Annotated in this window: 53 protein-coding genes, 1 tRNA gene and 4 pseudogenes; 28 read left to right on the forward strand and 30 right to left on the reverse strand. The window is 52.8% G+C overall.

The genetic code is table 11. The annotated features are described in order from the left end of the window. Positions 1-103 precede the first annotated feature (103 nt). A pseudogene (locus tag ACLJXE_RS23215) lies at positions 104-1,180 on the reverse strand (tyrosine-type recombinase/integrase); the annotation flags it as partial. Positions 1,181-1,378: 198 nt separating this feature from the next. Then, positions 1,379-1,463 (reverse strand) — tRNA-Leu (locus tag ACLJXE_RS23220). A gap of 230 nt (positions 1,464-1,693) precedes the next feature. Here ACLJXE_RS23220 and ACLJXE_RS23225 point away from each other — a divergent pair. After that, a complete protein-coding gene (locus tag ACLJXE_RS23225) occupies positions 1,694-2,713 on the forward strand; it encodes an NAD(P)-dependent alcohol dehydrogenase (protein ID WP_410752166.1) in 1,020 nt (339 codons plus the stop codon). A 30-nt stretch (positions 2,714-2,743) separates the two neighbouring features. On the opposite strand, the gene idnK is transcribed toward ACLJXE_RS23225, so the two are convergent. Then, positions 2,744-3,265: a gluconokinase gene (gene idnK / locus ACLJXE_RS23230; RefSeq protein WP_286630606.1), complete on the reverse strand. Its 522-nt coding sequence runs from the start codon at positions 3,263-3,265 to the stop codon at positions 2,744-2,746. Positions 3,266-3,482: 217 nt separating this feature from the next. Between idnK and idnD the strand changes: the two genes are divergently transcribed. From idnD to ACLJXE_RS23255, 5 genes are all read left to right on the forward strand, one after another. Further along, positions 3,483-4,526 carry an L-idonate 5-dehydrogenase gene (gene idnD / locus ACLJXE_RS23235; protein ID WP_410752167.1) on the forward strand — a complete coding sequence of 348 codons (1,044 nt, stop codon included), beginning with the start codon at positions 3,483-3,485 and terminating at the stop codon, positions 4,524-4,526. 11 nt (positions 4,527-4,537) lie between these two features. Continuing rightward, positions 4,538-5,302, forward strand: coding sequence for a gluconate 5-dehydrogenase (idnO, locus tag ACLJXE_RS23240; protein ID WP_410752187.1), 765 nt, complete (start codon positions 4,538-4,540; stop codon positions 5,300-5,302). Between the two features lie 190 nt (positions 5,303-5,492). Beyond that, the gene (idnT, locus tag ACLJXE_RS23245) at positions 5,493-6,812 is read left to right on the forward strand and encodes a gnt-II system L-idonate transporter (protein WP_016155581.1); all 1,320 of its coding nucleotides are present in this window, start codon (positions 5,493-5,495) and stop codon (positions 6,810-6,812) included. Positions 6,813-6,863: 51 nt separating this feature from the next. Then, positions 6,864-7,862, forward strand: a complete 999-nt coding sequence (locus ACLJXE_RS23250; RefSeq protein WP_286630604.1) for a LacI family DNA-binding transcriptional regulator — start codon at positions 6,864-6,866, stop codon at positions 7,860-7,862. Positions 7,863-7,941: 79 nt separating this feature from the next. Beyond that, complete coding sequence (locus ACLJXE_RS23255; RefSeq protein WP_410752168.1) at positions 7,942-9,444, forward strand: helicase HerA-like C-terminal domain-containing protein; 1,503 nt, start codon at positions 7,942-7,944, stop codon at positions 9,442-9,444. A gap of 37 nt (positions 9,445-9,481) precedes the next feature. Here ACLJXE_RS23255 and lptG read toward each other — a convergent pair whose 3' ends face one another. The 3 genes from lptG to ACLJXE_RS23270 all read right to left on the reverse strand — a co-directional run bounded on the left by lptG (position 9,482) and on the right by ACLJXE_RS23270 (position 11,777). Further along, positions 9,482-10,564: an LPS export ABC transporter permease LptG gene (gene lptG / locus ACLJXE_RS23260; RefSeq protein WP_271449186.1), complete on the reverse strand. Its 1,083-nt coding sequence runs from the start codon at positions 10,562-10,564 to the stop codon at positions 9,482-9,484. Beyond that, positions 10,564-11,664: an LPS export ABC transporter permease LptF gene (gene lptF / locus ACLJXE_RS23265; protein WP_271440330.1), complete on the reverse strand. Its 1,101-nt coding sequence runs from the start codon at positions 11,662-11,664 to the stop codon at positions 10,564-10,566. Before lptF ends, lptG begins: the two co-directional genes overlap by 1 nt. 62 nt (positions 11,665-11,726) lie before the next feature. Beyond that, complete coding sequence (locus ACLJXE_RS23270; RefSeq protein ID WP_212723231.1) at positions 11,727-11,777, reverse strand: hypothetical protein; 51 nt, start codon at positions 11,775-11,777, stop codon at positions 11,727-11,729. A 153-nt stretch (positions 11,778-11,930) separates the two neighbouring features. On the opposite strand from ACLJXE_RS23270, the gene pepA reads away from it, so the two are divergent. The 4 genes from pepA to ACLJXE_RS23290 all read left to right on the forward strand — a co-directional run bounded on the left by pepA (position 11,931) and on the right by ACLJXE_RS23290 (position 17,520). Continuing rightward, a complete protein-coding gene (gene pepA / locus ACLJXE_RS23275; protein ID WP_003025870.1) occupies positions 11,931-13,442 on the forward strand; it encodes a leucyl aminopeptidase in 1,512 nt (503 codons plus the stop codon). Between the two features lie 115 nt (positions 13,443-13,557). Then, positions 13,558-14,001, forward strand: coding sequence for a DNA polymerase III subunit chi (gene holC / locus ACLJXE_RS23280; protein ID WP_271440343.1), 444 nt, complete (start codon positions 13,558-13,560; stop codon positions 13,999-14,001). Next, positions 14,001-16,856: a valine--tRNA ligase gene (locus ACLJXE_RS23285; RefSeq protein ID WP_410752169.1), complete on the forward strand. Its 2,856-nt coding sequence runs from the start codon at positions 14,001-14,003 to the stop codon at positions 16,854-16,856. The genes holC and ACLJXE_RS23285 overlap by 1 nt, the downstream gene beginning before the upstream one ends. Positions 16,857-17,016: 160 nt before the next feature. Continuing rightward, positions 17,017-17,520, forward strand: coding sequence for a GNAT family N-acetyltransferase (locus ACLJXE_RS23290; protein ID WP_410752170.1), 504 nt, complete (start codon positions 17,017-17,019; stop codon positions 17,518-17,520). Between the two features lie 33 nt (positions 17,521-17,553). On the opposite strand, the gene ACLJXE_RS23295 is transcribed toward ACLJXE_RS23290, so the two are convergent. The 3 genes from ACLJXE_RS23295 to rraB form a co-directional block, all read right to left on the reverse strand. Continuing rightward, positions 17,554-18,384, reverse strand: coding sequence for a topoisomerase II (locus ACLJXE_RS23295; RefSeq protein WP_286630600.1), 831 nt, complete (start codon positions 18,382-18,384; stop codon positions 17,554-17,556). 168 nt (positions 18,385-18,552) lie between these two features. Next, entirely contained in the window at positions 18,553-19,311 is a 759-nt protein-coding gene (gene miaE, locus ACLJXE_RS23300) for a tRNA isopentenyl-2-thiomethyl-A-37 hydroxylase MiaE (RefSeq protein WP_286630599.1), read from the reverse strand. A 51-nt stretch (positions 19,312-19,362) separates the two neighbouring features. Next, positions 19,363-19,788, reverse strand: a complete 426-nt coding sequence (gene rraB / locus ACLJXE_RS23305; RefSeq protein WP_410752171.1) for a ribonuclease E inhibitor RraB — start codon at positions 19,786-19,788, stop codon at positions 19,363-19,365. Positions 19,789-19,886: 98 nt separating this feature from the next. Between rraB and argL the strand changes: the two genes are divergently transcribed. Next, the gene (gene argL, locus ACLJXE_RS23310; RefSeq protein WP_410752172.1) at positions 19,887-19,982 is read left to right on the forward strand and encodes a putative translational regulatory protein ArgL; all 96 of its coding nucleotides are present in this window, start codon (positions 19,887-19,889) and stop codon (positions 19,980-19,982) included. Next, positions 19,952-20,956: an ornithine carbamoyltransferase gene (argF, locus tag ACLJXE_RS23315; RefSeq protein WP_410752173.1), complete on the forward strand. Its 1,005-nt coding sequence runs from the start codon at positions 19,952-19,954 to the stop codon at positions 20,954-20,956. Before argL ends, argF (ACLJXE_RS23315) begins: the two co-directional genes overlap by 31 nt. 108 nt (positions 20,957-21,064) lie before the next feature. On the opposite strand, the gene ACLJXE_RS23320 is transcribed toward argF (ACLJXE_RS23315), so the two are convergent. Then, complete coding sequence (locus ACLJXE_RS23320; RefSeq protein ID WP_410752174.1) at positions 21,065-21,517, reverse strand: YhcH/YjgK/YiaL family protein; 453 nt, start codon at positions 21,515-21,517, stop codon at positions 21,065-21,067. Positions 21,518-22,189: 672 nt separating this feature from the next. On the opposite strand from ACLJXE_RS23320, the gene arcA reads away from it, so the two are divergent. The 5 genes from arcA to ACLJXE_RS23345 all read left to right on the forward strand — a co-directional run bounded on the left by arcA (position 22,190) and on the right by ACLJXE_RS23345 (position 27,494). Beyond that, the gene (gene arcA, locus ACLJXE_RS23325) at positions 22,190-23,410 is read left to right on the forward strand and encodes an arginine deiminase (RefSeq protein WP_410752188.1); all 1,221 of its coding nucleotides are present in this window, start codon (positions 22,190-22,192) and stop codon (positions 23,408-23,410) included. Between the two features lie 9 nt (positions 23,411-23,419). Then, positions 23,420-24,352, forward strand: a complete 933-nt coding sequence (gene arcC, locus ACLJXE_RS23330) for a carbamate kinase (protein ID WP_410752175.1) — start codon at positions 23,420-23,422, stop codon at positions 24,350-24,352. 55 nt (positions 24,353-24,407) lie between these two features. Next, positions 24,408-25,412, forward strand: coding sequence for an ornithine carbamoyltransferase (gene argF / locus ACLJXE_RS23335; RefSeq protein WP_410752176.1), 1,005 nt, complete (start codon positions 24,408-24,410; stop codon positions 25,410-25,412). A gap of 55 nt (positions 25,413-25,467) precedes the next feature. Continuing rightward, a complete protein-coding gene (locus ACLJXE_RS23340; protein ID WP_410752177.1) occupies positions 25,468-26,871 on the forward strand; it encodes a YfcC family protein in 1,404 nt (467 codons plus the stop codon). Positions 26,872-27,014: 143 nt separating this feature from the next. Continuing rightward, complete coding sequence (locus ACLJXE_RS23345; protein WP_410752178.1) at positions 27,015-27,494, forward strand: arginine repressor; 480 nt, start codon at positions 27,015-27,017, stop codon at positions 27,492-27,494. Here ACLJXE_RS23345 and ACLJXE_RS23350 read toward each other — a convergent pair. Then, complete coding sequence (locus tag ACLJXE_RS23350; protein WP_085951582.1) at positions 27,491-27,613, reverse strand: hypothetical protein; 123 nt, start codon at positions 27,611-27,613, stop codon at positions 27,491-27,493. The genes ACLJXE_RS23345 and ACLJXE_RS23350 overlap by 4 nt on opposite strands. Here ACLJXE_RS23350 and pyrL point away from each other — a divergent pair. The 4 genes and pseudogenes from pyrL (at position 27,593) to ridA (ending at position 29,601) form a co-directional block, all read left to right on the forward strand. Next, a pseudogene (gene pyrL, locus ACLJXE_RS23355) lies at positions 27,593-27,728 on the forward strand (pyr operon leader peptide). The gene ACLJXE_RS23350 and the pseudogene pyrL sit on opposite strands and share 21 nt — an antisense overlap. A gap of 2 nt (positions 27,729-27,730) precedes the next feature. Further along, positions 27,731-28,666, forward strand: a complete 936-nt coding sequence (gene pyrB, locus ACLJXE_RS23360; RefSeq protein ID WP_016151493.1) for an aspartate carbamoyltransferase — start codon at positions 27,731-27,733, stop codon at positions 28,664-28,666. A gap of 13 nt (positions 28,667-28,679) precedes the next feature. Continuing rightward, a complete protein-coding gene (pyrI, locus tag ACLJXE_RS23365) occupies positions 28,680-29,141 on the forward strand; it encodes an aspartate carbamoyltransferase regulatory subunit (RefSeq protein WP_016151492.1) in 462 nt (153 codons plus the stop codon). A 73-nt stretch (positions 29,142-29,214) separates the two neighbouring features. Then, positions 29,215-29,601 carry a 2-iminobutanoate/2-iminopropanoate deaminase gene (gene ridA / locus ACLJXE_RS23370; RefSeq protein WP_286630591.1) on the forward strand — a complete coding sequence of 129 codons (387 nt, stop codon included), beginning with the start codon at positions 29,215-29,217 and terminating at the stop codon, positions 29,599-29,601. A 51-nt stretch (positions 29,602-29,652) separates the two neighbouring features. Here ridA and ACLJXE_RS23375 read toward each other — a convergent pair whose 3' ends face one another. The 4 genes from ACLJXE_RS23375 to mgtA form a co-directional block, all read right to left on the reverse strand. Further along, positions 29,653-30,939 carry a TRAP transporter large permease gene (locus ACLJXE_RS23375; RefSeq protein WP_202039765.1) on the reverse strand — a complete coding sequence of 429 codons (1,287 nt, stop codon included), beginning with the start codon at positions 30,937-30,939 and terminating at the stop codon, positions 29,653-29,655. Between the two features lie 30 nt (positions 30,940-30,969). After that, entirely contained in the window at positions 30,970-31,479 is a 510-nt protein-coding gene (locus ACLJXE_RS23380; protein ID WP_286630590.1) for a TRAP transporter small permease, read from the reverse strand. Between the two features lie 55 nt (positions 31,480-31,534). Beyond that, a complete protein-coding gene (locus tag ACLJXE_RS23385) occupies positions 31,535-32,512 on the reverse strand; it encodes a TRAP transporter substrate-binding protein (RefSeq protein ID WP_286630589.1) in 978 nt (325 codons plus the stop codon). A 375-nt stretch (positions 32,513-32,887) separates the two neighbouring features. Beyond that, a complete protein-coding gene (mgtA, locus tag ACLJXE_RS23390) occupies positions 32,888-35,596 on the reverse strand; it encodes a magnesium-translocating P-type ATPase (RefSeq protein ID WP_410752179.1) in 2,709 nt (902 codons plus the stop codon). Positions 35,597-36,013: 417 nt separating this feature from the next. Between mgtA and treR the strand changes: the two genes are divergently transcribed. The 5 genes from treR to nrdG all read left to right on the forward strand — a co-directional run bounded on the left by treR (position 36,014) and on the right by nrdG (position 43,307). Beyond that, entirely contained in the window at positions 36,014-36,961 is a 948-nt protein-coding gene (gene treR, locus ACLJXE_RS23395) for a trehalose operon repressor TreR (RefSeq protein WP_137383943.1), read from the forward strand. A gap of 157 nt (positions 36,962-37,118) precedes the next feature. After that, positions 37,119-38,537: a PTS trehalose transporter subunit IIBC gene (gene treB / locus ACLJXE_RS23400; RefSeq protein ID WP_286630586.1), complete on the forward strand. Its 1,419-nt coding sequence runs from the start codon at positions 37,119-37,121 to the stop codon at positions 38,535-38,537. A gap of 49 nt (positions 38,538-38,586) precedes the next feature. Next, entirely contained in the window at positions 38,587-40,239 is a 1,653-nt protein-coding gene (treC, locus tag ACLJXE_RS23405) for an alpha,alpha-phosphotrehalase (protein WP_410752180.1), read from the forward strand. 408 nt (positions 40,240-40,647) lie between these two features. Next, on the forward strand, positions 40,648-42,786 hold the full coding sequence (gene nrdD, locus ACLJXE_RS23410) for an anaerobic ribonucleoside-triphosphate reductase (RefSeq protein ID WP_286630584.1): 2,139 nt from the start codon (positions 40,648-40,650) through the stop codon (positions 42,784-42,786). A 56-nt stretch (positions 42,787-42,842) separates the two neighbouring features. Beyond that, positions 42,843-43,307: an anaerobic ribonucleoside-triphosphate reductase-activating protein gene (gene nrdG, locus ACLJXE_RS23415; protein WP_286630583.1), complete on the forward strand. Its 465-nt coding sequence runs from the start codon at positions 42,843-42,845 to the stop codon at positions 43,305-43,307. Positions 43,308-43,310: 3 nt separating this feature from the next. Here nrdG and ACLJXE_RS23420 read toward each other — a convergent pair whose 3' ends face one another. From ACLJXE_RS23420 to pmbA, 13 genes are all read right to left on the reverse strand, one after another. Beyond that, positions 43,311-43,595 carry a type II toxin-antitoxin system RelE family toxin gene (locus tag ACLJXE_RS23420; protein ID WP_410752181.1) on the reverse strand — a complete coding sequence of 95 codons (285 nt, stop codon included), beginning with the start codon at positions 43,593-43,595 and terminating at the stop codon, positions 43,311-43,313. Then, on the reverse strand, positions 43,585-43,827 hold the full coding sequence (locus ACLJXE_RS23425; protein ID WP_286630581.1) for a type II toxin-antitoxin system RelB/DinJ family antitoxin: 243 nt from the start codon (positions 43,825-43,827) through the stop codon (positions 43,585-43,587). Before ACLJXE_RS23425 ends, ACLJXE_RS23420 begins: the two co-directional genes overlap by 11 nt. Before the next feature lie 77 nt (positions 43,828-43,904). Further along, entirely contained in the window at positions 43,905-45,818 is a 1,914-nt protein-coding gene (locus ACLJXE_RS23430) for a BglG family transcription antiterminator (RefSeq protein ID WP_410752182.1), read from the reverse strand. Positions 45,819-45,839: 21 nt separating this feature from the next. Beyond that, positions 45,840-46,580, reverse strand: a complete 741-nt coding sequence (gene dagF, locus ACLJXE_RS23435; RefSeq protein ID WP_286630579.1) for a 2-dehydro-3-deoxy-phosphogluconate aldolase — start codon at positions 46,578-46,580, stop codon at positions 45,840-45,842. Beyond that, positions 46,577-47,695 carry a DgaE family pyridoxal phosphate-dependent ammonia lyase gene (locus tag ACLJXE_RS23440; RefSeq protein ID WP_286630578.1) on the reverse strand — a complete coding sequence of 373 codons (1,119 nt, stop codon included), beginning with the start codon at positions 47,693-47,695 and terminating at the stop codon, positions 46,577-46,579. Before ACLJXE_RS23440 ends, dagF begins: the two co-directional genes overlap by 4 nt. Next, positions 47,679-48,812, reverse strand: coding sequence for an amidohydrolase/deacetylase family metallohydrolase (locus ACLJXE_RS23445; RefSeq protein ID WP_410752183.1), 1,134 nt, complete (start codon positions 48,810-48,812; stop codon positions 47,679-47,681). The genes ACLJXE_RS23440 and ACLJXE_RS23445 overlap by 17 nt, the downstream gene beginning before the upstream one ends. A gap of 58 nt (positions 48,813-48,870) precedes the next feature. After that, entirely contained in the window at positions 48,871-49,515 is a 645-nt protein-coding gene (locus ACLJXE_RS23450; RefSeq protein WP_003830379.1) for a DUF4310 family protein, read from the reverse strand. Positions 49,516-49,526: 11 nt separating this feature from the next. After that, the gene (locus ACLJXE_RS23455) at positions 49,527-50,303 is read right to left on the reverse strand and encodes a DUF4311 domain-containing protein (RefSeq protein WP_003025764.1); all 777 of its coding nucleotides are present in this window, start codon (positions 50,301-50,303) and stop codon (positions 49,527-49,529) included. Between the two features lie 22 nt (positions 50,304-50,325). Next, positions 50,326-50,625, reverse strand: a complete 300-nt coding sequence (locus ACLJXE_RS23460; RefSeq protein WP_410752184.1) for a DUF4312 family protein — start codon at positions 50,623-50,625, stop codon at positions 50,326-50,328. 2 nt (positions 50,626-50,627) lie between these two features. Continuing rightward, positions 50,628-50,990, reverse strand: a complete 363-nt coding sequence (locus ACLJXE_RS23465; RefSeq protein ID WP_002437459.1) for an SFCGS family glycine-rich protein — start codon at positions 50,988-50,990, stop codon at positions 50,628-50,630. A 10-nt stretch (positions 50,991-51,000) separates the two neighbouring features. Then, positions 51,001-51,309: a PRD domain-containing protein gene (locus ACLJXE_RS23470; protein WP_016151467.1), complete on the reverse strand. Its 309-nt coding sequence runs from the start codon at positions 51,307-51,309 to the stop codon at positions 51,001-51,003. 347 nt (positions 51,310-51,656) lie between these two features. Further along, entirely contained in the window at positions 51,657-52,043 is a 387-nt protein-coding gene (cybC, locus tag ACLJXE_RS23475; RefSeq protein ID WP_005134218.1) for a cytochrome b562, read from the reverse strand. Between the two features lie 80 nt (positions 52,044-52,123). Further along, entirely contained in the window at positions 52,124-53,476 is a 1,353-nt protein-coding gene (gene pmbA / locus ACLJXE_RS23480; protein ID WP_410752185.1) for a metalloprotease PmbA, read from the reverse strand. A gap of 95 nt (positions 53,477-53,571) precedes the next feature. On the opposite strand from pmbA, the gene yjgA reads away from it, so the two are divergent. Then, entirely contained in the window at positions 53,572-54,123 is a 552-nt protein-coding gene (yjgA, locus tag ACLJXE_RS23485; RefSeq protein WP_137378430.1) for a ribosome biogenesis factor YjgA, read from the forward strand. Positions 54,124-54,166: 43 nt separating this feature from the next. Here yjgA and ACLJXE_RS23490 read toward each other — a convergent pair. Continuing rightward, positions 54,167-54,250 (reverse strand): annotated as a pseudogene (locus ACLJXE_RS23490) (IS3 family transposase); the annotation flags it as partial. After that, the gene (locus ACLJXE_RS23495; protein WP_410752186.1) at positions 54,219-54,347 is read right to left on the reverse strand and encodes a hypothetical protein; all 129 of its coding nucleotides are present in this window, start codon (positions 54,345-54,347) and stop codon (positions 54,219-54,221) included. The pseudogene ACLJXE_RS23490 and the gene ACLJXE_RS23495, both read right to left, overlap by 32 nt. Before the next feature lie 723 nt (positions 54,348-55,070). On the opposite strand from ACLJXE_RS23495, the pseudogene ACLJXE_RS23500 reads away from it, so the two are divergent. After that, positions 55,071-56,646 (forward strand): annotated as a pseudogene (locus ACLJXE_RS23500) (hypothetical protein); the annotation flags it as partial.

Here is a 56,646-nt window from a genome sequence, read left to right on the forward strand (position 1 = left end):
TAAATGACATGACTCCGGCTGAATTCATCCGAAGTCTCCGGAAAGGCGAAGATCTCTGATTTAGCACTGCACTGATTTTGGGCCAGGGTCAGGGGTACTTACACCTCGACCACAATCCCGATTCAATCAAAGAACTACACGCCATTGTTCTGAAACCATGTCCACAAACCTCTACCTTGGTGTCATAACCCATAACGCGCAGGGCCTTGTTCACCGTGTTCTCACTCATCGGTTTGCGATGGTCGTGATCGCCAATGAAAACAAAATCGCGATCGCCACTAAGTTTGTGTACCTGTTTAAGGATTGCTAACGCCTGACGAGATAACGGCACCAAATGAGGCGTACGCATTTTTGAACCACGCTGGGAGTGCTTCACCCCTTCAATAGCTTCTCGCTCTGCTGGGATCGTCCACATCGATGTTTCAAAATCGATCTCAGACCAACGAGCAAAACGCAGTTCACTTGAACGAATAAATACAAGGAGGGTTAGCTCAACGGCAAGGCGGGTCAAAGGTCTACCCGTATAGCTGTCAATGCGCTGAAGCAGTTCGGGGGTACGTTTCAACTCCAATGCAGGTCTATGCTGCCTGTTACTTGAAGCAACAGCACCAACCATTTCCTGTGCGGGATTGTAATCAAGTAAACCACTCTGAACGGCATATCTCATAATTGCAGTAGTGCGCTGCTGTAGACGGGATGCCACCTCAAGTCGCCCCGACAACTCTACCGCTTTGATTGGGACTAGCAGGTCTCTAGTTTTAAGATCAGCAATATTTCGCTTACCTATGGCAGGGAAGAGATTATCCTCCAGACTTTTCAGTACTCGTCGGCTATGTTCTTCCGACCACTTTTTATTTGTGGCATGCCACTCAATAGCAAGTTGTTCGAAAGTACGTGCTTCTTCCTGCTCAACCTTATCATTTTTCTTTTTATCTCCCGGATCAATGCTGTTTGCCAAAAGCTTACGAGCCTCATCACGACGAGCCCTTGCATCAGCGAGTGACACATCAGGATAAACACCCAGAGCCAGCATCTTTTGCTTGCCGTCAAAACGGTACTGCAAACGCCAGTATTTCGAACCATTAGGATGGACAAGCAAGTGCATACCACTGCCATCAGTCAGCTTATATTGCTTATCCGTTGGCTTGGCTGTTCTGACTTTGATATCTGTTAGAGCCATGCTTATCCCCTCCCTGTTGGTACAAGCATTATCGAACCGGAAATACCATCATCTGTACCAACATCTGTACCAACATCTGTTGGTAGATGTACGTTGAAGTCGGTTGACTTTGAAAGAGTTAATATAGCGGGAATAATGGGTAAATACTGGATTTCAGGCACAAAAAAAGACGTCCGTTGACGTCTATTGATGTTCCGATGGTGCCGAAGGCCGGACTCGAACCGGCACGTATTTCTACGGTTGATTTTGAATCAACTGCGTCTACCGATTTCGCCACTCCGGCACGGAAGGGATGCGGAAAACGTTGTGGATTATACCTGTCGTGCGCCACCATGCAAGCGCCAGCATGTGTCTGGCGCGCTAAGTGTTGAAAATTTCAGCATTACGTTACGTGCCTGCAATCACCATCACGGTTTAGCTCACGCTACAACCGTCTTAATCCCCCCTCCTGCGAAGCGTCCCGTTTCTCCATGCTCTACACTTCCAGTTCAACACCACACTGAGGGAAACACGATGTCGATGATAAAAAGCTACGCCGCAAAAGCGGCGGGCAGCGAACTTGAACTCTATGAATACGATGCGGGCGAGCTTAAGCCGGAAGATGTCGAGGTACAGGTCGATTACTGCGGTATCTGCCATTCCGATTTGTCGATGATCGACAACGAATGGGGATTCTCTCAGTATCCGCTGGTTGCCGGGCATGAGGTGATTGGCCGTGTGGCGGCGCTCGGCAGTGCGGCACAGAATAAAGGTCTGAAGGTCGGTCAGCGCGTTGGGATTGGCTGGACGGCGCGCAGCTGTGGACACTGCGATGCCTGTATCAGCGGCAATCAGATTAACTGTCTGGAAGGATCCGTTCCCACTATTCTCAATCGCGGCGGCTTTGCCGAGAAGCTGCGGGCCGACTGGCAGTGGGTGATCCCGCTGCCGGAAAGCAACGATCTGGCGGCGGCCGGCCCATTACTGTGCGGCGGTATCACGGTGTTCAAACCGCTGCTGATGCACCATATCACCGCCACCAGCCGCGTCGGGGTGATCGGCATCGGTGGCCTGGGGCATATCGCCATTAAGTTATTACACGCGATGGGTTGTGAAGTGACCGCGTTCAGCTCCAATCCATCGAAAGAACAGGAAGTGCTGGCGATGGGGGCGGATAAGGTGGTCAACAGCCGCGATCCGGATGCACTAAAAGCGCTGGCGGGCCAGTTCGATCTCATTATCAATACGGTTAACGTCGATCTCGACTGGCAGCCCTATTTTGAAGCGCTGGCCTACGGCGGTAACTTCCATACCGTCGGCGCGGTGCTGAAGCCGCTGCCGGTACCGGCATTTACCTTAATTGCCGGCGATCGCAGCATCTCCGGTTCGGCAACCGGTACGCCGTTCGAACTGCGCAAGCTGATGAAGTTTGCCGGGCGCAGCAAGGTGTCGCCCACCACCGAGCTGTACCCAATGTCGCAAATTAATGACGCTATCCAGCACGTGCGTGACGGCAAAGCCCGCTACCGCGTGGTGCTGAAAGCCGACTTCTGATACCGGGCTCAGTCCCGCAAGGGGCTGGGCCTATTGCCCGTTACGAAACGCGAGAACCGCCTGGCGGCACTGTTCCGTCACATGCTCGATGTCATGGTTCACATCGATGCGGGCAATATCGCGTTCATCTTCCTGCGGGCACTCCAGCGCATCGAACTGGCTTTTGAGTAATCCCACCGGCATAAAATGTCCTGCCCGACGCTGCATGCGTGCCAGAATGGTCTCGTAGTCGCCATCCAGCCACAGGAAATGCACATTCGGACTGCCCTGACGCAATATATCGCGGTACTGTTTTTTTAATGACGAGCAGACAATAAACCCGGTCTCATTCTTTTTATATAAACTGTATGAGGCGTCATTTAATCTTTCCAACCAGGGAAGCCGGTCTTCATCGGTTAATGGAATGCCTTCAGACATTTTATCAATATTTTTAGCGGGATGGAGATCGTCACCATCAATGAATTTAGCCGACAATACAGCGGCAATTTTACTGCCAATTAAAGATTTACCGCTACCTGAAACGCCCATCAAAATATAACTTTCCCCGGCCATCGAAAAAACTCCAGATTCAAATTTCATGGCGCGATACTACGCCTTCCAGATTGGGAATTTCACGCTTTTTCAGCGCCGCTGATGAGAATTACAAGGCGCATCACGTTATGCGTAACATTGTAGTGTAACAATTTTCCAGCGTGATCTACATCACAAATAATAACACTCAAAACCGTTTAAATGCTGCCGAGGTTACTACCTGACCAGTGAGGCATTTATGCAAGTCAAAACCCAATCCTGCGTTGTCGCGGGTAAGAAAACTGTTGCCATTACCGACCAAAATATTGAATGGAATAATAAAGGAACACTGGTACAAATTACCCGCGGGGGAATTTGCGGTTCCGATTTACATTATTATCAGGAAGGAAAAGTTGGTAATTTTACCGTTAAAGCACCGATGATTTTAGGCCATGAAGTTATTGGTAAAGTGGTGCATAGCGATTCAAAAGAATTACATGAAGGTCAGTCGGTGGCGATTAATCCGTCGAAACCCTGCGGCCACTGTAAATACTGTTTGCAGCACGAAGAAAACCAGTGCACAGAAATGCGCTTTTTTGGCAGCGCCATGTATTTTCCCCACGTTGACGGCGGCTTTACTCAGTTTAAAACCGTTGATACCGCGCAGTGTATCCCCTACCCGCAGCAGGCCGATGAAAAAGTCATGGCCTTTGCCGAACCGCTGGCGGTAGCGATCCACGCCGCGCATGAAGCGGGCGATCTGCAGGGCAAACGCGTATTTATCTCCGGCGTGGGGCCTATTGGCTGCCTGATCGTCAGCGCGGTGAAAACGCTCGGCGCGGCAGAGATTGTCTGTGCTGATATCAGCCCGCGCTCGCTGTCGCTTGCCCAGCAGATGGGTGCCGACACGCTGATTAACCCGCAGCAGGACTCGCTCGATGAGTGGAAAAAAGAGAAAGGCTATTTCGACGTCAGCTTTGAAGTCTCTGGTCATCCGTCCTCAATCACCACCTGTCTGGAAGTGACCCGTGCAAAAGGCGTGATGGTGCAGGTTGGCATGGGCGGCGCGGTGCCGGACTTCCCGATGATGATGCTGATCGGCAAAGAAATCACCCTCAAAGGCTCATTCCGCTTTACCACCGAGTTCAACACCGCAGTGTCGTGGCTGGCGAATAACGTTATCGATCCGCTGCCGCTACTCAGCGCCGAATATCCGTTTACCGAGCTTGAACAGGCGCTGATCTTCGCCGGGGATAAAACCCAGGCGGCGAAAGTCCAGCTCGTTTTTGCAGAAACAAAATAAGGAATAACATGATGAACGATCTTTTTTCACTGGACGGCAAAAACATTCTGATCACCGGTTCGGCTCAGGGTATTGGTTATTTACTGGCGACCGGGTTGGGCAAATATGGCGCGCAGATTATCGTCAATGATATTACGCCAGAACGTGCGGAGGCTGCCGTCGCCAAACTGCAGCAGGAAGGGATCCGCGCAGTTGCCGCGCCTTTCAATGTTACGCAGAAACAGGATATCGATGCCGCCATCGACCATATCGAAAAAGACATTGGCCAAATTGATGTGCTGGTAAATAACGCCGGTATTCAGCGCCGCCATCCGTTTACCGAGTTCCCGGAACAGGACTGGAACGATGTAATTGCGGTTAACCAGACGGCGGTGTTCCTGGTCTCGCAGGCGGTAACCCGTCGCATGGTGGAACGCCAGGCCGGGAAGGTTATCAATATCTGCTCGATGCAGAGCGAACTGGGGCGCGACACCATTACGCCGTACGCCGCTTCAAAAGGCGCGGTGAAAATGCTCACCCGTGGAATGTGCGTAGAACTGGCACGCCACAATATTCAGGTGAACGGTATCGCGCCAGGCTACTTCAAAACTGAGATGACCAAAGCGCTGGTTGAAGATGAAGCCTTCACCTCCTGGTTGTGCAAACGTACACCAGCCGCGCGCTGGGGCGATCCACAGGAGCTGATTGGCGCGGCGGTCTTCCTCTCTTCCAAAGCATCCGATTTTGTTAACGGGCACCTGCTGTTTGTCGATGGCGGCATGCTGGTCGCCGTCTGATACAGCACAACGCAACATCACGCAGCGCCCAGGCGCTGCCTTACTGGCACCCTCCCCTAAATAATTCGAGTTGCAGGAAGGCGGCAAGTGAATGAACCCGATGAGCTTACTTGAGTAAGTGATTCGGGTGAGTGAGCGCAGCCAACACACCTGCAACTTGAAGTATGACGGGGATATAAGAGAAACGATTATGCCATTAATAATAATTGCGGCAGGCGTCGCGCTGCTTCTGGTCCTGATGATTGGCTTTAAAGTTAACGGCTTTATTGCCCTGGTACTGGTTGCGGCGGTCGTCGGTTTTGCCGAAGGGATGGATGCACAGGCCGTTTTACACTCTATACAAAATGGGATCGGCGGGACGCTCGGCGGGCTGGCGATGATCCTCGGGTTCGGCGCGATGCTCGGTAAGCTGATTTCCGATACCGGCGCGGCTCAGCGCATCGCCACCACGCTGATTGGCACGTTCGGTAAGAAACGTGTGCAATGGGCGCTGGTGATCACCGGTCTGGTGGTGGGTCTGGCGATGTTCTTCGAAGTCGGTTTTGTTCTGCTACTGCCGCTGGTGTTTACGGTGGTGGCCTCTTCCGGTCTGCCGCTGTTGTATGTCGGCGTGCCGATGGTCGCAGCGCTGTCCGTGACCCACTGTTTTCTGCCGCCGCATCCGGGGCCGACCGCGATTGCCACTATTTTCGAGGCCAATCTCGGTACCACCCTGCTGTACGGCTTTATTATTACTATCCCGACGGTGATTGTTGCCGGGCCGCTGTTTTCTAAGCTGCTAACCCGCTTTGAGAAAGCGCCGCCGGAAGGGTTATTCAACCCGCACCTGTTCACCGAAGAAGAGATGCCGTCGTTCTGGAACAGTATCTTTGCGGCAGTTATCCCGGTCATACTGATGGCGGTAGCGGCGGTGTGTGAGATTACGCTGCCGAAGACCAACAGCGTGCGGGTGTTCTTTGAGTTTATCGGTAACCCTGCAGTCGCGTTGTTTATCGCTATCGTGCTCGCCATTTTTACCCTTGGTCGACGTAACGGACGTACGATCGAGCAAATTATGGATATCATTGGCGACTCTATCGGCGCAATTGCGATGATTGTGTTTATCATCGCCGGGGGCGGTGCGTTTAAGCAGGTTCTGGTCGACAGTGGCGTGGGGCAATATATCTCGCACCTGATGACCGGCACGTCGCTCTCTCCGCTGCTGATGTGCTGGACGGTCGCCGCGTTGCTGCGCATCGCGCTCGGTTCTGCGACCGTCGCGGCGATCACCACCGCAGGCGTGGTGCTGCCGATTATTAACGTCACCCATGCTGACCCGGCGCTGATGGTGCTGGCAACCGGTGCGGGTAGCGTGATTGCTTCCCACGTTAACGATCCGGGATTCTGGCTGTTTAAAGGCTATTTTAATCTCAGCGTGGGCGAAACGTTGCGTACCTGGACGGTGATGGAAACGCTGATTTCCATTATGGGTCTGTTGGGGGTTCTGGCGCTGAACGCCATCCTGCATTAATACGGTATTACCGGGGAGCATCAGTCCGAGCTCCCCGGCTCAGGAGAGAAAATGAGGAACCACAGAATTTCTTTGCAAGACATCGCCACGCTGGCGGGTGTGACCAAAATGACGGTGAGTCGCTACATCCGTTCACCGAAAAAGGTCGCAAAGGAAACCGGTGAACGTATCGCGCAGATTATGGAGGAGATTAATTACATCCCTAACCGCGCGCCCGCCATGCTGTTGAACGCACAAAGCTATACGCTCGGCGTGCTGATCCCCTCTTTTCAAAACCAGCTGTTCGCCGACATTCTGGCCGGTATTGAGTCGGTGACTTCAGACCATAACTATCAGACGCTGATCGCCAACTACAACTACGACCGGGAATCTGAGGAAGAGTCGGTGATCAACCTGCTGTCGTACAATATCGACGGCATTATTCTTTCCGAGAAATACCACACCCTGCGCACGGTTAAATTTCTGCGCTCCGCCAACATTCCGGTGGTCGAGCTGATGGATATCCAGGGCGATCGCCTGGACATGGAGGTAGGCTTCGATAACCGCCAGGCGGCGTTTGATATGGTCAGCACCATGCTGGATAAACGCCAGCGTCACAAAATCCTCTATCTGGGGTCAAAAGACGATATCCGCGATGAACAACGTTATCGCGGTTATTGCGATGCGATGACCCGCCGTGGTCTTGAACCGCTGCGCGTTAATCCGCGCGCTATCTCCTCCATCCATCTCGGCACCCAGATGATGCGTGATGCGCTGACTGCGCACCCGGATGTAGACGGCGTGTTTTGCACCAACGACGACATCGCGATGGGCGCACTGCTGCTGTGTCGCGAGCGCGAGCTTGCCGTCCCGGAGCAGATCTCGATTGCCGGGTTCCACGGTCTGGAAATGGGTCGGCAGATGATCCCAAGTCTTGCCAGCGTGATTACCCCGCGTTTTGACATCGGTCGCATGGCGGCGCAGATGTTGCTGAGCAAAATCAAGAACAACGACCACAACCACAATACCGTGGATTTGGGGTATCAGATTTATCACGGCAATACGCTTTAAGCCATTTTCTCTCCCCTGCGCATATTCTCTTTTATGGACATTGCCTATACTCCAGGCAGGATAAATGGAGGAAATCTCAATGAGCGCACCCTTGCTAATTGCCCGCACGCCGGACACCGAACTGTTTTTACTGCCAGGCATGGCTAATCGTCACGGGCTGATTACCGGCGCAACCGGTACCGGTAAAACCGTGACGCTACAGAAGCTGGCCGAATCGCTGTCAGAGATTGGCGTACCGGTCTTTATGGCCGATGTGAAAGGTGACTTAACCGGCGTGGCGGAGGAGGGACAAGCGTCTGAAAAGCTGCTCGCCCGTCTGAACAACATCGGTATTACCGACTGGCAACCACATGCTAATCCGGTCACGGTGTGGGATATCTTCGGCGAAAAAGGTCATCCAGTGCGTGCCACGGTATCTGACCTCGGGCCACTGCTGCTGGCCCGTTTGCTGAATCTCAACGACGTGCAGTCCGGTGTGCTGGATATTATCTTCCGCATTGCCGATGACCAGGGACTGTTACTGCTGGATTTCAAAGATCTGCGAGCCATCACCCAGTACATCGGCGATAACGCTAAATCCTTCCAGAATCAGTACGGCAATATCAGCGGCGCTTCGGTCGGAGCCATCCAGCGCGGGCTGCTGTCGCTGGAACAACAGGGCGCGGCGCACTTCTTTGGCGAACCGATGCTGGACATTAAAGACTGGATGCGTACCGATGCCAATGGCAAAGGGATGATTAATATCCTCAGCGCCGAGAAGCTCTACCAGATGCCCAAACTGTATGCCGCCAGCCTGCTGTGGATGCTCTCCGAACTGTATGAACAATTGCCAGAAGCCGGCGATCTGGAAAAACCAAAACTGGTGTTCTTCTTCGATGAGGCTCACCTGCTGTTCAACGACGCCCCGCAGGTGCTGCTGGATAAAATCGAGCAGGTCATCCGTCTGATCCGCTCGAAAGGGGTTGGCGTGTGGTTTGTGTCGCAAAACCCGTCGGATATCCCGGACAACGTGCTCGGCCAGTTGGGCAACCGCGTGCAGCACGCCCTGCGCGCATTCACGCCGAAAGATCAGAAAGCAGTGAAAACCGCGGCGCAAACCATACGTGCCAACCCCGCATTTGATACCGAAAAAGCCATTCAGGAATTGGGTACCGGCGAGGCGCTAATCTCGTTTCTTGATGCCAAAGGCAGCCCGTCTGTGGTGGAGCGGGCGATGGTGATTGCGCCGTGCTCACGGATGGGACCGGTGACGGAGGATGAGCGCAATGGGTTGATTAACCACTCTGCTCTGTACGGCAAATATGAAGAAGAGGTCGACCGTGAATCGGCTTATGAACGCTTACAGAAAGGGGTGCAGGCCAGTACCGAGGAGCAAAATACGCCACCAGCCAATGGCAAAGCAGTCGAGGTTGACGACGGTATTCTCGGTGGGTTGAAGGATATTTTGTTTGGCAGCACCGGACCGCGCGGCGGCAAACGCGATGGCGTGGTACAGAGCGTAGCGAAAAGCGCGGCGCGACAGGTCACCAATCAGATTATTCGCGGCATGCTGGGGAGCTTGATGGGCGGGAGAAAACGCTAGCAGGAAGCCCCCTCCCGCACCGCGGGAGGGGGAGATATTATGACCTACGCAGCATTAGCCACAGACTAATCAGCAGGAAGCTGGCGCTTGGCAGCAGCGCACCGATAATCGGCGGAATACCATACACCAGCGTTAGTGGGCCAAAGATTTGATCCAGCACGTAGAACACAAAGCCAAAGCTAATCCCCGTCACCACTCGCACGCCCATCGGCACGCTACGCAGCGGACCGAAGATAAACGACAGCGCCATCAGCATCATGACCGCGACAGATAACGGCTGGAAGACTTTGCTCCACATATTGAGCTGGTAACGCCCGGCATCCTGGCCGCTCGACTTCAGGTACTTCACGTAATTGTGCAGGCCGCTAATCGAGAGCGCATCCGGGTCCAGTGCCACCACACCGAGTTTGTCCGGCGTGAGATTGGTTTTCCACGTCCCACTTACCGTTTGTGACCCCGTGATCTGTTTCGGATCCTGCAGATTAGACTCATCCACCTGCGACAAACGCCAGACTTTCTGTTCCGGGTCAAATGTTGCGCTGGCAGCATAACGTACCGACTGCAGACGACGCTTATCGTTAAAGGAGTAAATGCTAATCCCGCCTAATTCGGCGTCCCCTTTCACTCGCTCGATGTAAACAAAGCTGTCGCCATCTTTCGCCCACAGCCCTTGCTGGGTAGACAGCAGCGAGCCGCCGTACATTTGCTGTGCACGATAGTTACGCGCCATCTGTTCGCCCTGCGGCGCAACCCATTCACCGATAGCCATCGTCAACAGCACCAGCGGGATCGCGGTTTTCATCACCGACAGCGCCACCTGCATACGGGTAAAACCGGACGCCTGCATCACCACCAGTTCACTACGCTGAGCCAGCATACCCAGCCCCAGCAACGCGCCGAGTAGTGCCGCCATCGGGAAGAAGATTTGGATATCTTTCGGGGCGCTAAGCAGGGTATACAGCCCGGCGCCCATTGCATCGTAGCTCCCCTGTCCGGCTTTTTTCAGCTGGTCGACAAACTTGATGATCCCGGAGAGTGACACCAGCATGAACAACGTCATCATGATGGTGGTAAAAATGGTTTTACCGATATAGCGGTCAAGTACACCAAAGGGCTGCATTATACCGCTCCTTTACGCATAAAACGGGCACGCAAGCGGCGCATCGGCACCGTATCCCAGAGGTTAAGCACAATCGCCAGTGCCAGATAGGCAAGGTTAACCACCCACATCCAGAACACCGGATCCAGCTTACCTTTCCCGCCGTTCGACTTCAGCGACGTCTGCACCAGGAAGAACAGCAAATAGAGCAGCATGGCAGGCAGCATGGACAGTACACGACCCTGACGCGGGTTAACCACGCTCAGCGGGACAACCATCAACGCCATCATGAACACGGTGAATACCAATGTGATACGCCAGTGCAGCTCCGCACGGGCCCGATCGTTGTCGGTATTCCACAGCGTACGCATATCCATCTGGTCGGTATCGTTAGGGTCCAGCGCCACGGCCTGATGGCCGATAATTGCCTGATAGTCCTGGAAATCGGTAATGCGGAAATCGCGCAGCAGCGCGGTCCCTTCAAAGCGCGTCCCTTTGTTCAGCACCACGACCTGAGAACCGTCACGCAACTGAGTCAGATGTCCGGAATCAGCCACCACCACCGAAGGACGGGCGTTACCTTTCGGGCGGATTTGCGCGAGGAACACATCTTTGAAGCTGCTACCGTCAACACTTTCGATAAACAACACCGAACTGCCGTTCGTTGCCTGCTGGAATTGCCCTTGAGCAAGCGCCGCCATACCGGGGTTCGCCTTCGCTTCCGCCAGCACTTCGTCCTGATGTCTGGAGGACCATGGCCCTGCCCACATTACGTTGACTGCCGCCACGATACTGGTAAACAACGCCAGCACCATCGCTGCTTTTACCAGCACAGCCTTGCTCAGCCCGCAGGCGTGCATGACCGTAATTTCACTTTCGGTATACAGTTTGCCCAGCGTCATTAGCAGCCCAAGGAACAGGCTTAAGGGCAAGATAAGTTGCGCCATTTCTGGCACGCCCAGCCCCAGCAGCGAGAGCACCAGATTTGCCGGGATGTCACCGTCAACTGCCGCACCGAGGATCCTGACTAACTTTTGACAAAAGAAAATCAAAAGTAGGATGAATAGGATCGCAAGTTGGCTTTTGAGCGTTTCCCGTACCAGATATCTTATGATTATCACTTTAAATACGCCCGTAAAAACCCGTCTTTTGCCGGAATTTAGCTTGTTTCATGGCTTAAACGTCATTTATTCTCTTGAGTCGTCGAAATCGTCGCTAAGATCATTATACTCAACGGATCCACCTCTCAGAAATTGTTCTGACGTGCCAATGCCGTAATAACGTTAAGATTAACACGAAGTCATCGCAACAGCGGGTATGAGTTACGAAAGCTTGCAATTCTATCTGTAGCTACCGCCGTTGTCTTTAAGATTCAGGAGCGTAGTGCATGGAGTTCAGTGTAAAAAGCGGTAGCCCGGAGAAACAGCGGAGTGCCTGCATCGTCGTGGGCGTCTTTGAACCACGCCGCCTCTCTCCGATTGCAGAGCAGCTCGACAAGATCAGCGACGGGTACATCAGCGCACTGCTGCGTCGTGGCGAACTGGAAGGTAAACCGGGTCAAACCCTGTTACTGCACCATGTTCCTAACGTCCTGTCTGAGCGAATTCTCCTCATTGGTTGTGGCAAAGAGCGTGAGCTTGATGAGCGCCAGTACAAGCAGGTCATTCAGAAAACTATCAATACGCTGAATGATACAGGTTCGATGGAAGCCGTGTGCTTCCTGACCGAACTGCACGTCAAAGGCCGCAACAACTACTGGAAAGTACGTCAGGCTGTCGAAACGGCGCAAGAAACGCTGTACAGCTTTGATCAGTTGAAGACCAACAAAAGCGAACCGCGTCGTCCGCTGCGTAAAATGGTCTTCAACGTCCCTACCCGCCGTGAGCTGACCAGCGGTGAACGGGCTATTCAGCACGGTCTGGCGATTGCCGCCGGGATTAAAGCGGCGAAAGACCTCGGCAACATGCCGCCGAACATCTGTAACGCAGCCTACCTCGCTTCTCAGGCGCGTCAGTTGGCTGACAGCTACAGCAAAAATGTGGTGACGCGCGTGATTGGCGAGCAGCAAATGAAAGAGCTGGGTATGCACTCTTATCTGGCGGTCGGCCATGGTTCGCAGAACGAGTCGCTGATGTCGGTTATCGAATACAAAGGCAACCCGTCTGAAGATGCGCGTCCGATTGTGCTGGTCGGCAAAGGACTGACCTTTGACTCCGGCGGTATTTCCATCAAGCCTGCCGAAGGCATGGATGAGATGAAATACGACATGTGCGGCGCCGCGGCAGTGTACGGTGTGATGCGCATGGTGGCGGAACTGCAACTGCCGATTAACGTCGTCGGCGTACTGGCGGGTTGTGAAAACATGCCAGGCGGTCGCGCGTATCGTCCGGGCGACGTGCTCACCACCATGTCCGGTCAAACCGTTGAAGTGCTCAATACCGATGCTGAAGGCCGTCTGGTGCTCTGTGACGTGTTAACCTACGTCGAGCGCTTTGAACCCGAAGCCGTCATTGACGTCGCCACTCTGACCGGCGCGTGCGTGATTGCACTGGGTCATCACATCACCGGCCTGATGTCGAACCATAACCCGCTGGCGCACGAGCTGATCGGGGCGTCCGAACAAGCGGGGGACCGCGCGTGGCGCCTGCCGTTGGGTGATGAGTATCAGGAACAGTTAGAGTCCAACTTTGCGGACATGGCGAACATCGGTGGACGTCCTGGCGGAGCCATTACCGCAGGCTGCTTCCTGTCACGTTTTACCCGTAAGTACAACTGGGCGCACCTGGACATCGCCGGTACCGCATGGCGTTCAGGGAAAGCCAAAGGCGCAACCGGTCGTCCGGTCGCGTTGCTGTCGCAGTTCCTGCTCAATCGCGCGGGTTTTAACGGCGAAGAGTAAGTTTGAGATTGCCCCGTAGGCCGGATAAGCGCAGCACCATCCGGCAAAACGCCTTATCAGGCCTACGGTGTGCATCATGGCAACGCATTTAAATCCACCACAAGAAACCCCATATATGAAGAATGCAACGTTCTACCTTCTGGACAACGACACACAGCAAGACGGTCTGAGCGCCGTCGAGCAACTGGTGTGTGAAATTGCCGCAGAACGTTGGCGCGCGGGCAAGCGCGTATTGATCGCCTGCGAAGATGAAAAACAGGCCATACGCCTGGATGAAGCATTGTGGGCAAGACCGGCAGAAAGCTTTGTGCCGCATAATCTGGCGGGTGAAGGCCCCAGAGGAGGTGCGCCGGTAGAGATAGCCTGGCCAGAAAAACGCAACAGCAGCCCGCGCGATCTGCTGATCAGTTTGCGCGTTGGCTTTGCAGATTTTGCCACCGCTTTCACAGAAGTGATAGACTTCGTCCCTTACGAAGATTCTTTGAAACAATCGGCACGCGATCGCTACAAAGCCTACCGCGTGGCTGGTTTTAACCTGAATACGGCAACCTGGAAATAATGGACAAGACATACAACCCACAAGATATCGAACAGCCGCTTTACGAGCACTGGGAAAAGCAGGGCTATTTCAAACCTAACGGCGATGAAAGCAAAGAGTCCTTCTGCATCATGATCCCGCCGCCGAACGTCACCGGCAGTTTGCATATGGGTCATGCTTTCCAGCAAACCATCATGGATACCATGATCCGCTACCAGCGCATGCAGGGTAAAAATACTCTGTGGCAGGCGGGTACCGACCACGCGGGTATCGCAACCCAGATGGTGGTTGAGCGTAAGATTGCCGCTGAAGAAGGTAAAACCCGTCACGATTACGGTCGCGAAGCGTTTATCGATAAAATTTGGCAGTGGAAAGCGGAATCCGGCGGCACCATTACCCGTCAGATGCGCCGCCTGGGCAACTCTGTTGACTGGGAGCGCGAGCGCTTCACTATGGACGAAGGTCTTTCCAATGCCGTGAAAGAAGTCTTTGTTCGCCTGTACAAAGAAGACCTGATTTACCGTGGCAAACGCCTGGTAAACTGGGACCCGAAACTGCGCACTGCTATCTCTGACCTGGAAGTGGAAAACCGCGAGTCCAAAGGCTCGATGTGGCACATCCGCTATCCGCTGGCCGATGGCGCGAAAACCGCAGACGGTAAAGATTACCTGGTCGTTGCCACTACGCGTCCGGAAACCGTTCTGGGCGATACCGGCGTGGCCGTCAACCCGGAAGATCCGCGTTATAAAGACCTTATCGGCAAATTCGTCATTCTGCCGCTGGTTAACCGTCGTATTCCTGTTGTGGGCGATGAACACGCCGATATGGAAAAAGGCACCGGTTGCGTGAAGATCACCCCGGCACACGACTTTAACGACTATGAAGTAGGTCGTCGTCACGGCCTGCCGATGATCAACATTTTGACCTTTGACGGTGATATCCGCGAAACCGCGGAAGTGTACGACACCAAAGGTGAAGAATCCGACGTTTACTCCAACGAGATCCCGGCTGAATTCCAGAAACTGGAACGCTTTGCCGCGCGTAAAGCCGTGGTTGCGGCCATTGACGCTCTGGGTCTGCTGGAAGAAATCAAACCCCACGATCTGACTGTGCCGTACGGTGATCGTGGCGGCGTGGTTATCGAACCGATGCTGACTGACCAGTGGTACGTCCGGGCTGACGTACTGGCGAAACCGGCGGTTGAAGCGGTTGAGAACGGCGACATCCAGTTCGTACCTAAGCAGTATGAAAACATGTACTTCTCCTGGATGCGCGATATTCAGGACTGGTGTATCTCCCGTCAGCTGTGGTGGGGTCACCGTATCCCGGCATGGTATGACAACGACGGCAACGTCTACGTTGGCCGTACCGAAGCTGAAGTGCGTCAGGAAAACAACCTCGGTGCCGACGTTGCACTGCGTCAGGACGAAGACGTTCTGGATACCTGGTTCTCCTCCGCGCTGTGGACCTTCTCTACCCTCGGCTGGCCGGAAAACACCGACGCGCTGCGTCAGTTCCACCCAACCAGCGTGATGGTCTCCGGCTTTGACATCATCTTCTTCTGGATTGCCCGCATGATCATGATGACCATGCACTTCATCAAAGATGAAAACGGCAAGCCGCAGGTTCCGTTTAAGACCGTCTACATGACCGGCCTGATTCGTGATGACGAAGGCCAGAAGATGTCCAAATCTAAGGGCAACGTCATCGACCCGCTGGATATGGTTGATGGTATTTCGCTGGCAGAACTGCTGGAAAAACGTACCGGCAATATGATGCAGCCACAGCTGGCAGAGAAAATCGCCAAACGCACCGAGAAGCAATTCCCGGACGGCATTGAGCCGCACGGTACTGACGCCCTGCGCTTCACCCTGGCCGCGCTGGCCTCTACCGGCCGCGACATCAACTGGGATATGAAACGTCTGGAAGGTTACCGTAACTTCTGTAACAAGCTGTGGAACGCCAGCCGCTTCGTGCTGATGAACACCGAAGACCAGGATTGCGGCTTCAATGGCGGCGAAATGACGCTGTCGCTGGCGGACCGCTGGATTCTGGCGGAATTTAACCAGACCATCAAAGCGTACCGTGAAGCGCTGGATAACTTCCGCTTCGATATCGCTGCGGGCATTCTGTACGAATTCACCTGGAACCAGTTCTGTGACTGGTATCTGGAGCTGACCAAGCCGGTGATGAACGGCGGTTCTGAGTCTGAACTGCGCGGCACTCGCAATACGCTGGTTACCGTGCTGGAAGGTCTGCTGCGTCTGGCGCACCCGATCATTCCGTTCATCACCGAAACCATCTGGCAACGCGTGAAAGTGATCTGCGGCAATACCGCTGACACCATCATGCTGCAGCCGTTCCCGGAATATAACGCGGCGCAGGTTGATGAAGCAGCGCTGGCTGACACTGAATGGTTGAAGCAGGCGATCGTTGCCGTACGTAACATCCGTGCGGAAATGAATATCGCGCCGGGCAAACCGCTGGAACTGCTGTTGCGTGGTTGCAGTACTGATGCGATACGTCGTGTGAACGACAACCGCAGCTTCCTGCTGAACCTGGCTCGTCTGGAAAGCATCACCGTGCTGCCAGCCGATGACAAAGGTCCCGTTTCCGTGACTAAAATCATCGATGGTGCCGAACTGCTGATCCCGATGGCGGGTCTCATCAACAAAGACGATGAGCTGGCGCGTCTGGCGAAAGAAGTGGCGAAAATCGAAGGTGAGATTGCCCGTATCGAAAGCAAACTCTCCAACGAAGGTTTCGTTGCTCGCGCACCGGAAGCCGTGATCGCCAAAGAGCGTGAGAAGCTGGACGGTTACGCAGAAGCAAAAGCGAAGCTGATTGAGCAGCAGGCGGTCATCGCCGCGCTGTAAAACTGCAGGTCGGATAAGCATAACGCATCCGACAGCACAGACGATAAAAGCCTCTGACGCACTCGCTCAGAGGCTTTTTATTGAATTATCCTCGCTTGCACTACCCCTCTGTGCAGTGGTATTAACTGCATATGTCTCACTTTTATGTCATGAGTTCGCTATGAGTGTCATTACGCCTGTCTCGGCTACGCTGCGTCGCATTGCTGCCGACGATAACCCCGCCATTGCCTGTGTGATCCGCCAGGTCTCCGCCGAATACGGCCTGACTGCCGATAAAGGCTACACGGTAGCCGACCCGAATCTGGACGAACTGTTCCAGGTTTACAGCCAGCCGGGCGCGGCCTATTGGGTGGTTGAGCAAAATGGGCAGGTCGTCGGCGGCGGTGGCGTTGCGCCGTTAGGTTGCAGCGAACCGGAGATTTGCGAGCTGCAAAAAATGTACTTCCTGCCAGGCGTGCGTGGCCAGGGGCTGGCGAAAAAGCTGGCGCTCATGGCGCTCGACCACGCCCGTGATCAGGGATTTAAACAGTGCTATCTGGAAACGACCGCATTCCTGACCGAGGCTATCCGCCTGTATGAACATTTAGGGTTTGAGCATATCAGTGAAGCGCTTGGCTGCACCGGCCACGTCGATTGCGAAGTAAGGATGTTAAAGCCCCTCTGACGTCAGGCAAAGGAGCATTTCTGCCTTACTGCCTTACTGCATTTCGGCTGAAAGCATCAGACGGATCACACCAGCCGCGCGAGCGGTGGGGAGTTTCAGCACCTGAGTCCAGAGATCCTGCACAATCTCACAAGCGATCTTCTCTTTGCCGATCCCTTTATTCGGGTCGGCCATAATCTGAATATCATCCCCATAGCGCTGCACCAGTCCGGGGCTGATCGCTTGTAAATCCTGCAGAGCCAGCTGTTTTTCCTCTGTCGTCACCGTATGTTTATCCGGGCCATAGGCGGCGCGCATCATGCCCATATCGCCCACCATCCGCCGACTCATAATCTCACGCGGGACAAGATGTACCGGGTTAATTCCCCCTTTCACTGCCGGAAACAGGAAACGGAAACATTCGTCATCACCCACCTTTTCCACCGCGGCAATCTGCTCGAGGTTAATCTTCATATACTCAATTACGTTAGCATCAGGGGCTTGCTGCAAACGTGCCATCTGCAGCTGAAGGATTTGCGGCTGTATGGCATCGATAACCTGCTGCTCGCTTTTGCCCTCGTTCTTCATCTGCACGGCCTGGGTGATGATTTTTTGTGTTAGCGCGGGCTCCTGCTCCCTAATCACCTGAAACACCGGATTGGCACGCATCGCATTGTCAAACTTCTGCTCTTCGGTCATACCATATTCCGGACTTTCGCGCGGGATAAGGTAGTGCACATCAAAAATATTCCATGCAACAATCGCAACCACAAAAATCACCGCGCCGGAGATCTTGCCTACCCAGCCTTTTTTGCGAAACATACTTACGACGACGGCAATCACCGCCCCGATATAGCCCGCCAACACAACGTGTGCCCAGTTCATTAACCATCCTTATTCAAATCAATACGTATGCCGGAGATATATTTCCCCGTTGTGTGTTCTGATTATTACGGTAGAGGCGATGGTTTTCCAGCCACCAGAATTTATCTGCAGGTATCAGAAGACGAGAGATGGCGCGGCAATCATGGCGAGTCGCGCCAGGAAGGTGTATTACGCGGGTACGCCGCTGTGAAAGCGGAATTCATCATCTGGAGACAGGATCAGCGACGCTTCCACTTCACCAAAGAAACGCACCCGGGCGCTAATGTCATCGCCTGAAACCTGCTGTGCTAATGCCAGGTAATCCTGGTAATGGCGCGCCTCTGATCGTAGTAGCGACAGATAAAACGCCTGTAAATCATCATCCAGATACGATGCCAGCGCCGCGAACCGTTCACAGGAGCGCGCCTCAATGTATGCGCCGCAAATTAGCTTATCAATCAGCGTTAATGGCTCGTGGGTGCGAACCTCTTTGAGCATGCCTTTGGCGTAACGACTGGCAGTAATTTTGATGTAGGGGATATTGCGGCTCATCATCGCCTCGCGCACCTGCCAGAAGTGGTGGAGCTCTTCTTTGATCAGCAAAACCATGCTGTCGATAAGCTTGCGCCCCCACGGATCGTCGGTCTGCGGCATCACACTTTTGCCGATCTGTTTATTCAGTGCAATAAAGTCAGGTTCCTCTCCATCTCTGAACGCAAAGGCCTCATAGGGTTTCAGCCAGTCCAGCAACGCCTGTGAACCGGCTTTGTCAGCGACATATTTACGCACCAACAGCATCGCTGTTTGTGCCGCTTTCAGTTCGCAGACGAGGTGATCGGTCAGCAACAGGGGAAGGTTTGCCGGGTCTTGCGCTTTATCAAGCCATGCCTGGGGTGTTTTGCACTGCAGAAAATTGAGGATTGGGGAGAGTATTTGCGGGTAATCCATACATTGTCCTTGCCCTACGGCAGCAAGCACTGCCGTAGGTCATCAGATGATTTAGTGACGCACGCCGTCATCATCTTCGTCGACGAGGTCTTCATCGTCGCCGTCTTCACCTTCTTCGCCGTTCGGGTCTTCAAAATAGGTGCCCCAACCGTCGTATTCCACATCATATTTTTCAGCCAGGTTCATCAGCTGTTCAACCTGAGCGTCGATCAGTTCGGCATTCAGGGCACATTCACTGAGAATATCACAGCAAATAACCGTGTCGCCTTCTTCCACTTCCAGCTCTTCTGGCTCGGTCACTTCATAACCCAGTTTGAAGGCTTCTACTGCTGCTTTTTCCAGGGTTTCAAAGTCATCCGCGGAAAGGTGATGTTCGATGGTGTACAGCGCATCAGGGTCGCTGCCATCTTCGAGTAACTCTTCAATAATCAAGCGTGTTTCTTCACGCTGCTCTTCCAGGTGTTCCGGGTTTGCCATGGCTCGTTCCTCATAATGTCCTGCCGATACTCTTATTGTCACATACCGCTGACATTGCCTCCACCTTTCCAGGAAAGATTTGTTAAACAAGGTTGCAAATGAATAAACATCCATATAAATTGAATTTTAATTCAATTAATGGCTTAAGCCATGTGAGGGAACCATGTCTGCATTTTATCAGAAGCACTTTTTGAAATTGCTCGATTTCACCTCTGCTGAACTCACGTCACTGCTACAGCTCGCCGCTCAGCTCAAGGCGGAGAAGAAAAACGGTACAGAGGTCGCCAGACTTACCGGCAAAAACATTGCGCTCATCTTCGAAAAAGACTCGACTCGAACCCGTTGCTCTTTCGAAGTTGCCGCATACGATCAGGGCGCTCGCGTGACGTATCTCGGCCCAAGCGGTAGCCAGATTGGCCATAAAGAGTCGATCAAAGATACTGCCCGCGTGCTTGGCCGCATGTACGATGGTATTCAGTATCGGGGTCATGGTCAGGACGTTGTGGAAACGCTGGCAGAACTTGCCGGGGTGCCGGTGTGGAACGGGTTAACCAACGAATTTCACCCCACTCAGTTGCTGGCGGATCTGTTAACTATGCAGGAACATTTGCCGGGTAAAGCATTTAATGAGATGACATTGGTCTACGCCGGTGATGCACGTAACAATATGGGTAACTCTATGCTGGAAGCTGCAGCATTAACCGGGCTGGATCTACGCCTGGTCGCGCCGCAGGCATGCTGGCCTGAAGAGAGCCTGGTGGCGGAATGCAAAGCGCTAGCGCTGAAAAACGGCGGCAATATTACGCTGACCGAAGACATTGCCACAGGTGTAAAAGGTGCGGACTTTATCTACACCGATGTATGGGTCTCGATGGGCGAAGCAAAAGAGAAGTGGGCGGAGCGTATTGCGCTGCTGCGTAACTACCAGGTCAATAGCACGATGATGGCGCTAACGGGTAATCCACAGGTGAAGTTCTTGCACTGTCTACCCGCGTTTCATGACGATCAGACCGTGCTGGGTAAACAAATGGCACAAGAGTATGGTTTGCACGGTGGGATGGAAGTCACCGACGAGGTGTTTGAGTCATCCGCCAGCATCGTATTCTCTCAGGCGGAAAACCGGATGCACACCATCAAAGCAGTCATGGTTGCAACACTCGCGAAATAATAGTGCTGCGGGCATGATTTGCCGGATGGCGATGCTAGTGCATCTTATCCGGCCTACGGGAGCACAATTGTAGGCCGGGTAAGACAAAGCCGCCCCCGGCAATCACGCTTATGCCACCCGCATTTTCACTACGGCTTTGCGCACCAGTGCCGGAGCCCCAACTGCACACAGCGGTTTATGCACTTCACCCGGATAGAACACCACGAAGTCACCTTCATTCAGCACCACCGTTTTCTCCTGTACGCCTTCCGGCAGGAAGGCGATATCTTTATCCGCCAGCCAGTCGGTTTCCGGCGCACCCGCAGGCTGTGTACTGAACGCCATCCCTTCCTGACCTTTTAGCAGGATCTGAATATCCAGATAACGGGCGTGATACTCGGCGCGGCGCTGAGCAAACGGCTCCGTCATATCTTCTGCAATCAGATAAAACAGACGATCACCGTCGATGTCATGCTTACCCTTTTCCGTCGCATCCGTCACGTGCGCCTTGATGTGTTCAATCGCCTGACGCAGCTCTTCTGGCAGCCAGGCATCCAGGTTGTGAATATTGCCGACAATCATCTCAAACCCCTTAATTAAAACAACGTTTCATTTTATGTGTTATACGAAAAAACAGTCTGCCATACCACTGCTATTTGCTGATATTTTGCGTCAACGCATGTTTATCGCTGATGATGTTAAATAATTGCTAACTCTCAGCAACAGGTTATGCATAAACTCTGCATAAATTTCTGCCCTTCTTTTTCAAACCCATCAGTAACCCACTGTTCTAAAAAACTTTGTTAGAAAAACTAGCTGTCGATCACAATTCACATCTCCTTCGTTATCCTTCTTCATCGTCATATTTATTTTGAAAATAACTTTACCGCGCAAATAATAAAATCATAGATTCGCATAATAATTCACAACACAGAAAAAAACACAAATAAATCAATATATTATTTATATTGCAGCACTCTAAAAGTGTACATAAAATTAACACTGATAAATAACAAGACATATTCTCGCGTAGTAATTCAATTATTCGCTTTTTTATTTTCTTAATACTCAGAGCTATATCATAAATTAAACAACAAAAGCCAAATATCGACCTGACTGTGAAATAAATCACGTTTCCTCATCGAATAAGACTTAAATATAGATTCTGAAATCAGCTGAAAAATCATGACTGCGATAAATATTATTTGCAGGCATCTCCTCTTTATTTTTTAAAATAGTATTAAAGGAATAATGATGGAAAAGCATTATGTCGGGTCTGAAATCGGTCAATTACGTAGCGTGATGCTACATCGCCCTAACCTCAGTTTAAAAAGGCTGACGCCATCAAATTGTCAGGAACTGCTTTTTGATGATGTTCTTTCGGTAGAACGTGCAGGAGAAGAGCATGACATATTCGCCAACACGTTGCGTGAACAGGGAATTGAGGTTCTGTTACTCACTGATTTATTGACACAAACTCTGGATATCCCAGATGCCAAAATCTGGCTGCTGGATACACAAATTTCTGATTATCGCCTTGGCCCCGCTTTTGCCACGGATATTCGCGCCTGGCTTGCCGATATGCAGCATCGGGAACTCGCCCGGCATTTAAGCGGAGGGCTGACCTACGGAGAAATTCCCGCCTCAATCAAAAATATGGTAGTCGATACTCACGATATTAATGACTTCATTATGAAGCCATTACCAAATCACTTATTTACCCGCGACACCTCATGCTGGATATATAACGGTGTATCCATTAATCCGATGGCAAAAACAGCGCGACAAAGAGAAACCAATAACCTGCGGGCGATCTACCGTTGGCACCCCCTATTTTCTGATGGTGAATTTATTAAATATTTCGGCGATGAAAATATTAATTATGACCATGCCACATTAGAAGGTGGCGATGTGCTGGTTATTGGTCGCGGCGCAGTTCTCATCGGTATGTCGGAACGCACAACGCCGCAGGGAATCGAGTTCCTTGCCCAGTCGCTATTCAGCCATCGTCAGGCCGAACGTGTCATTGCGGTCGAACTGCCTAAACATCGCTCCTGCATGCATCTCGATACCGTCATGACCCACATCGATATCGATACCTTCTCCGTCTACCCGGAAGTCGTGCGTCCGGATGTGCAGTGCTGGACCCTGACACCAGACGGGCGCGGCGGCCTGAAAAGGATGCCGGAAAAAACGCTGCTCCACGCACTCGAGAAAGCGCTTGGCCTCGACCAAATTCGTCTGATCACCACCGGTGGCGATGCCTTCGAAGCTGAACGCGAACAGTGGAATGACGCAAACAACGTCCTGACGCTACGCCCCGGAGTGGTAGTGGGCTACGAGCGCAACATCTGGACCAACGAGAAATACGACAAAGCAGGCATCACCGTTTTACCCATTCCTGGCGACGAACTTGGACGCGGACGCGGCGGCGCACGCTGCATGAGCTGCCCACTGGAACGCGACGGTATTTAAGGAAAAGTCATGGAAAACAAACCTACCCTGGTTGTGGCTCTGGGCGGCAATGCATTACTTAAACGTGGCGAGCCGCTGGAAGCTGACATCCAACGCAAGAATATTGAGCTGGCGGCAAAAACTATCGCTCAGCTCACGCAACAGTGGCGCGTGATCCTGGTACACGGCAATGGCCCCCAGGTTGGACTTTTGGCGTTACAAAACAGTGCGTATGCCAGCGTCACCCCCTATCCGCTCGACATTCTCGGTGCGGAAAGTCAGGGAATGATTGGCTATATGCTGCAACAGGCGCTGAAAAACCAGCTTCCACAGCGTGAAATTAGTGTGCTGCTGACTCAGGTTGAAGTCGATGCCAACGATCCGGCTTTCAACAACCCAACCAAATATATCGGCCCAATTTACGACGACGCTCAGGCTAAAACACTACACGCGGAAAAGGGTTGGGTTTTCAAAGCTGATGGCAAAGCATTCCGTCGCGTTGTGCCCTCTCCACAACCTAAACGTATCGTTGAAAGTGACGCTATTCGCGCATTGATCGCCTGCGATCATCTGGTTATCTGCAACGGTGGCGGCGGTGTGCCGGTGGTGGAAAAAGCCGATGGCTACCACGGTATTGAAGCGGTGATCGACAAAGATCTCTCCGCCGCCCTGCTCGCCAACCAAATCCACGCCGATGCGCTGTTGATCCTGACCGACGCTGATGCCGTGTACCTCGACTGGGGCAAGCCTACTCAGCGCCCGCTGGCCCAGGTTACTCCGGAACTGCTCAGCGAAATGCAATTCGACGCCGGTTCAATGGGCCCCAAAGTCACCGCCTGCGCGGAATTTGTCTCTCGCTGTCACGGAATAGCAGGCATCGGCTCATTGGCTGACGGTCCGGTCATCCTCTCCGGAGACAAAGGCACGCTAATCCGGCCCGAAACCACCGACGCTAATGCTTAGGGCTTTTTTGCCGGATAGCGACTGCGCCTTATCCGGCCTACATAAGGACATTTTCATGACTGTTAACCTGAAAAATCGCAATTTTCTCAAACTGCTGGACTACACCCCAACGGAAATCCAGTACCTGATCGATCTGGCTATCGAGTTAAAAACAGCAAAAAAGGCCGGGCGCGAAAGACAAACGCTGGTTGGTAAAAACATCGCGTTGATCTTTGAAAAAACCTCTACCCGCACCCGCTGCGCCTTTGAAGTCGGCGCTTTCGATCAGGGCGCACAGGTGACCTATCTCGGTCCAAGCGGATCGCAGATCGGTCACAAAGAATCAATGAAAGATACCGCCCGCGTGCTAGGCCGCATGTACGACGGCATTGAGTACCGCGGATACGGTCAGGACATTGTGGAGGAACTGGGGCAATTTGCCGGGGTTCCAGTATGGAATGGACTGACGAACGAATTTCACCCCACGCAGATCCTCGCGGATCTGATGACCATGCTGGAGCACGCGCCGGGTAAAACCTTGCCGGAGCTGAGTTTCGCTTATCTCGGTGACGCCCGTAATAACATGGGAAATTCGCTGATGGTCGGCGCGGCGAAAATGGGAATGGATATTCGTCTGGTCGCGCCGAAATCCTTCTGGCCTGACGAGACGCTGGTTGCTGAATGCCGTGAAATCGCCAGTGTAACTGGCGCACGCATTACGCTCACAGAGGATGTCGAGGAAGGCGTATACGACGTCGATTTCCTTTACACCGATGTCTGGGTCTCTATGGGCGAACCCAAAGAAGCCTGGGCAGAACGCGTCAGTCTGATGACGCCCTATCAGATTAACCAACGGGTCATCAACGCAACCGCTAACCCCAATGTGAAATTTATGCACTGTCTGCCCGCCTTCCATAACGAGCACACAAAAGTGGGACGTGAAATTGAAGTGGCCTACGGTCTGAAAGGGCTTGAAGTCACGGAAGAGGTTTTTGAGTCAGCGCATTCCATCGTCTTCGACGAAGCTGAGAACCGGATGCATACCATTAAAGCGGTAATGGTAGCGACCCTCGGCGACTAACCCCAGCGGGCATATGTCGCCTGACGGCATATGCCCAAGCTATCCGGAGAACATCATGGGCAAATTCAAATTTCCCAGCGCATATACCATCCTGTTTATTCTCATTGCACTCGTCGCGGTTATGACCTGGATAGTCCCGGCAGGGAAATACCAGATGGCGATGAATGCCACTTTGGGCAAAGAAGTGCCGGTTGCCGGTACTTATGCCCCCACAGAGGCGCATCCGCAAGGTTTTACCGCTGTACTGCTGGCGCCGATTGACGGTCTTTACAACCACGAAACCTATACCGCAGGCGCAATTGATGTGGCGTTGTTTGTCCTGATTATTGGTGGATTTCTCGGCGTAGTAAACAAAACAGGCGCCATCGACGCAGGTATCGAGCGCGTGACGGTCAGGTTGAACGGTAAAGAGGAGTGGATGATCCCCATTCTGATGGGACTTTTTGCCGCCGGAGGTACGATTTACGGGATGGCGGAGGAGTCACTCCCCTTCTACACATTGCTGGTTCCGGTCATGATGGCCGCACGCTTTGATCCATTGGTTGCCGCCGCCACCGTTCTGCTCGGTGCGGGCATTGGCACACTCGGTTCGACAATCAACCCTTTCGCAACGGTTATCGCGGCTAACGCCGCCGGGATCCCCTTCACCCAGGGAATGCTGATGCGCATTCTGCTGCTGGTCGTCGGCTATGTTATCTGTGTGGTCTGGGTCATGCGCTATGCACGGAAAGTTCGCAGCCATCCTGAACTTTCCATCGTGGCAGATAAAATGGCGGAAAACCGCGTCCATTTTCTCGGTAGTCGCGCCAATACCAAACTTGAATTCACAACAACGCGTAAATGGATCCTGCTGATTTTCGCCGCTGCCTTTGCGGTGATGATCTATGGGGTGGCGGTGCTCGGTTGGTGGATGGCAGAAATTTCCGGGGTTTTTCTGGCATCTGCGATTATCGTCGGCGTTATCGCCCGCATGAGTGAGGAGGAATTTACTGGCACATTCATTGACGGGGCACGTGATCTGCTTGGCGTCGCGCTGATTATCGGTATTGCGCGCGGCATCGTGGTGGTGATGGATAACGGCATGATCACCCATACTATTCTGCACAGCGCGGAAAATATCGTCTCCGGACTTTCCACCACCATTTTCATCAATGTGACCTACTGGCTGGAAGTTTTGCTCTCCTTCCTGGTCCCTTCCTCTTCGGGTCTGGCGGTCCTCACCATGCCCATCATGGCCCCGCTGGCCGACTTCGCGCATGTCCCCAGGGATCTGGTCGTCACCGCGTATCAATCCGCTTCCGGCATTGTGAATCTGATTACGCCCACCTCAGCAGTTGTGATGGGCGGGTTGGCCATCGCCCGCGTTCCTTACGTGCGATACCTGAAATGGGTCGCCCCGCTCCTGCTCATTTTGACGTTGCTGAACATGGCCGTCCTGAGTATCGGCGCGATGTTGTAGCCCTTTTAGCCGTCGGATCCCGACGGCTTTTTTGCGCGCTCTCTCGTTTTTCTGCACAACCGCCCGTTTGAGCCGTTATTGATACTGCAAATGTGGTGAATTTCGCCATCACATTGATATAAATGATAAATTAGGGTGTATTTATGAAGGAATTCGATAATTACTCGACCAAAGAGCAGAAACAACTGGCGATTTGTCTGCGCCTGATTACTGAAAAAAGCTACCTGTCCCAGGAAGCGCTTCGCCGCGATCTACAACACCATGGTTTTACCGGAATTAGCCAGTCAACGGTATCCCGTCTGCTGAAACTGCTCGGGGCTATAAAAATAAGAAATACAAAAGGGCAAAAAATTTATTCTGTAAATCCGCAATCACGACCCGCTCCTGATGCTGCCCGATCGATTGCTGAAATGGTGGTCAGCGTGGAACACAATAGCGAGTTTATCCTCATTCACACTGCAGCAGGTTATGGCCGTGCCGTTGCCAGAATCCTCGATTACCACGCGTTACCAGAGATTCTGGGTGTCATCGCTGGCAGCAGTATTGTCTGGGTTGCGCCGCGAGTAGTGCAGCGAACGGGGTTGGTGCACAAGCAGATTAACTATCTATTTAAAATGAATTAAAATTCATAAGAACCGTTTGCGGTGAATAAATTGTGCATTTTCCGCTTGATCCCATAACGGAGCTGAGTATAATCGCGGACAATTTGCCGGGAGGATGTATGGTTCAGTGTGTACGACATTTTGTCTTACCGCGTCTGAAAAAGGACGCTGGCCTGCCGTTTTTCTTTCCGTTGATCATCCATTCCAAGCCCCTCAATTGAGGGGCTTTTTTTTTGCCCAGGCGTCAGGAGATAAACATGGCTAACCCGCTCTATCAAAAACACATCATTTCCATAAATGACCTCAGCCGCGACGACCTCAATCTGGTCCTCGCGACGGCGGCGAAATTAAAAGCTAACCCGCAGCCGGAGCTGTTAAAGCACAAGGTGATTGCCAGCTGTTTCTTTGAGGCGTCAACCCGCACCCGTTTATCCTTTGAAACCTCGATGCACCGCCTGGGTGCCAGCGTGGTGGGTTTCTCTGACAGCAGCAACACGTCGCTGGGCAAAAAAGGTGAAACCCTGGCCGACACCATTTCCGTCATCAGCACCTATGTCGACGCCATCGTAATGCGTCATCCGCAGGAAGGCGCCGCGCGCCTGGCAACCGAATTCTCCGGCAACGTACCGGTACTGAACGCAGGCGATGGTTCTAACCAGCATCCCACCCAAACGCTGCTGGACCTGTTCACTATTCAGGAAACGCAGGGGCGTCTGGACAATCTGCAAATCGCCATGGTGGGCGACCTGAAATATGGCCGTACCGTTCACTCCCTGACCCAGGCGCTGGCGAAGTTCGAAGGCAATCGCTTCTACTTTATCGCCCCGGACGCGCTGGCCATGCCGCAATACATTCTGGATATGCTGAATGAAAAAGGCATCGCCTGGAGCCTGCACGGCACGATTGAAGAGGTCATGGCGGAGGTCGATATCCTCTACATGACCCGCGTACAAAAAGAGCGTCTGGACCCTTCCGAGTACGCCAACGTGAAAGCACAGTTCGTCCTGCGTGCCAGCGACCTGAATGGTGCCAGAGCGAACATGAAGGTGCTGCATCCACTGCCGCGTATCGATGAGATCACCACCGATGTCGATAAGACGCCGCACGCCTGGTATTTCCAGCAGGCTGGCAACGGCATCTTCGCCCGCCAGGCGTTACTGGCACTGGTACTGAATAGCGAACTGGCACTGTAAGGGAGAAAAAGAGATGACACACGATAACAAACTGCAGGTTGAAGCCATCAAACGTGGCACCGTGATTGACCATATTCCCGCACAGGTTGGTTTTAAACTGCTGACGCTGTTCAAGCTGACAGAAACCGATCAGCGTATCACCATCGGTCTGAACCTGCCGTCAGGCGAAATGGGTCGTAAGGACTTGATTAAAATCGAAAACACCTTCCTGACCGATGAGCAAGTTAACCAGCTTTCTCTGTACGCGCCACAGGCGACGGTGAACCGCATTGACGATTATGACGTTGTGGGTAAATCACGTCCGAGCCTGCCGGAGCGCATCGACAACGTGCTGGTCTGCCCGAACAGCAACTGCATCAGTCATGCAGAACCCGTTTCCTCCAGCTTTTCAGTGAAAAAACGTGCTGATGACATCGCACTCAAATGCAAATACTGTGAAAAAGAGTTTTCGCATTATGTGGTGCTGGCCAACTAATTGCGGTTGGTATTGAAATGTTGCCTCTCTATAATGGCTAACACCTTAATACTGCAGTTCATCTGGAGATATCATGAGCAAAACTATTGCGACGGAAAATGCACCAGCCGCTATCGGCCCATACGTTCAGGGCGTTGACCTGGGTAGCATGGTAATCACTTCCGGTCAGATTCCGGTCGATCCGAAAACCGGTGCCGTATCGGAAGACGTATCCGCTCAGGCGCGTCAGTCGCTGGAAAACGTAAAAGCTATCGTTGAAGCAGCAGGCCTGAAAGTGGGCGATATCGTAAAAACTACCGTCTTCGTTAAAGATCTGAACGATTTCGCTACCGTAAACGCCACCTATGAAGCGTTCTTTAACGAGCACAACGCCACCTTCCCTGCACGCTCTTGCGTGGAAGTTGCCCGTCTGCCGAAAGACGTGAAAATCGAGATTGAAGCGATCGCCGTTCGTCGCTAAGCAATAAATAATCCGGGCGCAAAAGCCCGGATTTTTGTCACTGCATTATCATCACAGCACACCAAACAGTTTCGGCAGGAACAACGAAATCGCCGGAATGTACGTTACCAACATCAGCACCAGGAACAGGACGAGGTAGAACGGCAGCATCGCCTTCACCACTTGCTCAATCTTCTGCTTACTCACCGCACTGGCGACAAACAGCACCGACCCCACCGGTGGTGTAATCAACCCGATCCCTAAGTTCACCAACATGATCATCCCGAAGTGAACCGGATCAATACCGAGCGCGTTGGTCACGGGCAGCAGGACCGGTGTCAGGATCAGGATCAACGGCGCCATATCCATCAGCGTACCAATCAGCAGCAGCATAATGTTAATGCACATCAGGATGACGTATTTGTTATCCGAGATGCTGGTAAAGGCTTCGGTAATACGCATCGGCAACTGCATGTAGGTCATGACAGCACCAAACGCGGCGGCAAAACCAATCAGGATCATCACGATGGTGACTGTTTTCACCGTGCGGAACATCAGCTTTGGCAGTTCGGACCATTTATAGTCACGATAGATAAACATGGTGACAAAGAAGGCCCACAGGCAGGCAATCGCCGCAGATTCGGTCGCGGTGAAGATACCTGACAAAATCCCTCCCATGATGATGACCACCGTCATCAGACCCCACAGCGTATCGACAAAAATCTTCAACGCCTGGCGAAACGGCACGCGCTCCCCTTTCGGATAACCGCGTTTATGGGCAAACGCCACGCACATCACCATCAGGCTCAAGCTTAACAGCAGACCCGGCAGGATCCCGGCAATAAACAGCGCGGCAATAGATACCGTGCCACCGGTTGCCAGCGAATAAATGACCGAGTTATGGCTGGGTGGCGTGAGGATCGCCTGTACCGAACCGCTGGCGGTCACTGCCGCTGCAAAGTCACGCGGGTAGCCTTTTTTGTCCATCTCCGGGATCATCACCGAACCGATGGAAGCGGTGTCTGCCACCGACGATCCCGAAATCGCGCCAAAAAAGGTCGAGGCCACAATGTTCACCAGCGACAGTCCACCGCGAATAAAGCCCACGAAAATGTAGGCAAAATTCACTAACCGACGCGCAATTCCGCCTTCGGCCATGATCGCGCCGGCCAGAATAAAGAACGGAATCGCCAGCAGGGAGAACTTGTTCACGCCGCTGGTCAGTTGGATCATCACCGCTTCCAGTGGGATATCAATGTACCAGGCGCCAATGATGGCGCTAATACCTACCGCGTACGCTACCGGTACCCCAATCGCCAGCATGATGCCAAGCGTAAAGACGAGAATAAATGCATCCATCTGCTTTCCTTAATGAAATGGGGGCGGTAATTAGCTGGTCGAACCCAGCATGACAACAGGACGCTGGTACTGCGGGCCACGGCAAACCTTCTCAACAATAAAGAGCAGCGTGATAGCAGAGCCAATCGGCAGCGGAAGATAGTTTTGCCCGGCGCTTAAAATCGGGAATTCCGCAACGGGTTGATCCCACAGTTCAAGACACAACGTGGAACCGTACCAGAGGATAAACAGGCTTATCGCCGCCAGCATGATATCCGCGACAATAAAGCAATAACGACGGGCGCTTTCACCCAGGCGGTCAGTGACCATACTCACTGCGATATGCGAGCCTGCGCGATAACTTACCGCCGCACCAATAAAGGTGAATGTCACCATGCAGAGAATAGCGACGGGTTCAGGCCATGACAGGGCATTGTTCAGGACATAACGTGCGAATATCCCAATCGGGATAATGGCAACCATCACCAATAATGCCACACCGGCAATCCACATTGAGACCCGATAAAGAAAATCCATTACCGATGAATAGCATTCACCCATAATCATCACCTCGAATTAATCAAATGATTCAGGCGGATATCATCCGCCCGATGAACTACTGCACATCCTGAATACGCTTGATCAAATCCTGGTGGTCTTTACCGTAATTATCCCGCACTGACTGCGTGGCTTTATAGAAATAATCCGTATCAATATCGTGGAACTGAACGCCGTTGGCTTTCATCGTTTCCAGTGATTTCGCATTATAATCCTGCCAAAGTTTGCGTTGTTCTACCTGTGCTTCTTTGGCGAGTTTAATAATGAGATCCTGATCTTCTTTTTTCAATTTGTCCCATTTCGCTTTCGAGAAAAGAAATAATTCAGGAATAATAAAATGTTTGCTCCAGGTGTAGTTTTTAACGACCGGTAAATAGTTGTGCGCGACAAACGTTGGCGGGTTATTTTCCGTGCCATCAATAACGCCGGTCTGCATGCCGCTAAAGACTTCGCTGACGCCCATTACAACAGAGTTAGCGCCCATCGCTTTTAAGGTGTCCAGCGCTATCGGACTCCCTTGAACGCGGATTTTCATACCGTGTAAATCTTCCGGTTTCACCACCGGGTTTTTGGTGATCAGGTTACGCGTCCCCGCATCCATCCAGCCCAAAAACACCAGTCGTGATTTGGTATTGGCCGTCAGACGGTCGCCAATTTCCTGGCCGATCATGCCATCGAGCACCTTATGCAGATGGTCTTCATCACGGAAAATATACGGCAGGGTAAAGACGTTAATTTCAGGGAGGATAGCAGCGACAGGTGTCATCGAGACGCGAATAATATCGATAGCGCCTAATTGCGCCTGTTCAATCATCTGTTTTTCATCGCCTAACACACCACCGGGAAATGTTTTAATTTCCAGACGACCATCAGTCGCCGCGCTGAGCTTTTCCCCCATGTGTTTCACTGCCACCACGTTCGGGTAATCAGCCGGATGCACATCTGCGGCGCGGAAGGTTTGTGCCAACGCTGAATGGCTGGCCAGTAATACCGAAGCGCCAATACACAGACTTATCAGGTTTTTTGTCAGTTTCATTTATCCTTCTCCAGAAGTTCATAATATCCATTAACAGGAATAGCTTGCAGAGCAAATGACTGCCGGAATTAAAAATGGGCAGCGAGAAACTTTCTTAACGACGTTACCGGTGCAGACTAACTGGTGTAACAATTTATTTCGATGACTGCCTTCACAAAAAAAAACCAAGCTCTATAATTTTTAGCACGCTGTTTCATTTTTGCAACGCAGATCGTTTTCCTGATAAAAAAGCAACGCAAAAGACGCGGTTTTATACTAATTAGCCGCGTTGGTATTTCAATAAAAATAAAACAACAATATTACGCAGGAATATCTTCGAATGAAGAAGAGAAATGCAGGATGGTGCTAACACCATCCTGTTGAGACGTGTCGCGGTTATTGCCAGCCGTAACGACGGCTATAAAAACCTTTCACTAACTGGGTCAGTGTCATGTAGCCTGCCAGAATCGCAATCAGCCACGGGAAGTAGCTCAGCGGCAATGCCTGCAATTGCAGGTAGCTGGCCAATGGCGAGAACGGTAACGCAATGCCCACCACCATCACGACCAGCGTCATCAGCATCAACGGCCATGCGGCGCGACTCTGGATGAACGGCACGCGACGGGTACGGATCATATGCACAATCAGCGTTTGCGACAGCAGACCGACCACGAACCAGCCTGACTGGAACAACGTCTGATGTTCTGGCGTATTGGCATGGAAAACGAACCACATCAGGCAAAATGTCAGAATATCGAAGATAGAGCTGATCGGTCCAAAGAAGATCATAAAGCGTCCCAGCTCGGCAGGGTTCCAGCGCTGCGGCTTTTTAATCTGCTCTTCATCAACGTTATCAAACGGGATCGCCACCTGGGATACATCGTACAGCAGGTTCTGAATCAGTAAGTGCAGCGGCAACATCGGCAGGAACGGCAGAAATGCGCTCGCCACCAGCACGCTAAACACGTTACCAAAGTTGGAACTGGCCGTCATTTTGATGTACTTCAGCATGTTCGAGAAGGTACGACGCCCTTCGATCACCCCTTCTTCCAGCACCATCAGGCTCTTTTCCAGCAGGATGATGTCTGCCGCTTCACGCGCAATATCAACCGCACCATCGACGGAAATACCGATGTCCGCCGCGCGCAGCGCCGGAGCGTCATTGATACCATCGCCCATAAAGCCCACTACGTGACCTTCACGTTTGAGCAGGGTGACAATGCGCTCTTTGTGCATTGGCGTCAGGCGGGCAAATAGCGTGGTACGCTGAGCCAGTGTTGCCAGCTCGTCGTCGTTTAACCCTTCAATGCTGCTGCCGATCACCACATCACCTGCATCCAGACCCACTTCATGACACACTTTCGCCGCAACCAGTTCGCTGTCACCGGTGAGAATTTTCACCGTAATACCACTGGCTTTCAGGGCTTTCAGCGCCGGGGCGGTCGTTTCTTTCGGCGGATCGAGGAAGGCGATATACCCTTCGAGGATCAGGTCTGACTCATCAATACGTTGGTAATCTCCCTCACGCGCAGGCAGGTATTTCGTCGCCACCGCGACCACGCGCAACCCCTGACGGTTCAGCGTATCGGTAACGCGTTTCACCCGGCGCAGCATGTTCTCATCCAACGGGACAATTTCACCGTTATGACGCACCTGGGTACAGACACTGAGGATCTCCTGCAACGCCCCTTTACATACCAACTGATGCACATCGGTTTCTTCCGCCACAACCACGGACATCCGCCGACGCTCAAAATCAAACGGGATCTCATCAATTTTCTGCCAGCGGGTAGAGAGCTGACGGGCTGATTCTTCATCCACACCGTCAAGAACCGCAGTATCCAACAGGTTTTTCAGCCCGGTCTGGTAATGACTGTTGAGCCACGCGGAATACAGGACATGTTCGCTGGGCTTACCGGAGATATCGGTATGATTCTCCAGCACTATTTTATCCTGAGTCAGGGTACCGGTTTTATCGGTGCACAGAATATCCATCGCGCCAAAGTTCTGGATGGCATCGAGGTGTTTGACGATGACCTTCTGTTTGGACAGCTTCACCGCCCCGCGCGCCAGCGTTGAGGTGACGATCATTGGCAGCATTTCCGGCGTCAGCCCCACCGCGACAGACAGCGCAAACAGCGCCGCTTCCCACCAGTCACCTTTGGTGTAGCCATTGATGATTAGAACAATTGGCGCCATCACCAACATAAAACGGATCAGCAACATGCTGACGCGGCTGATCCCTTTCTGGAAGGCATTTTGCTCATTTTCCTGCTCGCTGACGCGGCCTGCCAGTTGTCCAAACCAGGTATTAGCCCCGGTTGCAATGACGATGGCCTGTGCCGTTCCGCTCACCACATTGGTGCCCATAAAACACAGGGTATCGCACTCCAGCGGATTGCTTTGCTGCGGGTCACGGCTGGTCGCCACTTTCTCAACCGGCAAAGATTCACCGGTCAGCGAAGCCTGCGCCACAAACAGATCGCGCGCCTGGACGATACGTAAATCGGCCGGGATCATATCGCCGGCTGCCAGCTTAATAATATCGCCAGGAACCAACTGGTCGATCGGCAGTTCAACCCAGCCGTTCTCCCCTTTTTCGTTGATGACACGCAGGACGGTTGCGGTATTGCTGACCATCGCTTTCAGCGCATCCGCCGCTTTGGTCGAACGCGCTTCCTGTACAAAATTCAGCAGCGTTGAGATACACACCATCAAGGCGATGACGCCAGCAGCAAACAGATCCTCAGTTGCATAAGAAATGCCGCCCAGAATAGTCAGCAGAATATTAAACGGGTTGCGATAGCAGACCCACAGATGTACCCACCACGGCGACGGCTTTTGCGTCGGCAACTGGTTTTCGCCATGCTTTTCGCGGGCGCTCTCCACTTCTGCGGTATTCAATCCTTCCGGATGCGCATCAAACGTTTTCCACAGCGCCTCTTCATCCATCAGTGCCATCTTCAGGCAATGTTCACTGAGTGACGGTGGGATCGGTGTGCTGGCAACGGTCTGCGCATTAGGTAACGGATCGCGATGCACCAAACGATGCGGCAAATGGCGGTTAAGCCGGGCAAACAGCTGGCGGGTAATATTTTTGAACATAGGCAGTCCCTCTGCACCAGTATAAACAGGCGCAGTAAATCCTTCAGGCGTGGCAAAGCCTTGCCTGGTGGCAATTTTAAAATCACAACAGGGACGTCAGAACGTCACTGTCTTACAGCTCCGGTAAGACAGTGAAAACAGGCTTACCGGAGAAGGGGGGTTCTCCATTGAGGGAGAGGGGTGGGATCGGGATCCATATAGCCTCCGGTAAGTGAACGATAAGCGCTGCGGATTATACGCAGAAAACCATAAGGTTTGTGACAATTATGGCGGTATGATACAGCACGGAAACTAAACCAAACGTATACACATCGCCTGAATGGTGAACGGTTTAAAGCAGACTTTGCCCATTGCACTCCACATGAGTAAAGTTACTCTCTTTGATATAACTGAAAAAGTGCGCAACGGGAAAACAGGATGCAAAATCGGCTGACTATTAAAGACATCGCCCGCTTAAGCGGCGTGGGGAAATCAACGGTTTCCCGTGTGCTCAACAACGAAAGCGGCGTTAGTGAACGCACCCGTGAACGTGTTGAAGCAGTGATGAATCAGCACGGTTTCTCCCCTTCCCGCTCCGCACGTGCCATGCGTGGGCAAAGCGACAAAGTCGTGGCGATTATCGTCACACGTCTGGACTCACTTTCAGAAAACCTCGCGGTGCAGACCATGCTGCCAGCCTTTTATGAGCAGGGTTACGATCCGATTATGATGGAAAGCCAGTTCTCACCTGAACTGGTAGAAGAACATCTGGGAATGCTCAAACGTCGCAACATTGATGGGGTGGTGCTGTTTGGTTTTACCGGCGTAACGGAAACCATGCTCACCTCCTGGCAGGACTCTCTGGTGCTGCTGGCCAGGGATGCCAAAGGTTTTGCCTCAGTCTGTTATGACGACGAAGGCGCCATTCATACCCTGATGCAGCGTTTGTACGACCGTGAACACCGCCATATCAGCTTCCTTGGCGTGCCCCATAGCGACGTCACCACCGGTAAGCGCCGTCATGAGGCCTACCTGACCTTCTGCAAGAAACATAAGCTACACCCTGTCGCTGCTCTGCCCGGTCTTGCCATGAAGCAGGGCTATGAGCATGCCGCCGATGTCATTACGCCGGAAACCACCGCGTTAGTCTGTGCAACGGACACACTTGCCCTTGGTGTCAGCAAATATCTGCAGGAACAGCGAATCGACAACCTGCAACTGGCGAGCGTCGGTAATACGCCGCTGATGAAATTCCTCCATCCGGAGATCATCACCGTCGATCCCGGCTACGCTGAAGCCGGACGGCAAGCGGCGTTACAGCTGATCGAACAGATCAACGGCCGCAGCGAACTGCGGCAAATCGTCATTCCCGCCACCCTCTCCTGATCGCTTTCTGAGCACTAATTTGTGATCTTCGCTGCGTTTCGGGAACGTTCCCATTTTTAAATATTCACCGACGATATACTCTGGCACCCACAACGAGACAGCTGCCGGATGACGTCGCGAAAGCGTCTAATCCGACCTACGGGGAACACACGTCATCATGAGCAAAGTAAAACAAGCGGATATCGACCGGCTGATAGAGCTGGTTGGCGGGCGCGACAATATCGCCACGGTGAGTCACTGCATTACGCGCCTGCGTTTTGTGTTGAATCAACCCGCGAATGCCAGGCCCAAAGAGATCGAACAGCTACCGATGGTCAAAGGCTGCTTCACCAACGCCGGGCAGTTTCAGGTAGTGATCGGCACCGAGGTCGGTGATTACTACAAGGCGCTGTTGGCGACCACCGGACAAGCCAGTGCCGACAAAGAGCAGGCAAAGAAAGCCGCGCGGCAGAACATGAAGTGGCACGAGCAGCTGATTTCTCACTTCGCGGAGATCTTCTTCCCACTGCTGCCTGCGCTGATTAGCGGTGGTTTGATCTTAGGTTTTCGTAATGTGATCGGCGATCTGCCGATGAGCAACGGCCAGACGCTGGCGCAGATGCATCCCTCACTCAAAACGCTTTATGACTTTCTGTGGCTGATTGGCGAGGCGATCTTCTTCTATCTGCCAGTCGGGATCTGCTGGTCGGCGGTGAAGAAAATGGGCGGTACGCCGATCCTCGGCATCGTGCTCGGCGTCACGCTGGTTTCACCGCAACTGATGAACGCCTATTTGCTCGGCCAGCAGGTACCGGAAGTGTGGAACTTCGGCCTGTTTACTATCGAGAAAGTGGGCTACCAGGCGCAGGTTATTCCGGCGCTGCTGGCGGGTCTTGCGCTCGGCTTTATTGAAACGCGGATGAAACGCATCGTCCCGGATTATCTGTATCTGGTCATCGTCCCGGTATGTTCGCTGATCCTGGCGGTGTTCCTCGCCCATGCCTTTATCGGTCCATTTGGCCGCTGGATTGGCGACGGTGTCGCCTTTGCTGTGCGTCATCTGATGACCGGCAGCTTTGCCCCAATTGGTGCAGCGCTGTTTGGCTTCCTGTATGCCCCGCTGGTGATTACCGGCGTGCATCAGACCACGCTGGCTATTGACATGCAGATGATCCAGAGCATGGGCGGCACACCGGTATGGCCACTGATCGCGCTGTCTAACATCGCTCAGGCCTCCGCAGTGGTCGGCATCATTATCTCCAGTCGCAAACACAACGAACGTGAAATCTCCGTTCCCGCAGCGATCTCCGCCTATCTGGGTGTGACTGAACCCGCAATGTACGGTATCAACCTGAAATATCGCTTCCCGATGCTGTGCGCGATGATTGGTTCGGGCCTTGCCGGGCTGTTGTGCGGCCTGAACGGCGTGATGGCAAACGGCATTGGCGTCGGCGGCTTGCCAGGCATCCTCTCCATCCAGCCAACGTACTGGCAGGTATTTGGTCTGGCGATGGTGATTTCAATTGTTATCCCGATGGTACTGACCTCGTTCATCTACCAGCGTAAATACCGTCAGGGCACCTTACAGATTGTCTGACTTTTCTTCGGGGCGCAGTTGCGCCCCATCGCATTTGCAGGAAACAACCATGAATATTCCACACTGGTGGCAAAACGGCGTTATCTATCAAATTTACCCCAAGAGCTTTCAGGACACGACCGGCAGCGGCACCGGCGATTTACGCGGTGTAACAAAGCGCCTCGACTACCTGCAAAAACTGGGCGTCGATGCGATATGGCTGACCCCTTTCTATATATCTCCACAGGTTGATAACGGATACGACGTCGCTGACTACACGTCCGTCGACCCGGCCTACGGTACGCTGGAAGACTTCGACGAACTGGTGGCGCAGGCAAAAGTGCGCGGCATCCGTATTATCCTTGATATGGTGTTTAACCATACTTCAACACAGCACGCCTGGTTTCGCGAGGCGCTGGATAAAGACAGTCCGTATCGTCAGTTTTATCTCTGGCGCGATGGCACGTCAGAGGCCAGCCCAAATAACTGGCGCTCCAAGTTTGGCGGTAGCGCCTGGAGCTGGCATGCCGAAAGCGAGCAGTATTATCTGCACCTCTTTGCCCCGGAGCAGGCCGACCTGAACTGGGAAAATCCGACGGTACGCACCGAGCTGAAAAAAGTGTGCGAGTTCTGGGCCGATCGCGGCGTGGACGGTCTGCGCCTCGACGTGGTGAATCTTATCTCCAAGGATCAGGCGTTCCCGAACGATCCTGACGGCGATGGACGCCGTTTTTATACCGACGGCCCACGCGCACATGAATTTTTGCGTGAGATGAACCGCGACGTATTCACCCCACGCAATCTGATGACGGTAGGCGAAATGTCTTCCACCACGCTGGAAAATTGCCAGCAGTACGCCGCGCTGGACGGCAGCGAACTGTCAATGACCTTTAACTTCCACCATTTGAAAGTCGATTACCCCAATGGGGAGAAATGGACGCTAGCAAAACCCGACTATGTGGCGCTAAAAACCCTGTTCCGCCACTGGCAGCAGGGAATGCACAATCAGGCCTGGAACGCGCTGTTCTGGTGTAACCACGACCAGCCGCGTATCGTTTCGCGTTTTGGCGATGAAGAGAAATACCGCGTTCCTGCCGCCAAAATGCTGGCCATGGTGCTGCACGGGATGCAGGGCACGCCTTATATCTATCAGGGGGAAGAGATTGGCATGACCAACCCACACTTCCGCCAGATAACCGATTATCGCGACGTCGAAAGCCATAACATGTTTGCCGAACTGAACGGTCAGGGACGCGATGCTGACGATTTACTGGCGATCCTCGCCAGTAAATCCCGCGATAACAGCCGTACCCCGATGCAGTGGGACGCCAGCAAACACGCGGGCTTCACCCAGGGTGAGCCGTGGATTAATCTGTGTGACAACGCAGCGGATATCAACGTGGCGACCGCGCTGAGCGATGCCGACTCGGTGTTCTATACCTATCAGAAGCTGATCGCATTGCGTAAAGCAGAACCGGTAATCACCTGGGGTAGCTACCAGGATCTGATACCTGACAGCCCGCACATATGGTGCTATCAGCGCGAGTGGCAAGGGCAACGGCTGCTGGTCGTTGCCAACCTGAGCAACACCTTCCAGCTCTGGCAACCCACTCATACCGACGGCAACTGGCAGGTGCTGATACACAACTATGCCGAAGTCGCCAGCCAACCGGGTGACATGACGTTGCGTCCATTTGAAGCAGTCTGGTGGCTGCAAAAATAGCTTGCAATTGGCGTCAGGCCCGGTACGTATAGCGTTACCGGGCTTCACTGCTGACACTGCATTTACCCTACTGTTTTTGTTGAATAATTAATCAGAATTTTCTAACTACAATTTACAATCGCTGTACTGCCCGTCATCTGTACGCTCCAGTTTTTACTTTGCGCTACATCAAATAAATCGTAAACATCCTTGATGCAAATCACTACATATAGAACTTAAAATGCACGCCGACCCAATATGTTGTATTAATCGACTACAATTGCTACAACAACATTTCCCCGGTTAGCGGTGGAATTGTGGATAAAGTGGGTCAGGATTGTGGGAAGTCATTGGCCTGATAGATGAATAACCCCATGGCCGCTTCCCCAGCCTCTGTGGATAACCTGTTCTTATAAATATGGAGTGATCATGACACCGCATGTGATGAAACGAGATGGCTGTAAAGTGCCGTTTAAATCAGAGCGCATCAAAGAAGCCATTCTGCGTGCAGCTAAAGCAGCGGGAGTCGATGACGCAGATTACTGTGCCACCGTCGCAGAAGTCGTTAGTAGTCAGATGAATGAGCGCAGCCAGGTCGATATCAACGAGATCCAGACAGCGGTAGAAAACCAGCTGATGTCTGGTCCGTACAAACAACTCGCCCGTGCGTACATCGAATATCGCCACGACCGTGATATACAGCGTGAAAAACGTGGCCGTCTGAACCAGGAAATTCGTGGTCTGGTTGAGCAAACCAACTCTGCTCTGCTGAATGAAAATGCCAATAAAGACAGCAAAGTGATCCCGACCCAGCGTGACCTGCTGGCCGGTATCGTCGCCAAACATTATGCGCGCCAGCACCTGCTGCCGCGTGATGTCGTTCAGGCACACGAGCGCGGTGATATTCACTATCACGATCTCGACTACTCGCCGTTCTTCCCGATGTTTAACTGCATGCTGATCGACCTGAAAGGCATGCTGACACAGGGCTTTAAGATGGGTAACGCGGAGATTGAGCCGCCAAAATCCATCTCCACCGCGACCGCCGTCACGGCACAAATCATCGCGCAGGTTGCCAGCCACATTTATGGTGGCACCACGATCAACCGTATTGATGAAGTTCTCGCGCCGTTCGTCACCGAGAGCTTTAACAAGCACCGTAAAACCGCTGAAGAGTGGCAGATCCCGAATGCCGACGGTTATGCACATTCTCGTACCGAGAAAGAGTGCTATGACGCATTCCAGTCCCTCGAGTATGAAGTGAATACCCTGCATACCGCTAATGGTCAGACACCGTTCGTCACCTTTGGTTTTGGCCTGGGAACCAGTTGGGAATCACGTTTGATCCAGCAGTCCATTCTGCGTAACCGCATCGCGGGACTGGGTAAAAACCGTAAAACAGCCGTCTTCCCGAAACTGGTATTCGCGATTCGTGACGGTTTGAACCACAAGTTTGGCGATCCGAACTACGACATTAAACAGCTGGCGCTGGAATGCGCAAGCAAGCGTATGTACCCGGATATCCTGAACTACGATCAGGTAGTGAAAGTCACCGGTTCGTTCAAAACCCCAATGGGCTGCCGTAGCTTCCTTGGTGTCTGGGAAAACGAGAACGGCGAACAGGTTCACGACGGACGTAACAACCTTGGCGTTATTAGCCTGAACCTGCCACGCATCGCGCTGGAAGCCCATGGTGACGAAACCACCTTCTGGAAGCTGCTCGACGACCGTCTGATTCTGGCACGTAAAGCGCTGATGACCCGTATTGCACGTCTGGAAGGTGTGAAAGCCCGCGTTGCGCCAATCCTGTATATGGAAGGTGCCTGTGGTGTTCGCCTGAAAGCGGACGATGATGTGTCTGAAATTTTTAAAAATGGCCGCGCATCCATCTCTCTGGGTTACATCGGCATTCACGAGACCATTAACGCGCTGTTTGGTGATAAGCACCTGTACGACAGCGAAGAGCTGCGCGCCAAAGGTATCGCCATTGTCGAACGTCTGCGTCAGGCTGTTGATCAGTGGAAAGACGAGACCGGCTACGGTTTCAGCCTGTACAGCACACCGAGCGAAAACCTGTGCGACCGTTTCTGCCGCCTCGATACCGCCGAATTTGGTGTGGTGCCAGGCGTAACCGACAAAGGTTACTACACCAACAGCTTCCACCTTGATGTAGAGAAGAAGGTGAACCCGTACGACAAAATCGATTTCGAAGCGCCGTACCCGCCACTGGCGAGCGGAGGCTTCATTTGCTACGGCGAGTATCCGAATATTCAGCACAACCTGAAAGCGCTGGAAGACGTGTGGGATTACAGCTACCAGCACGTGCCGTATTACGGGACCAACACGCCAATCGATGAGTGCTACGAATGTGGCTTTACCGGTGAGTTCGAATGCACCAGCAAAGGCTTCACCTGCCCGAAATGTGGTAACCACGACGCCGCGCGCGTATCGGTAACCCGTCGTGTTTGCGGTTACTTAGGTAGCCCGGACGCCCGTCCGTTTAACGCCGGTAAGCAGGAAGAAGTGAAGCGCCGCGTTAAGCATTTAGGCAACGGGCAGATCGGTTAATCACCTACCACGTTAACGCCCGGTGGCGCTACGCTTACCGGGCATGGTTACACGCTATGAACTTTCACCAGTACTATCCCGTCGATATCGTTAACGGCCCCGGCACTCGCTGCACCCTGTTTGTTTCAGGCTGCGTACATGAATGCCCTGGCTGCTATAACAAAAGTACCTGGCGGTTGAACTCCGGCATGCCGTTTACCCGGGAGATGGAAGACAAGATCATTGCCGATCTGAACGACACGCGCATTCATCGCCAGGGTATTTCACTGTCCGGAGGCGATCCGCTGCATCCGCAAAACGTGCCGGATATCCTGAAACTGGTACAGCGTATTCGCGCTGAGTGTCCGGGGAAAGATATCTGGGTGTGGACCGGCTACAAGCTTGATGAACTCAACGCCGCGCAGATGCAGGTGGTCGATCTCATCAACGTACTGGTCGATGGCAAGTTTGTGCAGGATCTTAAAGACCCGGCGCTGATCTGGCGCGGCAGCAGCAACCAGGTTGTACATCATTTGCGTTAATCGCTAAAGCCGTTTGTTTGCATCGTGATAAACGGCTGAATGTTCTCGCTTGCCGACCGCGACAACAAACACGATCACAACCTCATCCCGAACCTGGTACACCAGACGATAGCCGGACGACTTAAGCTTAATTTTATAGCAATCTGGAAGAGCGTTTAAACGGGCAGAGTCAATTCTGGGGTTCAACAACACGCCGGCCAACTTCTTCTTAAACTGAGCCTTCACCGTATCACCCAATTTATGCCACTCCTTTAAGGCTCTCGGGTCGAATTCCAGTTCATAAGTCATCCAGACTAACCTTGATTCCCTTTTGCGGGCTGGCCAGCCTCTCCCGGGCTGTCTGAATCAGTGCATCTTCACTGTCGCTAACGGTAACGGTTTTCACTGGCATGCGCCCCGTTTCCGCGACGTACTGAAACAGTAATCGCACGGCTTCCGTTGGCGTAATGTTCAGTTTTTCCAGCACGGCATAAGCCTCATTTTTGAGTTTTTCATCCAGACGGACGTTCAGCGTGGCCATTATGCCTCCAGTAGAATCGAATGTGTAATGCAGTTTAGCATTACATTCACATTACATCGAATTCTGGAAAACGCCTCTCAAAAACGACTCACACATTCCATCGCAACCGTTTTGAACTCGGCAAAATTCTGACATGCACAGAGCCGCGTCATGGCGCGTTCACGCAGGAAAGTGACAAAGATATCGTAGATCGCCATCGCTTCTTCGTATTCGCTTTTGCTGATGGCGAGCAAGAAAATTACGTGTGCCGTGTCATCGCCCCAGGCAATGCCCTGCGGGGCGAGGATGGTGTAGACCACCGTTTTCTTTGCCAGCAAGCCGAGCGCATGCGGCAGGGCAATACTGTCACCCAACATCGTGCTGACAATGGCCTCACGTTCAACAACCGAATCAAGAAACTCCGCGTCGACAAAACCTTCATCCTGCAACTGGTGGCATAACGTTTTGAACAGCGTCTGCTGATCCATGGTGCCGTTGATAACACGAAAGTGGGCGGCATCGAAAAACTTGTTCAGCATCCACGGACGGGTTCGATCTACCAGCACCAGTTTCCCGATCTGCTCCAGTTGATAGTCGGTAGGAAACGGTGCAATCATCACGACAGGCTTATCTTTTTCACCGATCCGTGCAGTAGAAATAACGAAGTCTTCACTGATGTTGTCCCGCTGTTCGTAATCGCGTAGCGTCACGGCGCCCACAATATCAATCTGCGGATATTTTCGCGCCAGCACCGCTTCAATCATCCGCACCATCGCATTTCCCGCATCACAGACCAACAGCACACGCGGCTGGCGCTGGTAACCGATGTTGTAACTACGTTCCAGCCCAACGCCAATATGCAGAACCAGAAAGCCGATCTCATTTTCACTGATGGTATACGGCGTGTATTTCCCCCAACCTGACACGGCGGCCAGCGTCATATCCCATGCCATCGGGTAGTGCTGTTTAATATTTTCCAGCAACGGATTAGGGATCATGATCTGGTAGCGAACCCGGGTGATCATCGTCTTAATATGTGTCAGCAGATCGGCATGCAACTGCTGGTCATTCAGCAGGTTGTAGTTGTACTGGGTGTTGATAAAACGCAGGATGTAATTGACCAGTGCTTCGCCATCATCGGCATTAATGGCGCTGGGCGCAATTTCCTGTACCTGACGGGCGGCAATATGTACCTGAAGCCAGTTTTCTTCATACTCGGAAAGCGGCTTGTCTGCCAGTTGGTGCAAGATCCCCGCAATCTCTCTTGCCGCCAGGCACACCGCCTGTTCAGTTTCTTCAGCGGCAAATTCAGGCAGTGGATACCCTTCGCTAATCCGCCGGATAGCCACCGCACAGTACAAGCGCAGAAACAGCTCGCCCTCATCGGTCAGACGAATATGAAAACGGGCAAAAATATCCTGTAGAACCGGCTGTAGCTGCTCAGGTATCCCGGCATTAAGCGCCTCTTCCGTTACCAATGGGTGCTGGGGGTCTTGCTGAGCCAGCGTCCACAGCAGGTCAGTTAAACAAGCACGGATCGCCATTTCGCTGCCAAACAATTTCATCCCATGCCGGGGCCGGGTTTCCAGCGTCAGACGATAACGTTGCAGGTGTTCACGGACTTCGGCCATATCATTTTGCAGCGTCGCACGACTGATAAACCATTCATCAGCTAAATCTTCAAGCTTCAGCGAAAAGGCCGACGTCAGAAAACGGACCACCAGCCAGTGTACCCGCTCCTGGCTGGTTCGCGGGATGCGCAGCAACGTTTCAGGCTGCTGCGTTTGCAGAGAGTGATAACTTGCCGGGTCATCAATTTTAAGCTGATAACCGCTGCCCCTGCTGAGAATAAACTGTGCACCATACTGAGTAAGCAGCGCGTTTAGCGCCGTAATATCTGCACGTACGGTGCGTGTAGAAACCGACAACCGCTGCGCCAGCTCATCCTGCGGGAGCGCCTCGTTTTGCAGCATGTCAAAAAGCTGCGCTAAACGTTGGTTGGGGAATCTCACATCAGTTTCCTCATCAGTTAATTAGCCTACGCAGGTGCGGGTGATCGCCAGCAGTTGGCGAACGTCCTGCGGACGGGTATCACCACTCACCTTATCAATAATCGAACTATAGATGTGAGGAATGATTTTGCTCACTCCGGCATCAAGGGCGATCTGCAGGATTTCAGCGAAATTGTCCAGGTCTATGCCGCCAGTAGGCTCAAGCCAGAAGTCGTGACGAGCACAGGCCTGCGCGACCGCGATGTATTCGTCACGGCATTTCAGACCGCCCATCGGAAAGTACTTAATTGAGCTCCCCCCCATGTCTTTGAGCAGAGCAATCGCGGTTTCGACCGGCACAATGCCGTCCGGTGTCTGGCTGCTCAAAGGCCCGGTGGAAATTTTCACCCTTCCCGGCGTACCCGTTGGCGATACCAGACCATTGACAACCGTATCATGCTGTCCCAATAGCGCACGGCTGGTTGCCACGCCGGTAAAGACCTGATTAACATGCTGAGGCTGCACCAGGCGGGAGATCTCACTGACCATCGCCGACTGGTTCGGATCGCCCGCCCCCAGCCCCACAGACAGTGCGTTGTCAATAAGCGCCGCGTATTCACGCATATCCGCCACCGCGCTTTCGACGTTGGGGTAATTTTTAGACAGCACGCCAACCAGCACATGGCCTTCCGCCGCCGCATAAATATCCTGGGCGTTCTCTTTACAGCCCGCCAACACGTTCAGACAGACGCGATCGCGGTAAAAATTAGGGGTTAATTTCATGCTTTTTTCTCCTGCGAAATCACTTCAGCAATCCGGCGAGCCACAATCTCCAGTTGCGCGCGATCGACGCTGCGCACATCCGCCTCGATGATGCCTTCATTAGCTTTGTAACCACGGAAGTAAATCGCATACTCCCCCTGTTTCAGCGCGTCGACCAGTTCGCCCGTGGCGATACCGGTTACCGCTTCGTCAAACTTAATTTCTGTACGTGCAATGTCACGCCCTGCACTATCCCACACGACACGAGCGCTCACGCCATTAAGGGCATTCAACGCCGCTATAAACGGCGTCATTTTTTCTACCATCTCCGCGCCGCTCTCTTTCTGCGCGCTTAGGTACAGTTCGATAGCGCAGGTCAAACCGAGGATGCCTTCTTTGCCGACCTTCATTGCCCGGCCAATGCCCGCCGTCTGGCGTTTGACCCATTCAACATACTGCGTTTTGCCAATCACCAGACCACTGGTTGGCCCTTCGATCGCCTTCGCACCGCTGTAAATGACCAGGTCCGCACCGACACGGTAGTAACATTGCAAATCCTCTTCCGCCGCCGCATCGACGATCAACGGTAGGTTATGCGTGCGTGCAACCACCGCAGCCTGCTCCACGCTGAGCATGCTTTTCTGTACACAGTGGTGCGATTTGATATACAGAATTGCCGCCGTGCGTGGTGTAATAGCCGCAGCCAGCTGCGCTGCCGAACATTCGTTGGCATAGCCCGCTTCCACTACCTTACCGCCGCCGAGCGCCACCATCGCGCCAACCGGGGCGCCGAAGTTAACGTTGTGGCCTTTGGGTAGCACGATTTCGTTGTTGTCGACAGGCGTCACGTGCAGGTTTTCCAATAGCCAGTCACTGTCTTTAACCAGCACCGCCGCCACCGACTGGGCAATCCCTGCCGAGGCACAGGAAACGACGGTAGCCCCTTCCACATCCAGTAACTTCGCAATGTACTCACCTGTCTTATTGACCAGATCTTTCATTTCGAAGTATTGATTCATCCCCGCCATCGCAGCCTGAACCACTTCCGGTCGTGGTGTGGAGACACCCAGCGCCGTCATGCGACCGGATGTATTAATCACCTGTTTTAAATGGTACTTCTCAAAAATTGAAGGCATGTTCCGCGCTCCCTTGTTCGGTCAAATAGCCCTTACCCGCACGTATTGCGGCAAGCGGCACCAGCAGTTGTTCAGCCTGCAGGCTGTCATTTTCGGCATCTACCAGCACGCCTGGCTGGCGTTTCAGCGTAAAGAGGGTCAGATCAGCATCCAGACCAACCTGCAGCCGACCTTTATGTTTCAGGCGCAAACCGTCGGCGGCATTGGCGGTCACGCACTCAATGACCTGTGGTAGCGACATGCCGATAGCGAGAAACTTCGACATCACGTTCGCCAGGGAATGCACCGGGCCGCTGATGCGGTTACGGCAGTAAATGTCGGAGCTAATGGTGTGCGGCAGAACACCCAGTTCGATAGCGCGTTTCGCCACCGCAAAGCTCAGGCTGGCAGTACCGTGCCCAACATCCAGACGCACGCCGCGCGAAATCGCCCGTGTCACCGACGCACGCAGTTCACCTTCCGGTGTCAGAATGCGGTTTGGCTTGCCGTTGTAGCAGTGGGTGATGATGTCGCCCGCCATCAGGCGCTCGGCAATCTCATCCAGATCCGGGGGATTGTTGCCGATGTGCACCATCAGCGGCAGGTCACCGTTTTGCGCCTGCATCTCTTTAGCCCGATCCAGCGGTGTAATGCCATTTTCACCGACCACGCTGCTGCTCATGCGCGCCTTCAGACCCACGATAAAATCGGGGTGGCGTTTCAGCGCCTGCTGCACCGCATCGGCGTCGATATTGGCCATATTGGCCAGTTCGTTTTGGGCAATAAGCCCAACGCGTGAGATATTCAGCAGCGCATAAACCTCAGTGGCTGCATCGCGCGTCAGCGTGTAAAAATCGTCAATATCATCAGCGCCAGTACTGCCCGCATCGACCACCGTGGTGACGCCAGTGGCAATGCCGACGCTGTCGGGTTGGTCATGATAAATCGGGGATTTGGGATAACAGTGGACGTGGGAATCAATCCAGCCTGCGCTGACGTAGCACTCGCCGCGTAAGTCGATGATGTTCGCCGCCGGGCTATCAATGTCGCCCAGCGCCGCAATTTTGCCGTCCTTGAGCGCAATATCACTCACCGTATCGTCAACCAGACGCGCATGGCGCAGGAGTAAATCAAACATCGCACTCTCCTTTGCCGGATGGCGGCGCAACCGCCTTATCCGGCCTACAAATCAACAGTTAGCTAATGGCAATCGGGAAGATCGAACCGAGGATCATCGCCCCAAGGATCGCCCCGCCGGTGATTGGTTTCTGCCACAGGTAAAACAGCAGTGCGCCAGCCAGAGAGCCGATCCCGATAGGAATAGATGCCGTCATGGCACTGAGGATAATCAACGGCCCAAGGAAGCGGCCGGAGGCGTTACCGGCCCCCATCATCACGTCAGCCCCGTAGGTCGAGTCGCTCTGATTGATGGTGAACTTACGCGCCAGAATGATGATGTAGCCAATCGCCAGACCAATCACCAGACCGGTGACCAGTGAGGCGGCAAAATTGGCAACCGGGAAAATAATGCCCGCACCCAGTAGCAGCGCCGGAACGCCTAACCCAACACCGGTCTGAATCGCCCCGCCGATGTCCAGGATCCCCACCAGAGATCCTTCAATGATGCGGGCAAACAAGAAACTTGCGCCAAACGCCGCTACCGCGCCGTAGGAGCCGGTGTCCATTCCCGCTTTCAGCATCGCCACGAATGCCACTTCGTTAAATGCACCAATGCCATACAGGTAGTACATGTGCGTTCCGGCAAAGACGCCAGAAGAGAGCAAACCAACGAAGATCGGGAACGACCAGTCGGCAAACCAAAAACCTTTATTTTGTTCCATGATGGCCTCCGTTATTTGCCGCTGAGCGAGTTGTGGATCAGTTCCAGCCAGTTAGGCACGGTCAGATGGAAAGATTCGATCATCTTCATATCGAATCCGCGGAAGAAGCCGCTCAGGACGAACAGCGCGACGATAGCCACCATCATCACTTTGGTGACGTGGTTCCAGCCGCTCTCTTCAACGCCTTTACCAATCAGGATACCGAGGACCAGACCCGGAACGGCGTTGCCCATAATCAACTGTGCTGCACCACCGAAAACGGTCGCCCAGAAGCCAGATTTTTTACCGGCATCGATCGCCGCCAGCCAGAAGATCACCGGCATTACCGTGTTGACCAGCAGGTTGGCTGCGGGAACCAGCACCTTAACGGCGGTAACCTGCAATGCTTCGGGTACGGAGGATGCGGTAAGGTTCAGGAACGTCACAACGATCATGCCAATGACGCCACAAGCAATCGCCATGCGTTTAGGATCGTGCAGCGTTTCACCCACGTTGCGATTTTTGATCATCAGCGCGGCGGCACCCCAGTTGGGGATGATGCGGTGGTCAACGTCCTGAGTGAACGCCCCCGCCGCAACGGAAGAAGCCCAGGCGTTAAAGAAGAAACCCAGGCCGAACGAGAAGTGAGAAGCCGGATCCCCTTCACAGGAATTCAGTTCCCCCAGGGTACGAAATGCGCCCATCCCTTGAGTGGTAGGCGCATGAAACATGCGTGCAGCCCCAGCGCCGACACCGACGCCAACCAGCGCGCCGATGATGAGCGATTTTATTAATATTATCAGGAACATAATTATGCCTTTTAATAGAAAATCAGCGTTGCGTAACGAAATCCACCTTGTCGAGATTGATGGCAGTCACGTTGACCGTCACATCCAGCTCCACGCTGAAAGTGCGTCTTTCCCGGCGTAGAAAGAGGAATAAAAACGCCTCTTTACGCACTGTTTCACGCGCTTGAACGACCTGCACATCCTGTGGCTCAATACGCAGTAAGATATGCGGCGATACTTTCATCACCGCAGCCTGAACGTGGTTCAGGGCATCGGCAAAGGCGCGCGCTTTGGCTTCGCCCTTGCCAGTGACTCTCACCGTGGTGGTGAATTGCTCTTTCATGCTTAAGCGCCGTGTTTCTTTTGCCACGCCTGTACCAGGCGCTCGCCGAGCTCTTCTTTGTCCATAAAGCCGAACCCCAACACGTTGCAACCTTCGTTGATGGCGGTCACACCCTCTTCAACCGAGCGCATACCATATTTCGCCTTGTAGCCGTATTTAGTCTGTGCGGTGATAGCCCCCGCGCCGCCGCTGCCGCAAAACGAGATGCCAAAGGTGGCATTTTCCGCTTTCATCACATCGCCCAGCTTCATATCAGCGGCAACACCCGGTACCACAACCGCGCGACCGCCTGCTTTCTCGACGCCTGCCGCCACTTTCTGGCCTTTACCCAGACGATCGCCAATCACTACGGTAATCTGTTCCATCTTTTGCTCCTTAAAGGTTGTCTTTCGCGACTTCGAAGTGCACCGACAGCAGCCAGGCCTCTTCCTCAGGAAGATTGCCAAACTCGGCGACGACGTCGCGGGCAAGCGCCATTGATTCGGCAGATATTTCATCAAATAAGCTGGCATCGACTTCAGGTAGCGGTTCACCCGTGACCGAGCGGTGCGCCATGGCGCGAACGTGCGACGTCAGCATCTGTTCCTGTACAGCGTTGGGAATAATGTGGCGTTCACGCAGCAAGGCATACACCTGCGCCAGCATGCGGTCGGCCAGTTCCACCGATTCCCCCATGTCATTCATTACAGCTCCGTTATTCACTCGTCATACCCCACTAATGGCTCTGAGGGTAAAGTAGCGGTGGAGGTTAAAAGTTTGTAGCGAGTTGTTTTCCACTTCGAAGTGGAAAGGGGCACAGCGACAGTGATCTGTGCCGCAAAAAGGACGGGATTCGCGATTTATCGCTGGAATAATGTGATTAAGATCGCAAGAAAAACAAGGAAAGTGGAGGCCAGAACGAACAATGCGTGGACGATAAAAATGAAAAAATGTGATGGGTATAGCGTTTACTTATGGGGAATTGTGTTGCCAGATAGCGACGCGATGGCGGTTTATCCGACCTGCAGACTACACAGGCCGGATACAACACATTAGCGGTACTTTTTGTGGTAAGCGTTGCGGGTTGTTTTCAGCTCTTCCGCAGCGGCTTTCGCCTCTGAGACTTTACCTTCATTTGCCAGTTTCAGCGCACCGTCGATCTGACCGATCAGCGTGTCAAAACCGTGGCGGAAATCTTTCATCTCCGGGCTATCAGGGGATTTGCTTTCCAGCTTCGGCGGCGTTCCCTTCTGTGCATCCAGCGCAGCTGTCCGCATTTTAGTTAACGCATCTTTTAGCTCGGTCGCGTTATCCGTTTTTTCAACGATCTTCAGGTTGTCGTTGAGGATCCCCATGTCGTCTTCAAGATCGGCTGCAAAGGCAGAAGAACCAAGAACCAGCGTTGAAGCCGCGACGATCGCTAACAGGTGTTTACGCATTGCTCACTTCCTTTTTATTATTAAAAAATAACGCCAGATACCCTAAATCATTCGAGCAGCAGCTTGAAGTATGACGGGTATTACTGCCCGGCGATCTTCATCTCCGGCAACAGTACCGAACCACACTGTATATTGCTGCGGGTTTCAATATCATTACCGACAGTGACGATATTTCGCCACATATCTTTTAAGTTACCGGCGATGGTAATTTCGCTCACCGGGTACTGAATTTCGCCATTTTCAACCCAGAAGCCCGCCGCGCCGCGCGAGTAATCTCCGGTAATACCGCTCACGCCCTGCCCCATCAGCTCAGTCACCACCAGGCCGGTGCCCATCTCTTTGAGCAACTGCTCGAAGCTTAGTCCCTGCCCCGGAATTCGCCAGTTGTGAATACCGCCAGCATGGCCGGTGCTCTTAAGCCCCAGCTTACGCGCAGAGTAGTTGGTCAGCAGCCACTGGGTCAGCACACCGTCTTTGATAATGTCGCGACGTTCAGTCCGTACGCCTTCGCTGTCGAACGGCGAAGACGCCAGCCCTTTCAGCAGGTGCGGGTGCTCTTCAATGGTCAACCATTCCGGCAGGATTTGTTTGCCCAGCGAGTCCAGCAGGAAGGTGGATTTGCGATATACCGATCCACCGGCAATCGCGCCAACCAAGTGTCCAAACAATCCGGTCGCCACTTCATTGGCGAAAATAACCGGTGCTTTCATGGTGGAGAGCTTACGCGGCGACAAGCGGGATAAGGTGCGACGCGCACAGTCGGCCCCCACCCATTCCGGCGTTTGCAGATCGCCCATCGCCCGGCCAATGGTGTAGGCATAATCGCGTTCCATGTCGCCATTTTCTTCTGCGATAACACAGCTGGAAAGCGAGTGACGCGTGGAGCAGTAGCCCTGCAACATGCCATGGCTGTTACCAAACACTTTGATACCATAGTGGCTGTTAAAGCTGCCGCCTTCGGTATTAGTAATGCGCTTATCGGCCTGCAACGCCGCTTGCTCAGCACGCGCTGCCAGTTCGATAGCTTCATCAGGCGAGACCTCCGCCGGATGGAACAGGTCTAAATCGGGTGCATCAAAGGCCAGCAGTTCTTTATCCGCCACGCCTGCGCACGGATCCGGTGAAGTGTAACGGGCGATATCCAGCGCGGCCTGCACGGTACGCGCAATCGCCTGCGGGCTTAAATCGGTGGACGATGCGCTGCCCTTACGGTTCTGGTGATAAACCGTAATCCCCAGCGCACCATCGCTATTGAATTCTACGTTCTCCACTTCACCATAACGGGTGCTGACGCTAATACCCGTGGTCTTGCTTACAGCGACTTCCGCGCCATCCGACTGACCTGACGCTAATTCCAGTGCTGTCGAGACTGCTTCTTCCAGAATCTTACGCTGCGCTTCAACTTGTGAGATTACTTTCATCGCAAATGCCATAATGTAGAGAGAGTTTCTCTGAAGTCTAACAGAGAACCGTTTTTCAGTGCGCATCTTAACTGGTAACATTAGCCTCTTTTTTTAAGGAGCCTGACATGACTAAGCAGCCCGAAGACTGGCTCGACGACGTTCCCGGTGATGACATCGAAGACGAAGACGATGAAATTATCTGGGTCAGTAAAAGTGAAATTAAACGTGACGCCGAGGAGTTAAAACGCCTGGGTGTGGAACTGGTCGAACTGGGGAAAAACGCGCTGGATAAAATCCCGCTCGATGCGGATTTACGTGCCGCAATTGAGTTGGCCCAGCGTATTAAGATGGAAGGACGCCGCCGCCAGCTGCAGCTCATTGGTAAGATGTTGCGCCAGCGCGATGTCGATCCAATCCGCCAGGCACTGGACAAGCTAAAAAACCGCCACAACCAACAGGTTGTGCTGTTTCACAAGCTTGAGCAACTGCGCGATCGCCTGATCGTCGAAGGTGATGATGCCGTAGAAGAAGTGCTGAACCTGTGGCCAACCGCCGATCGCCAGCAGCTTCGCTCTCTGGTTCGTAATGCGAAGAAAGAGAAAGAAGGCAACAAGCCGCCGAAATCAGCACGTCAGATCTTCCAGTATCTGCGTGAACTGGCGGAAAACGAGGCCTAACAAAAGGCTCAGGATTATAGTCTGCACTCATAAAGTGTGGGACAGCGGCGTTCAGGGCCTGGGTTCGGTATTCTACCGGGCTCAGGCCTTGTAATTTAAAGCTCACCCGCTCGTTGTTGTCGTAATGGGTATTGCAAATAACAGAGTTCAGCCCGTAATTCTTCAGGATAGCGCTTTTCCAGTCCCGCATCGGTAAGTGGGGATGTCATTGGTTGTTTTGACATTGGTTTGCCCCGGCCGCGTTTTATACTCAGAAGTCCTTTCTGGTCTTAGAATTTGTACACATTAACACTGACGTTATTTTAACGCCAAAGTACTCTGCGGTTTGTCGTGTCCCATCATTACCGCAGGGGTAGTGTCTGACTACAGCCTCTCTGGTTCTGAGAGAATATTTTGGATTTGCCATAAAAAACGGGAGCGTCCAACTTTTAGGTGGCAGTCCAATTTTATACCGGAACCTTTAATAGAGTTCCAATTATCTCACATACTTCCCCTTATAATTGTATATACCAAGACAAATATATACATATAACATTCATATTCAGACCAACTTATTACACAGCCAGCAATAAATACACTACCAATATGTGACACATAAAAAATTCACACAAAAAAAATAAATTCATCAAGAGAATAATTATCTATGTTTTATATGGCCACATCTGGTTTTTGGGCGTAAATCCTAAAAAAATAACAAGGAAATCCTTAAAAAAAAGACATTACCCATTGTTTTTAAATACAAAAAACAAAAAAAATCACATCTAAAATAAATAATCGCATTGAACTAACAAATGAGAACTTTATAATCCGCGTGATGTTAGACGCAGAAGCCTTATTATACACATTAACAAGGACGTATAGCATTAGAGTAACCCCATCCAATCAGGAATAAATTAACATCGCGATGTCTTGTTAATTTATAATAATATATACGGAGATTATCAATTATGAATTTTAAACGTAGCGCGCTTACTATTGTTGTTTCATGTGCATTATTACCGAGTGTTGTTTTTGCCGGACCTGACGATAATGCAACCGAGAAATATGTTGATGATGCAGTGACAGCTGCCACTCGAACCCTGGAAGGGGAAGTAGCCGGTAATACCTCGGATATCTCAAACCTTGACACTCGTACCACTAACCTTGATACCCGTACGACAAACAACACCACGGCGATTACAGCCAACACCACGGCAATTGCAACCAACACCAGCGCGATTGCCGATAACGCCTCGAATATTGCAACCAACACTGCGGCGATTACAGCCAACACCGCAGCAACTGCAGCCAACACAGCGGCTACTGCAGCCAACACCAGCGCTATTGCCGATAACGCTTCGGATATCGCAGACCTTGACACCCGTACCACAAATCTTGATACCCGTACCACAAACAACACCACGGCGATTACAGCTAACACCACGGCAATTGCAACCAACACGGCGGCTACTGCAGCCAACGCCAGCGCTATTGCCGATAACGCCTCGAATATTGCAACCAACACCGCGGCGATTACAGCCAACACCGCAGCAACTGCAGCCAACACAGCGGCTACTGCAGCCAACACCAGCGCTATTGCCGATAACGCCTCGGACATCGCAGACCTTGACACCCGTACCACGGCCAACACCAGCGCGATTGCCGATAATACCTCGGATATCACAAACCTTGACACCCGTACCACAAATCTTGATACCCGTACGACAAACAACACCACAGCGATTACAGCCAACACCGCGGCAATTGCAACCAACACCAGCGCTATTGCCGATAACGCCTCGGATATTGCAACCAACGCCGCGGCAATTGCAACCAACACTGCGGCTACTGCAGCCAACACCAGCGCTATTGCCGATAACGCCTCAGACATCGCAGACCTTGACACCCGTACGACAAATAACACCACGGCGATTACAGCCAACACCACGGCAATTGCAGCCAACACCACAGCAATTGCAACCAACACTGCGGCAACTGCAGCCAACACCAGCGCTATTGCCGATAACGCTTCGGATATCGCAGACCTTGACACCCGTACCACGACCAACACCACAGATATCGCCGCGAACACCAGTTCTATTAACGAGTTGAGCAATCACGTAGACGATGTTGCAACGGGTTTATCTCAAGATATCGCAAACAGCACTGCTGACAGTAAATCATATACTGATACCGCTAAGCAGGACGCTATCAACACCGCCAACAGCTATACTGATACCGCTAAGCAGGACGCTATCAATACCGCCAACAGCTATACTGATACCGCTACGCAGAACGCTATCGACACCGCCAACAGCTATACTGATACCGCTAAGCAGGACGCTATCAATACCGCCAACAGCTATACTGATACCGCTACGCAGAACGCTATCAATACCGCCAACAGCTATACTGATACCGCTAAGCAGGACGCTATCAACACCGCCAACAGCTATACTGATACCGCTAAGCAGGACGCTATCAACACCGCCAACAGCTATACTGATACCGCTAAGCAGGACGCTATCAATACCGCCAACAGCT

The sequence above is a fragment of the Citrobacter sp. U14242 genome (assembly GCF_046555775.1).
Taxonomy (GTDB): domain Bacteria; phylum Pseudomonadota; class Gammaproteobacteria; order Enterobacterales; family Enterobacteriaceae; genus Citrobacter.

Excerpts from the sequence above, each read along its gene's own strand:
- ACLJXE_RS23225 (WP_410752166.1), top strand. The coding sequence starts at position 1,694 with ATGTCGATGATAAAAAGCTACGCCGCAAAAGCGGCGGGCAGCGAACTT.
- idnK (WP_286630606.1), bottom strand. The coding sequence starts at position 3,265 with ATGGCCGGGGAAAGTTATATTTTGATGGGCGTTTCAGGTAGCGGTAAA.
- idnD (WP_410752167.1), top strand. The coding sequence starts at position 3,483 with ATGCAAGTCAAAACCCAATCCTGCGTTGTCGCGGGTAAGAAAACTGTT.
- idnO (WP_410752187.1), top strand. The coding sequence starts at position 4,538 with ATGAACGATCTTTTTTCACTGGACGGCAAAAACATTCTGATCACCGGT.
- idnT (WP_016155581.1), top strand. The coding sequence starts at position 5,493 with ATGCCATTAATAATAATTGCGGCAGGCGTCGCGCTGCTTCTGGTCCTG.
- ACLJXE_RS23250 (WP_286630604.1), top strand. The coding sequence starts at position 6,864 with ATGAGGAACCACAGAATTTCTTTGCAAGACATCGCCACGCTGGCGGGT.
- ACLJXE_RS23255 (WP_410752168.1), top strand. The coding sequence starts at position 7,942 with ATGAGCGCACCCTTGCTAATTGCCCGCACGCCGGACACCGAACTGTTT.
- lptG (WP_271449186.1), bottom strand. The coding sequence starts at position 10,564 with ATGCAGCCCTTTGGTGTACTTGACCGCTATATCGGTAAAACCATTTTT.
- pepA (WP_003025870.1), top strand. The coding sequence starts at position 11,931 with ATGGAGTTCAGTGTAAAAAGCGGTAGCCCGGAGAAACAGCGGAGTGCC.
- holC (WP_271440343.1), top strand. The coding sequence starts at position 13,558 with ATGAAGAATGCAACGTTCTACCTTCTGGACAACGACACACAGCAAGAC.
- ACLJXE_RS23285 (WP_410752169.1), top strand. The coding sequence starts at position 14,001 with ATGGACAAGACATACAACCCACAAGATATCGAACAGCCGCTTTACGAG.
- ACLJXE_RS23290 (WP_410752170.1), top strand. The coding sequence starts at position 17,017 with ATGAGTGTCATTACGCCTGTCTCGGCTACGCTGCGTCGCATTGCTGCC.
- ACLJXE_RS23295 (WP_286630600.1), bottom strand. The coding sequence starts at position 18,384 with ATGAACTGGGCACACGTTGTGTTGGCGGGCTATATCGGGGCGGTGATT.
- miaE (WP_286630599.1), bottom strand. The coding sequence starts at position 19,311 with ATGGATTACCCGCAAATACTCTCCCCAATCCTCAATTTTCTGCAGTGC.
- rraB (WP_410752171.1), bottom strand. The coding sequence starts at position 19,788 with ATGGCAAACCCGGAACACCTGGAAGAGCAGCGTGAAGAAACACGCTTG.
- argL (WP_410752172.1), top strand. The coding sequence starts at position 19,887 with ATGAATAAACATCCATATAAATTGAATTTTAATTCAATTAATGGCTTA.
- argF (WP_410752173.1), top strand. The coding sequence starts at position 19,952 with ATGTCTGCATTTTATCAGAAGCACTTTTTGAAATTGCTCGATTTCACC.
- ACLJXE_RS23320 (WP_410752174.1), bottom strand. The coding sequence starts at position 21,517 with ATGATTGTCGGCAATATTCACAACCTGGATGCCTGGCTGCCAGAAGAG.
- arcA (WP_410752188.1), top strand. The coding sequence starts at position 22,190 with ATGGAAAAGCATTATGTCGGGTCTGAAATCGGTCAATTACGTAGCGTG.
- arcC (WP_410752175.1), top strand. The coding sequence starts at position 23,420 with ATGGAAAACAAACCTACCCTGGTTGTGGCTCTGGGCGGCAATGCATTA.
- argF (WP_410752176.1), top strand. The coding sequence starts at position 24,408 with ATGACTGTTAACCTGAAAAATCGCAATTTTCTCAAACTGCTGGACTAC.
- ACLJXE_RS23340 (WP_410752177.1), top strand. The coding sequence starts at position 25,468 with ATGGGCAAATTCAAATTTCCCAGCGCATATACCATCCTGTTTATTCTC.
- ACLJXE_RS23345 (WP_410752178.1), top strand. The coding sequence starts at position 27,015 with ATGAAGGAATTCGATAATTACTCGACCAAAGAGCAGAAACAACTGGCG.
- ACLJXE_RS23350 (WP_085951582.1), bottom strand. The coding sequence starts at position 27,613 with ATGTCGTACACACTGAACCATACATCCTCCCGGCAAATTGTCCGCGAT.
- pyrB (WP_016151493.1), top strand. The coding sequence starts at position 27,731 with ATGGCTAACCCGCTCTATCAAAAACACATCATTTCCATAAATGACCTC.
- pyrI (WP_016151492.1), top strand. The coding sequence starts at position 28,680 with ATGACACACGATAACAAACTGCAGGTTGAAGCCATCAAACGTGGCACC.
- ridA (WP_286630591.1), top strand. The coding sequence starts at position 29,215 with ATGAGCAAAACTATTGCGACGGAAAATGCACCAGCCGCTATCGGCCCA.
- ACLJXE_RS23375 (WP_202039765.1), bottom strand. The coding sequence starts at position 30,939 with ATGGATGCATTTATTCTCGTCTTTACGCTTGGCATCATGCTGGCGATT.
- ACLJXE_RS23380 (WP_286630590.1), bottom strand. The coding sequence starts at position 31,479 with ATGGGTGAATGCTATTCATCGGTAATGGATTTTCTTTATCGGGTCTCA.
- ACLJXE_RS23385 (WP_286630589.1), bottom strand. The coding sequence starts at position 32,512 with ATGAAACTGACAAAAAACCTGATAAGTCTGTGTATTGGCGCTTCGGTA.
- mgtA (WP_410752179.1), bottom strand. The coding sequence starts at position 35,596 with ATGTTCAAAAATATTACCCGCCAGCTGTTTGCCCGGCTTAACCGCCAT.
- treR (WP_137383943.1), top strand. The coding sequence starts at position 36,014 with ATGCAAAATCGGCTGACTATTAAAGACATCGCCCGCTTAAGCGGCGTG.
- treB (WP_286630586.1), top strand. The coding sequence starts at position 37,119 with ATGAGCAAAGTAAAACAAGCGGATATCGACCGGCTGATAGAGCTGGTT.
- treC (WP_410752180.1), top strand. The coding sequence starts at position 38,587 with ATGAATATTCCACACTGGTGGCAAAACGGCGTTATCTATCAAATTTAC.
- nrdD (WP_286630584.1), top strand. The coding sequence starts at position 40,648 with ATGACACCGCATGTGATGAAACGAGATGGCTGTAAAGTGCCGTTTAAA.
- nrdG (WP_286630583.1), top strand. The coding sequence starts at position 42,843 with ATGAACTTTCACCAGTACTATCCCGTCGATATCGTTAACGGCCCCGGC.
- ACLJXE_RS23420 (WP_410752181.1), bottom strand. The coding sequence starts at position 43,595 with ATGACTTATGAACTGGAATTCGACCCGAGAGCCTTAAAGGAGTGGCAT.
- ACLJXE_RS23425 (WP_286630581.1), bottom strand. The coding sequence starts at position 43,827 with ATGGCCACGCTGAACGTCCGTCTGGATGAAAAACTCAAAAATGAGGCT.
- dagF (WP_286630579.1), bottom strand. The coding sequence starts at position 46,580 with ATGAAATTAACCCCTAATTTTTACCGCGATCGCGTCTGTCTGAACGTG.
- ACLJXE_RS23440 (WP_286630578.1), bottom strand. The coding sequence starts at position 47,695 with ATGCCTTCAATTTTTGAGAAGTACCATTTAAAACAGGTGATTAATACA.
- ACLJXE_RS23445 (WP_410752183.1), bottom strand. The coding sequence starts at position 48,812 with ATGTTTGATTTACTCCTGCGCCATGCGCGTCTGGTTGACGATACGGTG.
- ACLJXE_RS23450 (WP_003830379.1), bottom strand. The coding sequence starts at position 49,515 with ATGGAACAAAATAAAGGTTTTTGGTTTGCCGACTGGTCGTTCCCGATC.
- ACLJXE_RS23455 (WP_003025764.1), bottom strand. The coding sequence starts at position 50,303 with ATGTTCCTGATAATATTAATAAAATCGCTCATCATCGGCGCGCTGGTT.
- ACLJXE_RS23460 (WP_410752184.1), bottom strand. The coding sequence starts at position 50,625 with ATGAAAGAGCAATTCACCACCACGGTGAGAGTCACTGGCAAGGGCGAA.
- ACLJXE_RS23465 (WP_002437459.1), bottom strand. The coding sequence starts at position 50,990 with ATGGAACAGATTACCGTAGTGATTGGCGATCGTCTGGGTAAAGGCCAG.
- ACLJXE_RS23470 (WP_016151467.1), bottom strand. The coding sequence starts at position 51,309 with ATGAATGACATGGGGGAATCGGTGGAACTGGCCGACCGCATGCTGGCG.
- cybC (WP_005134218.1), bottom strand. The coding sequence starts at position 52,043 with ATGCGTAAACACCTGTTAGCGATCGTCGCGGCTTCAACGCTGGTTCTT.
- pmbA (WP_410752185.1), bottom strand. The coding sequence starts at position 53,476 with ATGGCATTTGCGATGAAAGTAATCTCACAAGTTGAAGCGCAGCGTAAG.
- yjgA (WP_137378430.1), top strand. The coding sequence starts at position 53,572 with ATGACTAAGCAGCCCGAAGACTGGCTCGACGACGTTCCCGGTGATGAC.
- ACLJXE_RS23495 (WP_410752186.1), bottom strand. The coding sequence starts at position 54,347 with ATGTCAAAACAACCAATGACATCCCCACTTACCGATGCGGGACTGGAA.